Origin of the sequence: Kitasatospora cystarginea (genome assembly GCF_039533515.1) — a bacterium.
Lineage (GTDB): Bacteria > Actinomycetota > Actinomycetes > Streptomycetales > Streptomycetaceae > Kitasatospora > Kitasatospora cystarginea.
This window is the reverse complement of record NZ_BAAATR010000005.1, coordinates 283,105-340,775: the sequence shown is the minus strand read 5'-3', so window position 1 is coordinate 340,775 and position 57,671 is coordinate 283,105. Positions and strand designations below refer to the sequence as shown.

The 57,671-nt window shown below is 71.6% G+C and carries 43 protein-coding genes and 2 pseudogenes (2 of these 45 only partly in view); 21 read left to right on the top strand and 24 right to left on the bottom strand.

Annotated features, from left to right (window positions below):
• A protein-coding gene (locus ABD369_RS08850; protein WP_344635695.1) for a stealth family protein crosses the window boundary here: on the bottom strand, positions 1–338 show its 5' portion. 1,498 nt of this gene lie to the left of the window's left edge; only the first 338 of its 1,836 coding nucleotides appear in the window; its start codon is at positions 336–338; the stop codon falls past the left edge of the window.
• 363 nt (positions 339–701) lie between these two features.
• Between ABD369_RS08850 and ABD369_RS08845 the strand changes: the two genes are divergently transcribed.
• The 3 genes from ABD369_RS08845 to ABD369_RS08835 all read left to right on the top strand — a co-directional run bounded on the left by ABD369_RS08845 (position 702) and on the right by ABD369_RS08835 (position 6,769).
• The gene (locus ABD369_RS08845; protein WP_344635694.1) at positions 702–1,754 is read left to right on the top strand and encodes a hypothetical protein; all 1,053 of its coding nucleotides are present in this window, start codon (positions 702–704) and stop codon (positions 1,752–1,754) included.
• Positions 1,751–4,621, top strand: coding sequence for a stealth conserved region 3 domain-containing protein (locus ABD369_RS08840; protein ID WP_344635693.1), 2,871 nt, complete (start codon positions 1,751–1,753; stop codon positions 4,619–4,621). The genes ABD369_RS08845 and ABD369_RS08840 overlap by 4 nt, the downstream gene beginning before the upstream one ends.
• 123 nt (positions 4,622–4,744) lie before the next feature.
• Positions 4,745–6,769: a PIG-L family deacetylase gene (locus ABD369_RS08835; protein ID WP_344635692.1), complete on the top strand. Its 2,025-nt coding sequence runs from the start codon at positions 4,745–4,747 to the stop codon at positions 6,767–6,769.
• A 147-nt stretch (positions 6,770–6,916) separates the two neighbouring features.
• Here the strand turns inward: ABD369_RS08835 and ABD369_RS08830 are convergent, their stop codons facing one another.
• Positions 6,917–7,048, bottom strand: coding sequence for a hypothetical protein (locus ABD369_RS08830; RefSeq protein WP_344635691.1), 132 nt, complete (start codon positions 7,046–7,048; stop codon positions 6,917–6,919).
• A gap of 102 nt (positions 7,049–7,150) precedes the next feature.
• Between ABD369_RS08830 and ABD369_RS08825 the strand changes: the two are divergent.
• Positions 7,151–7,306, top strand: a pseudogene (locus ABD369_RS08825) (helix-turn-helix domain-containing protein); the annotation flags it as partial.
• A gap of 78 nt (positions 7,307–7,384) precedes the next feature.
• On the opposite strand, the gene ABD369_RS08820 reads toward ABD369_RS08825, so the two are convergent.
• From ABD369_RS08820 to ABD369_RS08810, 3 genes are all read right to left on the bottom strand, one after another.
• Positions 7,385–8,587, bottom strand: a complete 1,203-nt coding sequence (locus ABD369_RS08820) for an acyltransferase family protein (RefSeq protein WP_344635690.1) — start codon at positions 8,585–8,587, stop codon at positions 7,385–7,387.
• A 1,078-nt stretch (positions 8,588–9,665) separates the two neighbouring features.
• The gene (locus ABD369_RS08815) at positions 9,666–11,165 is read right to left on the bottom strand and encodes an FG-GAP-like repeat-containing protein (RefSeq protein WP_344635689.1); all 1,500 of its coding nucleotides are present in this window, start codon (positions 11,163–11,165) and stop codon (positions 9,666–9,668) included.
• 215 nt (positions 11,166–11,380) lie between these two features.
• Entirely contained in the window at positions 11,381–11,899 is a 519-nt protein-coding gene (locus ABD369_RS08810) for a hypothetical protein (RefSeq protein ID WP_344635688.1), read from the bottom strand.
• Between the two features lie 363 nt (positions 11,900–12,262).
• Here ABD369_RS08810 and ABD369_RS08805 point away from each other — a divergent pair, with 363 nt between their 5' ends.
• Entirely contained in the window at positions 12,263–16,252 is a 3,990-nt protein-coding gene (locus ABD369_RS08805; protein ID WP_344635687.1) for a polymorphic toxin-type HINT domain-containing protein, read from the top strand.
• 514 nt (positions 16,253–16,766) lie between these two features.
• On the opposite strand, the pseudogene ABD369_RS41530 reads toward ABD369_RS08805, so the two are convergent.
• The 3 genes and pseudogenes from ABD369_RS41530 to ABD369_RS08790 form a co-directional block, all read right to left on the bottom strand.
• Positions 16,767–17,580 (bottom strand): annotated as a pseudogene (locus tag ABD369_RS41530) (site-specific integrase); the annotation flags it as partial.
• A 133-nt stretch (positions 17,581–17,713) separates the two neighbouring features.
• A complete protein-coding gene (locus ABD369_RS08795) occupies positions 17,714–19,759 on the bottom strand; it encodes a PIG-L family deacetylase (protein WP_344635685.1) in 2,046 nt (681 codons plus the stop codon).
• A 156-nt stretch (positions 19,760–19,915) separates the two neighbouring features.
• Positions 19,916–20,800, bottom strand: coding sequence for a DMT family transporter (locus ABD369_RS08790; protein WP_344635684.1), 885 nt, complete (start codon positions 20,798–20,800; stop codon positions 19,916–19,918).
• Positions 20,801–20,975: 175 nt separating this feature from the next.
• On the opposite strand from ABD369_RS08790, the gene ABD369_RS08785 reads away from it, so the two are divergent.
• Positions 20,976–21,854: a LysR family transcriptional regulator gene (locus tag ABD369_RS08785; protein ID WP_344635683.1), complete on the top strand. Its 879-nt coding sequence runs from the start codon at positions 20,976–20,978 to the stop codon at positions 21,852–21,854.
• 3 nt (positions 21,855–21,857) lie between these two features.
• On the opposite strand, the gene ABD369_RS08780 is transcribed toward ABD369_RS08785, so the two are convergent.
• Positions 21,858–23,276 (bottom strand): selenium-binding protein SBP56-related protein, encoded by a 1,419-nt coding sequence (locus ABD369_RS08780; protein WP_344635682.1) that lies wholly within the window; start codon positions 23,274–23,276, stop codon positions 21,858–21,860.
• A gap of 275 nt (positions 23,277–23,551) precedes the next feature.
• Here ABD369_RS08780 and ABD369_RS08775 point away from each other — a divergent pair, with 275 nt between their 5' ends.
• The 4 genes from ABD369_RS08775 to ABD369_RS08760 all read left to right on the top strand — a co-directional run bounded on the left by ABD369_RS08775 (position 23,552) and on the right by ABD369_RS08760 (position 28,080).
• On the top strand, positions 23,552–24,214 hold the full coding sequence (locus ABD369_RS08775) for an O-methyltransferase (RefSeq protein WP_344635681.1): 663 nt from the start codon (positions 23,552–23,554) through the stop codon (positions 24,212–24,214).
• Between the two features lie 211 nt (positions 24,215–24,425).
• The gene (locus ABD369_RS08770) at positions 24,426–24,680 is read left to right on the top strand and encodes a DUF3311 domain-containing protein (RefSeq protein WP_344635680.1); all 255 of its coding nucleotides are present in this window, start codon (positions 24,426–24,428) and stop codon (positions 24,678–24,680) included.
• Positions 24,677–26,155: a sodium:solute symporter family protein gene (locus ABD369_RS08765; protein ID WP_344635679.1), complete on the top strand. Its 1,479-nt coding sequence runs from the start codon at positions 24,677–24,679 to the stop codon at positions 26,153–26,155. The genes ABD369_RS08770 and ABD369_RS08765 overlap by 4 nt, the downstream gene beginning before the upstream one ends.
• Before the next feature lie 323 nt (positions 26,156–26,478).
• A complete protein-coding gene (locus tag ABD369_RS08760; protein ID WP_344635678.1) occupies positions 26,479–28,080 on the top strand; it encodes an ABC-F family ATP-binding cassette domain-containing protein in 1,602 nt (533 codons plus the stop codon).
• Positions 28,081–28,129: 49 nt separating this feature from the next.
• Here the strand turns inward: ABD369_RS08760 and ABD369_RS08755 are convergent, their stop codons facing one another.
• Positions 28,130–28,903 carry a class I SAM-dependent methyltransferase gene (locus ABD369_RS08755; protein WP_344635725.1) on the bottom strand — a complete coding sequence of 258 codons (774 nt, stop codon included), beginning with the start codon at positions 28,901–28,903 and terminating at the stop codon, positions 28,130–28,132.
• A 392-nt stretch (positions 28,904–29,295) separates the two neighbouring features.
• Here ABD369_RS08755 and ABD369_RS08750 point away from each other — a divergent pair, with 392 nt between their 5' ends.
• The 3 genes from ABD369_RS08750 to ABD369_RS08740 are packed head-to-tail and all read left to right on the top strand — an operon-like array spanning position 29,296 to position 33,016.
• Positions 29,296–30,378 carry an extracellular solute-binding protein gene (locus tag ABD369_RS08750; protein WP_344635677.1) on the top strand — a complete coding sequence of 361 codons (1,083 nt, stop codon included), beginning with the start codon at positions 29,296–29,298 and terminating at the stop codon, positions 30,376–30,378.
• Positions 30,375–31,958 carry an ABC transporter permease gene (locus ABD369_RS08745; RefSeq protein WP_344635676.1) on the top strand — a complete coding sequence of 528 codons (1,584 nt, stop codon included), beginning with the start codon at positions 30,375–30,377 and terminating at the stop codon, positions 31,956–31,958. The genes ABD369_RS08750 and ABD369_RS08745 overlap by 4 nt, the downstream gene beginning before the upstream one ends.
• Positions 31,955–33,016 carry an ABC transporter ATP-binding protein gene (locus tag ABD369_RS08740; protein WP_344635675.1) on the top strand — a complete coding sequence of 354 codons (1,062 nt, stop codon included), beginning with the start codon at positions 31,955–31,957 and terminating at the stop codon, positions 33,014–33,016. Before ABD369_RS08745 ends, ABD369_RS08740 begins: the two co-directional genes overlap by 4 nt.
• A 23-nt stretch (positions 33,017–33,039) precedes the next feature.
• On the opposite strand, the gene ABD369_RS08735 is transcribed toward ABD369_RS08740, so the two are convergent.
• From ABD369_RS08735 to ABD369_RS08705, 7 genes are all read right to left on the bottom strand, one after another.
• Complete coding sequence (locus tag ABD369_RS08735; protein WP_344635674.1) at positions 33,040–33,708, bottom strand: response regulator; 669 nt, start codon at positions 33,706–33,708, stop codon at positions 33,040–33,042.
• 7 nt (positions 33,709–33,715) lie between these two features.
• Positions 33,716–35,092 (bottom strand): sensor histidine kinase, encoded by a 1,377-nt coding sequence (locus ABD369_RS08730; RefSeq protein ID WP_344635673.1) that lies wholly within the window; start codon positions 35,090–35,092, stop codon positions 33,716–33,718.
• Between the two features lie 34 nt (positions 35,093–35,126).
• Positions 35,127–35,945, bottom strand: a complete 819-nt coding sequence (locus ABD369_RS08725) for an ABC transporter permease (protein ID WP_344635672.1) — start codon at positions 35,943–35,945, stop codon at positions 35,127–35,129.
• Entirely contained in the window at positions 35,942–36,886 is a 945-nt protein-coding gene (locus ABD369_RS08720) for an ATP-binding cassette domain-containing protein (protein ID WP_344635671.1), read from the bottom strand. The genes ABD369_RS08725 and ABD369_RS08720 overlap by 4 nt, the downstream gene beginning before the upstream one ends.
• Before the next feature lie 250 nt (positions 36,887–37,136).
• Entirely contained in the window at positions 37,137–37,625 is a 489-nt protein-coding gene (locus ABD369_RS08715) for a copper chaperone PCu(A)C (RefSeq protein ID WP_344635670.1), read from the bottom strand.
• Complete coding sequence (locus tag ABD369_RS08710) at positions 37,622–39,871, bottom strand: heavy metal translocating P-type ATPase (RefSeq protein WP_344635669.1); 2,250 nt, start codon at positions 39,869–39,871, stop codon at positions 37,622–37,624. The genes ABD369_RS08715 and ABD369_RS08710 overlap by 4 nt, the downstream gene beginning before the upstream one ends.
• Complete coding sequence (locus tag ABD369_RS08705; RefSeq protein WP_344635668.1) at positions 39,868–40,074, bottom strand: hypothetical protein; 207 nt, start codon at positions 40,072–40,074, stop codon at positions 39,868–39,870. Before ABD369_RS08705 ends, ABD369_RS08710 begins: the two co-directional genes overlap by 4 nt.
• A 288-nt stretch (positions 40,075–40,362) precedes the next feature.
• Here ABD369_RS08705 and ABD369_RS08700 point away from each other — a divergent pair, with 288 nt between their 5' ends.
• A complete protein-coding gene (locus ABD369_RS08700; RefSeq protein WP_344635667.1) occupies positions 40,363–41,829 on the top strand; it encodes a DUF2079 domain-containing protein in 1,467 nt (488 codons plus the stop codon).
• A 77-nt stretch (positions 41,830–41,906) separates the two neighbouring features.
• Here the strand turns inward: ABD369_RS08700 and ABD369_RS08695 are convergent, their stop codons facing one another.
• The 3 genes from ABD369_RS08695 to ABD369_RS08685 all read right to left on the bottom strand — a co-directional run bounded on the left by ABD369_RS08695 (position 41,907) and on the right by ABD369_RS08685 (position 45,310).
• On the bottom strand, positions 41,907–42,647 hold the full coding sequence (locus ABD369_RS08695; RefSeq protein WP_344635666.1) for a peptidylprolyl isomerase: 741 nt from the start codon (positions 42,645–42,647) through the stop codon (positions 41,907–41,909).
• 214 nt (positions 42,648–42,861) lie between these two features.
• Complete coding sequence (locus ABD369_RS08690) at positions 42,862–43,803, bottom strand: hypothetical protein (protein ID WP_344635665.1); 942 nt, start codon at positions 43,801–43,803, stop codon at positions 42,862–42,864.
• 337 nt (positions 43,804–44,140) lie between these two features.
• Positions 44,141–45,310: an MFS transporter gene (locus ABD369_RS08685; RefSeq protein ID WP_344635664.1), complete on the bottom strand. Its 1,170-nt coding sequence runs from the start codon at positions 45,308–45,310 to the stop codon at positions 44,141–44,143.
• A gap of 74 nt (positions 45,311–45,384) precedes the next feature.
• Here ABD369_RS08685 and ABD369_RS08680 point away from each other — a divergent pair, with 74 nt between their 5' ends.
• Positions 45,385–46,143, top strand: a complete 759-nt coding sequence (locus ABD369_RS08680) for a DeoR/GlpR family DNA-binding transcription regulator (RefSeq protein WP_344635663.1) — start codon at positions 45,385–45,387, stop codon at positions 46,141–46,143.
• Positions 46,144–46,152: 9 nt separating this feature from the next.
• On the opposite strand, the gene ABD369_RS08675 is transcribed toward ABD369_RS08680, so the two are convergent.
• The gene (locus ABD369_RS08675; protein ID WP_344635662.1) at positions 46,153–48,183 is read right to left on the bottom strand and encodes a CocE/NonD family hydrolase; all 2,031 of its coding nucleotides are present in this window, start codon (positions 48,181–48,183) and stop codon (positions 46,153–46,155) included.
• 298 nt (positions 48,184–48,481) lie between these two features.
• Between ABD369_RS08675 and nicT the strand changes: the two genes are divergently transcribed.
• Entirely contained in the window at positions 48,482–49,594 is a 1,113-nt protein-coding gene (gene nicT / locus ABD369_RS08670; protein WP_344635661.1) for a Nickel transporter NicT, read from the top strand.
• A gap of 108 nt (positions 49,595–49,702) precedes the next feature.
• On the opposite strand, the gene ABD369_RS08665 is transcribed toward nicT, so the two are convergent.
• The gene (locus tag ABD369_RS08665; RefSeq protein WP_344635660.1) at positions 49,703–50,626 is read right to left on the bottom strand and encodes an SGNH/GDSL hydrolase family protein; all 924 of its coding nucleotides are present in this window, start codon (positions 50,624–50,626) and stop codon (positions 49,703–49,705) included.
• 312 nt (positions 50,627–50,938) lie between these two features.
• Between ABD369_RS08665 and ABD369_RS08660 the strand changes: the two genes are divergently transcribed.
• Entirely contained in the window at positions 50,939–52,594 is a 1,656-nt protein-coding gene (locus ABD369_RS08660) for an FAD-binding dehydrogenase (protein WP_344635659.1), read from the top strand.
• Positions 52,595–52,789: 195 nt separating this feature from the next.
• On the opposite strand, the gene ABD369_RS08655 is transcribed toward ABD369_RS08660, so the two are convergent.
• Complete coding sequence (locus tag ABD369_RS08655; protein ID WP_344635658.1) at positions 52,790–53,224, bottom strand: CBS domain-containing protein; 435 nt, start codon at positions 53,222–53,224, stop codon at positions 52,790–52,792.
• A gap of 410 nt (positions 53,225–53,634) precedes the next feature.
• Between ABD369_RS08655 and ABD369_RS08650 the strand changes: the two genes are divergently transcribed.
• The 3 genes from ABD369_RS08650 to ABD369_RS08640 all read left to right on the top strand — a co-directional run bounded on the left by ABD369_RS08650 (position 53,635) and on the right by ABD369_RS08640 (position 55,821).
• The gene (locus ABD369_RS08650; RefSeq protein WP_344635657.1) at positions 53,635–54,096 is read left to right on the top strand and encodes a (2Fe-2S) ferredoxin domain-containing protein; all 462 of its coding nucleotides are present in this window, start codon (positions 53,635–53,637) and stop codon (positions 54,094–54,096) included.
• Positions 54,097–54,242: 146 nt separating this feature from the next.
• On the top strand, positions 54,243–55,043 hold the full coding sequence (locus tag ABD369_RS08645) for an aminotransferase class IV (RefSeq protein WP_344635656.1): 801 nt from the start codon (positions 54,243–54,245) through the stop codon (positions 55,041–55,043).
• Positions 55,044–55,110: 67 nt separating this feature from the next.
• Positions 55,111–55,821, top strand: a complete 711-nt coding sequence (locus ABD369_RS08640; RefSeq protein ID WP_344635655.1) for an MBL fold metallo-hydrolase — start codon at positions 55,111–55,113, stop codon at positions 55,819–55,821.
• Positions 55,822–55,837: 16 nt separating this feature from the next.
• Here ABD369_RS08640 and ABD369_RS08635 read toward each other — a convergent pair whose 3' ends face one another.
• A complete protein-coding gene (locus ABD369_RS08635; protein ID WP_344635654.1) occupies positions 55,838–56,311 on the bottom strand; it encodes a Dps family protein in 474 nt (157 codons plus the stop codon).
• A gap of 381 nt (positions 56,312–56,692) precedes the next feature.
• Here ABD369_RS08635 and ABD369_RS08630 point away from each other — a divergent pair, with 381 nt between their 5' ends.
• A protein-coding gene (locus tag ABD369_RS08630; protein ID WP_344635653.1) for a fibronectin type III domain-containing protein crosses the window boundary here: on the top strand, positions 56,693–57,671 show its 5' portion. It continues 680 nt past the right edge of the window; the window shows 979 of its 1,659 coding nt (coding positions 1–979); it begins with the start codon at positions 56,693–56,695; its stop codon lies beyond the right edge, outside the window.

Sequence of the window (57,671 nt, the reverse complement as noted above, 5' to 3'; positions counted from 1 at the left end):
ACGCTGACGATCTTGCGGTCCTTGTCGATCTGGGCCAGGGCCACCTCGCCGGACTCGAAGAACTGCGGGTGCCGCCTGGCCAGGCGCCCGCCGTCGTCGAGGCGCTGCTGCATCGAGAGCGAGCGGGAGATGGTGTGGATCACCCGGGTGCGGGTCTCGTGCGAGATGTGTTTGGCGATCGCCGCGCGGCTGCGCTCGGGCAGGATCCGGCGGTAGGCGTGGACCAGCTTGGAGTGCTCGGACTTCAGGACTCCGACGGCGCTTCCCCGGGACGTCGGGGTGCTGGGTGCGCCTGGCGAGGTGGAGTCGGAGTTCTCCACGGCTGTCAAGCGATTCATCGCTCCCCCAACACTTCTGCTTCACCATCGACCACGGTGCGCGCGGAGGACCGAGTTCCCACCACCGCTCCCGGTGGCGTCGGCGGGACCGCGTGTGTGGGTACGGATGGCGGTCCTCGCTCGCCGCTCACACTGTCATTTGATTTTGCCGTGTGTCAACCGGAGGAACACTGCGCCGTAAGGAGGGGCTGCGTAAGGGGAATGTCCGTTTTGGCAAACTTCGTCCCCGATAGAGTGGGGCATCGGGCCCGGAGGCGAGGAAGTCCCGGGATCTGCCGGTGACTTAGCATGGCTGCTCCCGCACCCGCACGAGTGCCCGAATCGACAGCCCGGACCTTCCGGGGAGAGCCCTAGGAGGTCACGGTGGCCGAGCAAGTACACGCCCTGCGCGTGGTCGGCCGTTCCGGAGTGCTGGCCTGGCGCAGGTTGCCGGTCAGCCAGCTGCCCGACCGGATCCGCCGCAAGGCCGGCCGGCACGTGGCCGCCGGCCGGGACCACCTGATCCACTCCGTGGTGGCTCCGCGCGCCGAGGGCACCGCCGCCGTGGTGAAGTACGCGATGGTGCTGGGCGGCCACAACCTCAACGTGCACGCCCTGCTGCCGCCGGGCACCCCGGCCGACGCCAGGGCCGAGCTGACGGTCGGCAACGGCAGCCGGCACTTCACCGTCCCCGGCCGGCTGTCCGCCGGGTCCGGCGGGCGCCCCAGCGTCGCGGTCTCCGCGCTGCTCGGCGAGCAGGTCGGCGGCCTCCCCGTCACCGACGGCCGCTGGTCCCTGGCGCTGAGGATCACCACCCCCGGCGGCGCGGCCGAGGAGCTCCGGCTGATCGGCGTGGGCGAGACGCCGACCCTCACCGGGCCGAGCACCGCGCTCGCCGCCTGCCCGGTCAGCGGCCTGTCGATGCACACCGGCGTCTCCCCGTCCGGCCGGCTCAGGCTCAACGTCTCCGATCCCGCCGTCCGCGCCGTACTGGTCCGCACCGTCCGCCGGTTCGCCGGGCTGCAGCTGGACTTCCGTCCGCCGGGTCCGCGCGGCCGGCTGGAGGCGACCGACGGCCGGCAGACGATCGCGCTGACCGTCGAGCCCGTGCCCGGCAGCCCCGAACTGCTGCGCTGCACGCTGCCGTTGGACCAGTTCCAGGCCGTCGGCAAGGGCGCCAACTGGAGCTTCCGCTGGGTGGGCGAGAGCGGCCGCAGGTACTGGCTGCGCCGCCGCCCCGACGACCTGCGCCCGGTCCGCGTGATGCTCAACACCGGCGTCAAGCTGGTGATCGCGGACCGCAAGGGCCGCCTACACTACGTGACCCAGCGCCACACCATCCGCGGTATCTACCGGTTGTCCTTCAGCCCGGTGCCCGGACCGGCCGCCCCGGGCCAGCAGTCGAACTCCACCGCCACCACGGGATCGCTCACGTGAAAATCACCTTTCTCCTGACCAGCGCCGACACCATGGGCGGCACCGAACGGGCCATCCTGACCGCGGCCGAAGCCGTCGCCGAGCTGCACCAGGTCGAGGTGCTCAGCGTCTTCAAGACCCGCTCCAGCGGCTTCTTCTCCACCGGCGGCAAGCTGAAGATCCGGAACCTGGTGGACAACACCGGCCCGGTCCCGCGCCCGGTCAAGGGCGCGGACCTGGACGACGCGGTGTACCGCCGGCTCGCCGCCCAGCCCAGCGAGCTGGTGGACCCGGCCTGGGAGCGGTCCTTCAACCGGCTGTCCGACCTGGAGGTGGAGCGGGCACTGCGCGACACCGACTCGGACATCCTGGTCGCCTCGACGCCCGCCCTGCTGGCGCTGATGGTCCGGGTCGCCCCGCCGTCCGCGATCACCGTCTGCCAGGACCACCGGGTCTCCGAGCTGCGCGGCGTCAGCGGCGCCCCGCTGCTGCGCTTCGCCCCGCACCTGGACGCCCTGATCGCGCTGAGCGAGCCCACCCGGGCCTGGTTCGCCGAGACCTTCGGCGAGTACGCGCCCAAGCTCACCGTGCTCGGCAACGCCCTGCCCGACGGTTACCGTCCGGCCTCCTCGCTGGAGACCCGCACCATCACCCTGGCCGGCCGGATGGTGGCGGAGAAGCAGATCGACCACGCCATCCACGCCTTCGACCGGGTGGCCGCCAAGCATCCGCAGTGGCGACTGCGAGTGCTCGGTGACGGCCCGCTGCTTCGCAAGATGCGCGAACTCGCCAGCACCGTCGGCGCCGCCGACCAGATCCAGCTGGTCGGCTCCACCCAGCACATGCTGGAGGAATGGGCGCAGGCCAGCGTCTGCCTGCTGACCTCCCGGGTCGAGGCGCTGCCGCTGGTGCTCGCCGAGGCGCAGGCCGCCGGCGTCCCGGTGGTCGCGTACGACTGCCCCAACGGCCCGGGCGAGATCGTCACCCCAGACGTCAACGGCCTGCTGGTGCCGGCGGACGACATCGAGGGCCTGGCCGAGGCGCTGGACCGGATGATGTCCGAGGACGACACCCGGCACGCCTTCGGCGCCGCCTCGCTGAAGGCCGCCGCGCGCTGGTCGGCGCCCGAGGTCGCGGCGCAGTGGAGCGAGCTGTTCCAAGGCCTGATAGCCGACCGTGACAGCGGCCGGCTGGTCGCCGCCCGCCGTCGCCGCCGCGCGCTGGCCGAGTCCGCCCGGGGTGCCCTGGGCACCGTCGGAGCCGAGCCCTCCCGCGCGGTCGGCTCGATCGACAAGGTCGGCCAGAAGGCCCACGAGGTCCGGATCGAGGCGCAGAGCGGCGGCACCGTGATGCGCGCCAGCGGCCACATCTGCCAGATCGCGGACGATCTCTCGCCGTTCGACGTGATGCAGGCCAACCTGGACCTGACCGTCGACCTGCTGGACGAGCTGGGCATCCCGTACGTGATGACCAGGACCACCGCGCTGCGGCACAGCCTGGCGGTGGCGGTCGAGTACCGCGAGAAGCTACTGCGGGCGATCAACGAGCGGTACAAGGACGCTCCGGTGTACGCGAGCCTGCTGGACGCCCGGGGCGGTACCAAGGCCAACGTCCTCGCCGCGATCCTCGACCAGTACCTGCCGGCCGCCGGCTCGATGGCCGCGCTCCGGCTGTTCCGCCCGGTCACCACGACGGCCGGCACCATGCGCCTGACCGGCGTCTACGGCTGCACCGTGGCCTTCACCACGCCCAACAAGGACGACGCCAGGCTGCTGGACGTCCCCGGCGGCACGGTCTACGGCGCCACCCTGCCGGCGGCCGCGCTCACCGCGACCGCGACCCTCGAGATCGGCGACCGCAGCTACCCGACCATCGAGGCCTTCACCAAGACCCTGCCGACCGACGTCGACTTCCCCGTCGACGTGGTCTACACCTGGGTGGACGGCAACGACCCGGCCTGGCGCGAGCGCAAGAACAAGGCCCTGGTCGAGTTGGGCCTCGCACCCTCCGAGACCGACGGCTCCTCGGACGACGCCCGGTTCCGCAACCGCGAGGAACTCCGGTACTCGCTGCGCTCGCTGGACATGTACGCCCCCTGGATCCGCACCATCCACCTGGTCACCGACGACCAGGTGCCGCACTGGCTGGACACCGACCACCCCCGGGTGAAGGTGGTCAGCCACCGCGAGATCTTCGGCGACACCGGCAAGCTGCCCAGCTTCAACTCGCACGCCATCGAAAGCCGGCTGCACCGGATCGAGGGCCTGGCCGAGCACTTCCTGTACTTCAACGACGACGTGTTCATCGGCCGCGCCCTGGGCCCGGACGCCTTCTTCCTCGGCACCGGCCAGGCCAAGTGCTTCCAGTCGCCGACCACGGTCGACCCGATGGAGGTCCAGGAGGGCGACGAGTTCGCCTTCATCGCCGCCAAGAACAACCGCGCCCTGCTGGAGCGGGAGTTCGGCCGGAGCCTTGCCAACACCTTCCTGCACACGCCGCACGCCCTGCGCAAGAGCGTCCTCGCCGAACTCGACGAGCGCTTCCCGGACGAGGTCGCCCGCACCGCGAAGGCCCAGCTGCGCAGCGAGACCGACCTGGCCATCGCCTCCTCGCTGCACCACTACTACGGCATGTTCACCGGCACCAGCGTGGCCGCCCCCATCTCAAGCGGCTTCGTCAACGTCGGCCTGCGGGTCCAGCACCCCAAGCTGGCAAGGCTGTTGAGCCTGCGTCCGAACGACGTGTTCTGCATCAACGACTACCACAACGCGGACGTCTCGGCCGAGGAGCAGGCGGACATCCTCTCCGTCTTCCTGCCGAGCTACTTCCCCGTGCCGAGCCAGTACGAGAAGGGCAGCGTCCGCAACAAGCGGCTTGCCCGCGGCTGACACCGACCGGCAGCAGGATCCGCGAGACGCGGGCCCTGCTGCCGGTTCCGTTACCGGTCCTGTCAGCGGTCCAAGACGGATCCTGGCCGTACGCTGCCACGGAGCAGAGAGAGGGACGAGCCGATGACCGACATCGTGCCCGGCGGACTGTCGTTCCTGCACGTCGTCGCCCATCCGGACGACGACCTGTACTTCATGAACCCGGAGATCGCCCGGTCGCTGCGCACCGGTGCGCCGGTCACCGGCGTCTACCTGACCAGCGGTGACGCCGACGGCCACAACCACCGGTACGGCACGCTGCCGCACGAGCGGGGCCCGGCGGACTTCGAGCGGTTCGCCCGGGCCAGGCAGAACGGCCTCAAGGGCGCGTACGCGGCCATGGCGCTCGGCGACCGTGCCGCGCGCTGGTCGTCGGGCGTCCTGACCGCGCCCGACGGGGCGCAGTTGGAGACCTTCACCCTTGAGGGGGCCTCCCAGGTCCGGCTGGTCTTCCTCAACATCCGCCAGCAGGGCACCGCGACGGACGGCCAGACCGCCCGGCTCCGCATGCTCTGGGACGACACCGTTCCCGACGTGCCCACGCTGCTGCCGACCGGCACCGAGCTGCGCGAGACGGGCCGCTACACCCGCGCCGGCCTGGTGCGGACCCTGGCCTGGCTGTTCGACACCTTCCGGCCGACCACGGTCCGCACCATGGACCCGGACCCGGACCACCAGGTGCACGACGCCCAGAATCGCCAGCACCACGACTACGGCGACCACTCGGACCACCAGGACCACACTGCCACCGCGCAGTTCACCTGGCTGGCGCTGCAGTCCTACACCGGCCCGGGAGGAGCCGGGCACTTCGCGGTGGAGGCGTACCGGGGCTACTACAACGAGCGCTGGGTGCCGAACCTGATGCCGGAGGCGTACTCGGCCAAGGAGTTCTACCTCAACATCTACGGCTGCGCGGACGGCTACGACTGCGGAGACCCGGCCGGCGGCGGTGACTACACGGTGGCCTTCTCGGTCCGCGGCACCGGCTGGGCCCAGGCGACCCGGCACCGGTACGTCGGCGCCACCGACTGGCTGCGGACCGGCCCGGACGGCCGGCTCACCGCGTTCGGTGTGCTCGGTCAGCGGGTCGTCCGCTGGCTGGAGTCCGCTCCTGGCAGCGGACGCTTCGACGGCCCCGAACTCCTGGGCCTGGACGGTCCGGTGGCGCCGAGGTTGGCCATCGACCTGACGCCGGACGGCCGTTGGCAGCTCTTCGCGACCCGGTTGACCAGACTGAGCCACGACCCGGAACAGCAGCTGCGCGAGATCGTCCACAGCTCACAGTCCAAGCGCGGCGGTGCGTTCGGTCCGTGGACCAGCCTCGGCAATCCCAGCCCGACCGCCTACCGGATGCGCCAGCTGGGCACCCCGGCGGTCGCCCGCGACGGCAAGGGCAGGCTGCACCTGTTCGTCCGCAACTGGGGCAAGGGCGTCAGCTCGCGGATGCAGAACAAGAAGGGGGTCTGGGGCGACTGGCTGGACCTGCACGGCGGGGCGATCCAGGACGGTCTGACGGCGGTCACCGCTCCGGGAGGCACCATCGACGTCTTCGGAGCCGGCCGGGACCGGGTCTTCCACTGGTTCCAGTCGAGCAAGGACTCGGACGTGGTGCTGGCACCGCGGTTCCGGCTCACCACTCCGGCTGATCCGCCGACCGCGACCGTCGCCGACGGCCGGGTGCAGGTGTTCTACCGCCGCCCGGAGACGGCCGGCTTCTACGCCGCCGCCCAGTCCGACCACAAGGGGAACTGGAACGACGGGCCGGCGTACATCACCGGCCGAGGCGGCTTCGGCCCCCTGACCGCGGTGCCGTCCCCGGTGGTCCCCGGCGCCGTGCTGTTGGTCGGCCGAAACGACTTCGCGGGTCTCGGCTACCAGTTCCGGCCCCTGCCCGGCGGCCCGGCCGCAGCCGACCGCGTGCCCGGTGACGGCAGCTGGACCGACCTGCCCGCCCCGATCGGCGGCTTCGTGCATTCCGCCAGTGCGGCCTACGACAGCACCGGCCGGGCGGTGATCGCCGTCCAGGGGTCCGACGGGCGTCTCCATGTGTGCCGTCAACTCGCGCCTGGTGCCGGCCCGTTCGGCGACTGGGTCAGCGCTGCTTCGTAGGAGCTGACGAGCGGCGGTGCGTTAGGAAGCGAGCGACCATCCGGTAGGGCTGTCGCCGGGGCTTCGGCCCGCGTTGCCGCGAAGAGCGTCGGGTGCGTCGAAGCCCTCGGCCCGGACAGGTTCCGGCCGGGGGCTTCGACATGTGTGTTACAGGCCGGTCTGGTTGGTGAGGCCCTGTTCGGCCCAGGTGTTGTCGTTGTTGTGGTCGACGGTCTCGAGCAGGTTGCCATCGTTGGCCTTGCGGGGGAAGACGTGGAAGCCGCCGTTGTTGTCGACCACCGCGGCGGGGCGCCGGCCTGGACGCAGTATCCGGCCTCGGTGTTGAGGTCCTGGGCTGCCCACTTGCCGCCCTTGGGGCGGTAGGAGTCTGTGGTGTCGTAGGGCTTCACCGACGAGGCGATCGCCAGGCGGCTCGCCGTCTCCGCCCGTACCGCCCGGCGGCAGGCGACGGACCCGATGGAACGGCTGGGCGCGCGCAGCCGGTTCGAGTCCGGGGTGCGGGCGGTCCGACGCGGGTGGCTGCCGCAGGGCCGGTGAGAGAAGCGAGAAGCGGCCCGCCGGCCTGCATCGGGGAGGAGCAGGCGGGCGAGCCGCTTCCGGCTGGGTGGGATGAGCTCAGCGGGCGGAGCCGGCGAGAACTCGCTGCGACGGGTCCTGCGAGTGCGGCTCGGAGGCCGGCGGCGGGACCTCGCGCTCCTTCGGCTGGAGCGAGTTCTGCCGCATCTCCGTCATGGCCCGGTCCAGCGTGGTGCGGAACCTGCGGCCGAGTGGACGCTCGACGATTCGGTGCAACAGCCAGGCGAGGACCATCATGGCGATCGCGGTGCCGACCACCAGCGGGACGGGGCTGACCCGCGCCTTGAGGGTGTGGATGATCGTCCAGCCGATGTTCTCGTGGAGCAGGTAGAGCGGGTAGGTGAGAGCGCCCGCGGTGGTCAGCCACCGCCACTGGATGCGGTCGAACTTGCCGAGGGCGATGAGGGTCATGACGGCGAACGCGACCGCGATCAGGATCTGGGCGGGCCAGGCCGCGATCGAGCGGTTCGGCTCGCTCAGGTTCAGGCCGACGCGCTTGACGATCTCGTTCTCGGCGAGCAGGAAGGAGATGACCAGGATGCCCACCAGGACCGCGTTCGGCTTGAAACGGTACATCAGGTAGAGGGCGATGCCCGCGATGAAGTACGGCGAGAACAGCGGCATGGCCCACATGTCGAGCAGGTCGTTGGGGACCGAGTAGTCGGTGATCCCGATCACGGTCCAGACGCCGCAGAAGAGCACGCAGTTGCGGTAGTTGACGCCCCGCGTGACCACCAGCAGGGCGAACAGCAGGTAGAACTTCATCTCGGTGAACAGCGTCCAGTACACGCCGTCCACGTCACGGACGTGCATGCCGTCCTGGAGCATGGTCAGATTGGCCGCGATCTGGGCCCAGCTCTGGATGTGCTCGACCTGCGGCCAGAGGCTGATCACGATCGCCGTGATGACCACGGCGGCCCAGTAGGCCGGGTAGAGCCGGGATGCACGCGAGACCACGAAGTCGCCGAGCGACTTGCCCCAACTGCTCATGCATATGACAAACCCGCTGATCAGGAAGAAGACCTCCACCCCGATCCAGGCGTACTGGGAGACATGGTGCAGGGACGGGAAGATGGTCCGGGTGTGCCCGTTCCAGGGGGTGTCCATCGCCGTGTAGTGGTAGAGCACCACCATCAATGCCGCCACCAGGCGCAGCCCGTCCAGTACCGCCAGCCGGGGCTTGCCGGACAAGGGCGAGGCCACCGGAGCTGTGGTGCGGCGGTAGCGCGGTTTCTTGATCATGCTGCTACGACTCTCCTGATTGGCAATCCCGGGCTCTGCCGTGGGGCGGGCAGCGGGCGCTGTTCTGGCTGGAGCACTCATCCGGCAGGTACGCCGTGCAGCACCGCGTTTGGGTCGAGGTCAGGGAGCCGACGACGGAGACGGGCTGCCGGTGTCGCTGTGGTACTCCGGGGCGGCGTAGGTAGTGGCACGGCGCGGCGGGGGATTCGGCTGGGGCGGCGCACTGTCATGGGAAGCCTTCTCGAACCTGACGGAGGACTGGCTCCCCCTGCTGAGACCTGGACATCCGCACCATGGACCACTAGGTCCTTAGGATGAGGTGTACGACGGGCGAACGCACGGGTCACTCCGTCCCATGCACCTTACACGCCGCCCGCGCTGCACCTCAGACCCGGAGGGGAAGGGGCCGGGCACGGTGAAGACGATCGTGGCGACCACCAGGAGTCCGCAGAGCAGGGTGTTCCCGTCGGCCGGTTCCGCGAGCGGCAGCGCGCTCATGGTTGGACCACAGCGGGATGACGCAGCTGACGGTAGCCGCGCCGGTGGGAGCCGCCGCGCGGACCAGATGCAGGTTGAGGATATGGCCGATGCCGCATGTCCGCCCCGGCCAGCTCCCGAATTCCCGCGCGGACCGACGGAGGAGACGCCGACTGCCGCCGATGGCTTGTACGTCCACGGCCGTTGCGCACGAGATCGCCGCGGCTGGATGACTGGTGCTGACGCTGTGCCTGCTCCCGGCGCCGTGTGTAACTGCTACCGCGCCATGTGGCCGCTCAGCGACGTCCTGGTCCTGCAGCTCGGCCTGCTGTCGCTGGCCAGCGGCCGGGTACAGGGCTCCAGAAACTCAGGTTTCTGGGTAGTGGTGGTGCGTGCACGCCGACGGAGGTATGGCGTGCACACGTTCCTTGGACCCAGGGTGTGTTGTCCGTGGGCAACACACCCTGGGCAGAACCGGGCCCATCGAGACGGCGGGCGCCGACAGGCGTCCCTGGCGTGGGGATGGTGAGTGATGTCCGTGGACAGCATTCACCAGAGCTTCGATCACTGCCGGTGTTGGGCGGCAATCGAGTGCGGAGGGTTACCAGCCGCCGGTGAGCTTGACGGGTCGGCCGAAGCCGCCGTTGCCGTCGCCGGCCCACAGGTAGAGGTCGCCGTTGTCGTCGCGGGCTACGAGGTCGGCCTTGCCGTCGCCGGTGAAGTCGGCTGCGGTGGTCTGGGTGTAGTTCCAGCCGCCGGTGAGCTTGACGGGTCGGCCGAAGCCGCCGTTGCCGTCGCCGGCCCACAGGTAGAGGTCGCCGTTGTCGTCGCGGGCTACGAGGTCGGCCTTGCCGTCGCCGGTGAAGTCGGCTGCGGTGGTCTGGGTGTAGTTCCAGCCGCCGGTGAGCTTGACGGGTCGGCCGAAGCCGCCGTTGCCGTCGCCGGCCCACAGGTAGAGGTCGCCGTTGCCGTCGCGGGCTACGAGGTCGGCCTTGCCGTCGCCGGTGAAGTCGGCTGCCGTGGTCTGGGTGTAGTTCCAGCCGCCGGTGAGCTTGACGGGTCGGCCGAAGCCGCCGTTGCCGTCGCCGGCCCACAGGTAGAGGTCGCCGTTGCCGTCGCGGGCTACGAGGTCGGCCTTGCCGTCGCCGGTGAAGTCGGCTGCCGTGGTCTGGGTGTAGTTCCACCCGCTGGAAAGGAACGACGGCCACTTCAAGGCATCGCCGCTGTCGTGCTTCCACAGGAAGAGGGATCCGGTGCTGTCGCGTGCGACGAGGTCGGCCTTGCCGTCCTTGTTGAAGTCCGCGGCTGCCGTTTCGGAGAAGTTGGCCCGGCCATTGGCGTCCAGCACCGGGTAACCACGATTTCCGACTTCCCGGATCCAGTCGCCGATGTCGTCCACGCGCACGTCCTGGGCGCCGGTGCGAGTCTCGCTCTCACCGAGGCAACCTCCCTGCCAGGAACGGCTGTTGACCGCGACGAGGGCGGGCTTGCCGTTGTCCGTTCGCCAGGCTGGGCCACCGGTGTCGCCCTTGCAGATCGCAGCCCCCGCCGACTTGGCGGCCAGGTCGACGGTGGTGGCCTTGACCGCGCCGGCGGTGAAGGTGGCGGTGTGGAGCTTGTCGGGTACCCACTCGGTCCTGGTTCGTCCGAAGCCCGCCACCGTCAGCTCCTCGCCCGCGGAGGGTGCCTTCGCGGAGACCGCCAGCGGTGTGATGGCGGTGACGGGGTCGACCAGGCGCACCATCACCAGGTCGCGATCGGTACGGGGAACCAGCTCGACGGCGTCGCGGACCTGGCTGCCGATGGTGACGGTGGTCGCATCCTTCGGCTTGCCGGCCGACACCGTGGTGCCCTGTCGCGGGTCGTCGATGAAGCAGCTGGCGGCGGTGATCACCCACTGGGGGGCGACGAGGGCGCCGCTGCAGGCTCGCTTGCCGCCGATGTCGAGCTTGGTGGTGAAGGCGTAGGAGCTGTCGGCAGCGGGATCGCCGGAGACGGCGACGGCTGGGCTACCTGCGGTGGCCGCGATCAGAGTGCCGGCTGTTACGGCGGTGGTGAACAGCCCGGTCCTCCATGCCGGTCGTGAGCCGGGAAGAGACATACGGTAGGTCCTCGGAATCATCTGAATCAGGTGTGCAAGAGAAGGCAGGCGTCGGGACTGGGCACATCGGATGTCTCTCGATCCTCTGTGGGGCAGCGTTGTGCCTTCGGCGGTGATAGGTGCCGATGCTGCTGCCAACCCGGTCTCCGCCATCGTGTCGGTTACTGGTGCGAACGGCCTGGCGGACCGATTCGGGAGATTCGATCCGCGGTGTGTCAGCCGGTGATGCGGAGTTCGAGGAGGACGGACCTCTTGCCGTCGTCGCCTGCTTCGCCGAAGGTCTTGTAGTCGTTCTTGGGGGCGTCGACGAGAGTCTCCTTGCCGTCGGCTGTGATCTTGGCGCGGACGGGGTGGTCCTCGGTCCACATGCCGTAGGCGTCGGGCAGCTCCAGGGTGACGTAGCCCTGCTTGCCGCTGACCGCGAAGCAGACCTCCTTCTGGGCGGAGCGGACCTCGATCGTGATGTCGTGTGCGGACTTGCAGTCGGTCAGCATGATGTGGCCGTCGCCCTGCTTGAGGGTGATCTTCTGCTCCTGGAGGATCTTCGCCGCCCCGGGGTAGGCGAAGTCCTCGACGGCGAAGGGCATGGCGTCGTCGGCCGCTGTAGCGCTGGCGCTGGCAGTGGAGGCCCGGGGGGCGGCGTGGGCGGCCGTGAGGGTCGCAAGCCCGGTGCACGCGGTCAGAACGGCGGCGACGCTCGCCATGAGGGCCTTTCGGGCACGGGGTATCGACATGGGTCCTTCTCCGGGGGCATGGGGCGGCATCAGGGTGCTGCCTGTGAATCTCCTGAATAAAACCTGAGTAAGGTATCAGCAGCCAATGCGTCAGATCGCTACTGACTCTGCACATATGACGGTATCTCAGTTCTGCTCCACAGCGTTCGTGCACGTTGCATGGATGCCCCGACTGTGACACCCCCCTTTCGGCGGGGGCCGGTTTGCGGGGTTCGGCAATGCGGGAGTTCCTGACTCCACCGCCTGCTGTGACGCACACCACCAGCATGATGAAGGGAATGGCTTGTGAAATGGCCTCTGCGCTCTCCGGGAGCGCCAGGCGGCACCAGGACAGCGAAGACCGGCGGGGGCTGGATACCGGGGATGCGCGGTGCGTGTGCCGTTCTGCTGCCCGTCACGCTCGCGGCCGGCCTGCTCGGCGCGGGGCGCGCGGCCGCGGCCGCGGCCGACGCGGCGGATGACGACCCCTTCGCAGTGTCCGATCGTGGTCTGGCCGTCAGCCTGTGGACGACCGGCGGCGCCGGTATCAAGGAAGCGGCTGAGAAGGCCCTCGTGGGCACGGACGAGGACGTCAAGAAGTTCCTCGCCGACAAGGACAGTATCCAGAACGACGATGACCGCGTCGATGCCAGCCGCGTTTTCAACGTGGGTGGTCCTGCGGTGCGTGAGGCCGCGAAGAAGGCCCTCAAGGGTTCCCCGGAGGACCTGCGCGCCTTCCTGAAGGACGGCTGGAAGGCTCCGCTGCAGGAGGACCAGCGTGTCGAGGCCTCACGGGTCATCAACTTCGGTGGCCCCGGGGTCAAGGAGGCGGGGAAGGCGGCCCTGAAGGGCACGCCCGAGGACGTCGCCCGGTTCCTCAAGGCGGGCCAGTACGACGCGCGTGAGATCGACGACCGGGTGTTGGTCTCGAAGATCATCAACTTCGGCGGCCCGGCCGTCAGGGCGGCCGGCAAGGTCGCCCTGAAGGGCAGCCCCGACGACATCACCGAGTTCCTGGAAGTGGGGCAGTTCACGGCCCGCAACCGCGACCAGGAACACGCCACCATCCAGCAGCTCACCGAACAGGCGGAGCAGGCCGGTGTGCAGGCTCAGGCTGCGACGGACGCGGCCAAGGAGGCATCCGACCGGGCTGTTGCGGCCTCCGAGCTGGCGAAGGAGGCGGCGCAGACCGCGGCCAGGGAGACCGCTGCGGCCAGGAACGACTCCGAGCGGGCTGCGGTCAAGGCCGGGCAGGCGGCGGATGCCGCGCGGGCTGCCGCCGAGGCGTCGCAGGAAGCCATCGGTGCGGCGAACGCGGCGAACCGGTCGGCGCGGGTTGCCGCGTTGGCTGCCGCACAGACGGCGAGTGCTGCCGCGGCTGCGGCGGACGCCGCTGACCGGGCGTACAGCGCTGCGGTTGCCGCGGGTGGTGACGCGGGTAAGGCGGAGGAAGCGAAGAACGCCGCGGCGGATGCGCGTTCGGCGGCGGAGCAGGCGAAGAAGTCGGCGTTGGCAGCGGGGGCGGCCGGTGATGCCTCCCGGGCTGCCAGGGCTGCGGCGCGGGCGTCCTTGAGTGCGACTGCCAACGCGAACGCTGCGGCGGATGCCGCGGATGAGGCGAATGCTTCGGCGAATGAGGCCGGGGTTCATTCGGATGAGGCGGCGACCGCGGCGGCGGAGACGCGTCGGCACGCCAGGGAGGCCGACCGCGCGGCGAACGCCGCGCAGGCGCTGGCGGATGAGTCGGCGGATGCGGCGTATGAGGCGCGTGATGCGGCCAACTCAGCTGCCGCGCACGCGAATGCTGCCGCGGATGCTGCGGAGGAGGCGGCCAAGCACGCCGGTGAGGCGGCGGACCAGGCTGCCGAATCCACTCGGCAGGCGGATGCGGCGAAGAAGGCCGCGGATGCGGCGGATGCCGCGGTCGCGACCGCCAAGAAGGTGTTCGACATCGCCCGCAGGAGCGAGGCGGAGGACCTCACCACTCGCACCGCCGCCGCGATCGAGCGCGCCAGGTCCCAGAAGGCCCAGGCCGACAAGTTCACCTCCGTTGCCGCCGCGGGCCTCAGCGAGGCCAGGGGGCTGGACGACACCGCGGTGGCGCTGGCCGCAGAGGCATCCAAGCCCGGCGCCGACTCCAAGGCTGTGGTGGCGAAGGGCCGCCAGCTCGCCCTGAAGGCGCTGAAGGAGCGAGGCCCCTTCAGCCAGGACGCGGCTGCCCGAGCCCTGTCCGGCACCGACGACGATGTGCTGGAGTACCTGCGCACGGGCTGGGCCAAGGCCGGGCAGCAGGAGATCCGCCAGAAGGTCTTCGAGCTCAGCACCCAGAGCCCCTACGAGAGCGTGCGCACCGCCGCCGCGTCCGCGCTCAAGGGCAGTGACCAGCAGGTTTCCGACTTCTACACCACCGGCCAGTACCAAGTGGCGGACGTCGACCTGCGGGTGCGCGTCTCCCAGATCAACAACGTTGGTGGACCTGGCATCAAGGACGCTTCCAAGGCCGCCCTGGCCACCAAGGATCCCAAGGCGCTGGTCGCGTTCATCAACAACGGCCAGTACTCGGCGCTGAACGACGACGAGCGGGTCATCGCCTCGAAGCTGTTCAACGACGGCGGGCCCGAAATGAAGGCCGCAGCCAAGATCGCCCTGTCCGGTCCGGCGGACCAGCTGCACGACTTCGTCAAGGTCGGCCAGTACATGGCAGCCCGCAAGGACAACCTCGCCGACAACCACATCGCCCAGATGCAGCGCCTGATCGCCGAGGCCTCCGGGGTCGCGGCCAAGGCCCGGCAGAACAGCTGGATCGCCGCCAAGGCCGCCGCCGACGCCAACAAGGCCGCCGACCAGGCCCAGCAGGCAGCAGCCGAAGCCGCCAAGTCCGCCCAGCAGGCCCAGGGCTACGCCCATGACGCGGACGTCGCGGCCACCAGCGCGGAGAACTCCGCAGCGCAGGCCGCGAAGTCGGCCGTCACCGCACGCAACGCGGCCGATGCCGCGGACCGCGACGCGGACGCCGCCGTTGAATCCGCCGCCCAGGCGGCGTTCTCTGCGGACTACGCGCGCACCTCCGCCGCAAAGGCCAGCGACTCGGCGGCCGACGCCCGCAAGTCCGCCCTCGCGGCGGGAAAGAGCGCCCGTGAGGCCGACGATGCCGCCTCCCAGGCCTGGCAGATCACACTGACCAAGCGCCAGGCCGAGGAGGCCGAGGCCCGGCGCAAGGCCGAAGAACAGCGCAAGGCCGAAGCGGAACGCAAGGCGAAGGAGAAGCAGCCGAAGCGCTGCATCCCCAGCCCCAACCACGAGACAGCGGGCCTCCTACCCTGCGTGCTGGGCTCGGATGGCAACTTCGTCATCGACACCACACCACCCGACCCGACCCTGACCGCCATCGTCTGGGAAGTCACCGGCCTCAACGACATCAAGGACTGCATCACCAACCCCACCCTCGGCAAATGCGCCGCAGCCGCCTTGACGGTCCTCCCGGTCGGCAGGCTCAAGGCCGTTGAGAAGATCGAGGAAGGCGTCGAAGGCGTAGTCAAGGGGACACGTTTCCGCGCCTTTGATGACTTGTTGGCGGCCTGCCAGCGGAACAGCTTCCCCGCAGGAACCCGTGTCCTGATGGCGGACGGATCGGCCCTCCCAATCGAGCAGATCCACACTGGGGATCAAGTCTGGGCCACCGACCCCGTCTCCGGCGCGACGGACGCCCGCCGAGTGGACGCCACCATCTACACACCTGACGACCGCGACTTCACCGACCTCACCATCAAGTCGCCGGACGGTACAACCAGCACGATCACTTCGACCGATCATCACCCCTTCTGGTCCGAAAACCAGCACGCCTGGCGTTATGCAGCCGATCTCACGACCGGCGATGCCGCACGGACAGCGACCGGCCAAGCAGCACAGATCACGGCCACCCGGCACTGGAAAACTCTCCAGCCCGCATACAACCTGACCATCAACTCCGTCCACACGTACTATGTACTCGCAGGCAACACGCCGGTGCTAGTGCATAACTCGGACGGATTGGCTTGTGGAATCCCAGGCCATTTTCCAGAAATTGCCGACGGTGACTATCTCTGGCATGAGATTAGTACCCCTAAGGGGGTGGTTGGAATTGGTGGCAATGTGGAAATAGCTGATGGGAAGGTCACCATTTCTAATGTTGCCGTCTATGGGGAGGATGGCCTTGAACGCGGAAGTCTCGGGGTGGCAACGGTTCTCGCCGAGCTTCGGGGGAACATAGCTCCAGCCTTGGCCAGGCGAGGCTATAAGTCGCTTAGGATCGAAGGGGATAGGGTCAGCGGACCTGTCGGGCACAAGGTCGACTTCACTCTGGATCTAACTAAGTATTCTGGAGGTGCTGAATGATCGGGAAGTCGGAATATGAGCGAGCCCTGCGGGAAGTTCGACTCAAATTTGAAGACAGCTTGGACCGTGAGCCTGTCATTGAATACCTAAAAGGGGCTGGATTCTCGCAAATTGCCTGCATTCGCGCGATGATTGACCTGGGTATGTGCACGGCCTCCGAGGCCAAGCGAGTGGTGCACTATAGTTTGGCGTGGTCGTCGACACGTTCCCAGAGTGAGGACCTTCAAGAAGGCCTGGCGAAAGCGCTGGACCCGGACGCCTAGAGAGTGCCTTCGCCAGAACCTCGATTTCTGGTGGGAGTACTTCGACTGAGATGGTCATGATCCTGCTCTCCGGCGGGATGTCCTTTAAGTTGGTTCACGGATTCGCTGGTTGCCAATTCGGCGCTGAAGACGCCCTCCTGGAAATGGTTCCAGGAGGGCGTCTTCAGTTTTCTGACGGCGGTAGTTGACGGCAACATCAACGGACGGGTGTTGCACAAAGTGGCGGTTCGTCGCCGTTGTCGGGCCGGGAGGCGGGTTTGGCGGGGCCGGACGTGGGCGTAGATGGTGGCGGTGACGCTGATGTGTGCGTGGCCGGGCAGTTCCTTGACGACGACGAGTTTGAGGTCCTGTTCGAGAAGCATGGTCGCCGCCGAGGCCTCAGATGGTGGAAACGGATGCGGCGGAGCCTGGCCCAGCGGAGCAGGGCGGTGAAGTGCGGGGTGAGTGCGGCTCCCTCGATCGGGGCTCCGTCGGCGCGAATGAAGGCGTAGCCGCTGTTCTGCCAGTTTTTGCCCGCCGCCTCACGTTCCTGGCGCTGCTGGTCATGGCGGTGCGTGAGTGAGTGCAGGCAGGGGCCGGCAGGGCGATGCGTTGCTCGGAGCTTTGGGTCTTCGTCGGGAGGGTGGTCAGGCCCCTGGCGTTGGTGCGCTGGAGGGTGTGGCAGATGCCGGCGGTACCGCATGCGAGGTCGAGGTCTTCCCAGAGCAGGCCGAGGAGTTTGTCTTTTTGCAGTCCGGTGTGCAGGGCGAGTTCGAGCAGAACCTGTGGCCGGTGGCAGCGGCGAGAAACTGGCGGGCCTCGTCGGCGGTGAGGGATTTGAAGCGGCGGGGGCGGGGCCATGCGGATGTTGCGGACAATGTTGCGGCGGATCTCCTAAACGCGAGCGGCGTGCTCCGGGGTGGATTTTGAGTACGGAGCGGACAGCCTGGGCAGCAGGGACAGCCGCTTGGAGCAGCACCGACCGGTGGCGCGGTACCAGGACTGGTCACGGGCGGCGTTGAGGCAGCGTGCGCAGCACTGGCAGCGAGTGCGGAACTGATCGAGCCAGGTGCGGACGTCAGCCGCGGCAGCGGAAGGACCCTGGTGTTATGGCCGCCCAGTTGGGTGACACCGGAAGGGTAGGTGCACCAGCTCTCTCGCCCCATGGTCCTGCTGGTCCATTCATCAGCCATCGCTGTCGCGCCCCTGTGGCGTGTGCCTACGGCACCGGCGCGCAGTGCAGCGCCGCGTCCGGCCCGAGTCGTGCGAGCACCGGGCGGTTGTCGACGTCGAGGGCGAGGGCCGCCGTGCCGACGACGGGGCCGGCGACGCTGCTCCAACGTGCCGGTTTGCCGGAGCCGAAGGTGGCCAGGCTGGTGCCGCCGTCGTTGTTGCGGGCGGCCAGCAGGATGCCGTCGCGCAGGGCGAGCAGGGTGAGCGGGCCGAAGCCGCGGGGGGTGAGGTCGAGGGGCTCGTCCTTCCAGGTGCCGCCGGCCTCCAGGCGGTGGGCGAGGGGGCGGGCGGTCTTGGCCTCGCGGTAGGCGAGCAGCACCGTGCCGTCGGGGCGGACGACCGCGCTCGGCGGGTCGGCGGGTGCCGGCAGGTCGGTCGCCACCACGGTGAACGGCCCGTTCGGCTGTTGCTGGGCCCAGTGGTGGACGGTGTCGTGGCCGGCGCCGAAGACGTGGATCCGGCCCGAGCCGTCGGTGACGGCGGCCAGGCCCTCCTGGACGTCCGCGCCGCCCAGGTCCGTCCAGTCGCTCCAGCTGCCGTCGGCGCGCTGCTGCCGGGTGGAGACGCCCTTGGCCCAGTTGCGGACGAACAGCTGGGTGGTGCCGTCCGCGTTGCGGGCGAGGACCGGGCCGCCCACCCGGCGGCCGTGGTCGGGGTCGGACTCGGGGTTGCCGACCGAGGTCCAGGCGCCGAACGGTCCGCCCTTGGCACTCTGCACCGCCGTGACGATCTCGCGCCGGTTGTCGGCGGTCGCCGGTCCCAGCGAGGCCATCCGTTCGGCGAACAGCTGCCAGCGGCCGTCCTCGGCCAGCGAGGCGGTGATGCCCGGCAGCAGGCCGTCGCCGTCGAGCAGTTGGGGTTCGCCCCACTTGCCGCTGCCGGGAGCGCTCTCCTGCCACATGGCGGCCTGCCCGTCGAGCAGGCCGAAGGCGGTCAGCCGGTGGTCGGCGTCCAGCCGGAGCCACGGCGCGGTGGCCGGGTAGCGCACGCTGGTGCGCTGCAGCCAGCCGGTGCCGTAGGAGCGGTCCTGGCCCACGTCGTAGTCGCCGCAGCCGGCCGTGAAGGTGCAGCCGTTGTCCGGGGAGCCGCCGTAGGCGTTGAGGACGTCGGCCTTGCGGCGGGCCAGCTGCGCGGGGAGGTTCTGCGGCCAGCGCTCGTTGTAGTAGCCGCGGTAGGCGGTGACGGTGTAGTGGCGGCCGCCGGCCGCGCGGTGGCGGTCCAGGGCGGCGTAGGTGAACAGCGCGGCCGCGGTGTGGTCCGGGTGGTCGGAGTAGCCGTCCTGGTCGTGGTGCTGCTTGTGCTGGTCGTCGTGGACCTGCATGTCCGGGTCCGGGTCCAGGGTCCGCACCAGGGTCGGCTGGTACCGGTCGAGCAGGTGCGCCAGGGCGGCGACCAGGCTGTCGTGGGTGACCTGGTGGGAGCTCTTCACCGGGGAGCCGGTGCTGACCAGGGTCCGGCTGACCGCGGCGGGGTTCGCCCACAGGTCCGGCAGGCTGACGCTGTCTCCGCTCGCCGTCTTGAAGTGCTGGCTCACCCCGAGGAAGACCAGCTGGACGCCCTGGTGCCCGCCCAGGGTGTCCACCTCGACCACGGTGCCGTCCGGCAGGGTCTCGGTGGACACGTCCCAGGGGGCCAGGTGGTTCCCGGTGGCCATCAGCCCGTACGCCTGCCGCAGTCCCTGGCGCCGGGCGCCCGCGTACGCCGCCTCGTCCGGCTTGGGGGGATTCTTCGCGCCGGGGACCTTGTTCACCCCGCCGCTCTCGCCGCAGTTCAGGTAGACGCTGACCAGCCGGTCGTTGGCGTCGATGGACTGTTCCAGGTCCGGGTTCATGAAGTACAGGTCGTCGTCCGGGTGGGCGACGACCTGCACGATCGTGCTGCCACTTGTCCCGTCCTTCTCGGGTGCCAGCGAGGCGCGCGGCCGGGGCACCGGCGGGGCGGCCGGCTTGGCCGTACAGCCCGCCACCGCCAGCGCCGCGATTCCCGCGAGCACGGCACGGCGGGACACTCGGATGGGGCGGCGCACTGTCACGGAAAGCTTCCTCGAACCCGGTGGAGGACTGGCGCCCCCTGCTGTGACCTGGACATCTGTTCCCGGGACCACCAGGTCCTCGGGCCGAGGTGAACGACAGATGAACACATGGACCCACCCCGTCCCATGCACCTTACACGCCGCCCACCGGGCGGCTCAGGCCCGGAAGGGGCGGGGCGAGGTACGGGTGAGGACGACCGCGACGATCACCAGGAGGCCGCCGAGGGCGGTGTTCCAGTGCACGGGTTCGGCGAGCAGCAGCGCGCCCAGCGCGGTGGACCAGAGCGGGGTGACATAGGTGACGGTGGCCGCGACGGTGGCGCCGGCGGTGCGGACCAGGTTCAGGTTGAGGATGTAGGCGACGCCGGTGCCCAGGGCGCCGAGCGCGAGCAGGGCCAGCGCGGCGGCGGCTCCGGGCCAGTGCGGTGCGCCGGCCGCCGCCGGGGCGATGAGGGCCAACTCGGCCGTGGCGCAGCTGATCTGGAGGGTGGCCAGGCTGGTCGTGCTGTGCGGGAGGCCGGAGAGGAAGCGGCGGGTGTAGGCGAAGCCGGCGCCGTAGCAGGCCGTGGCGAGCAGACAGGCCAGGCTGCCGGCGGGCTGTCCCGAGCCGGTGCCCCGCCACACCCCGAGCACCGCCATGATCCCGGCGAAGCCGAGGGCGAGCCCGGTGGCCCGGCGCGCTCCCAGTCGTTCGCCGCTCGCGGTCAGCAACGCGAAGAGCAGGGTGAACAGGGGAGTGGTGGCGTTCCACACCCCGGCCAGCACCGAGCTGATCCGGGTCTCGCCGAAGGAGAACATGACGAACGGCGCCGCGTTCAGCAGCACCGCCACCACCGCCGAGTGCGCCCAGGCACGGGCCTCGCGCGGCACCGCCTCGCGCCGGACGGCGAGGATCGTCCACAGCGCGGCGGCGCCCAGTACGCAGCGCCACAGTGCCACCCAGACCGGTGGCATACCGGCGTCCACCGCCACCTTGATCAGTGCGAAGCTCGCACCCCAGATCGCCGACAGCGCCACGAAACCCGGCCACCACTGCCGCACCCCGTCACCGCCTTCCGTTCCAGCACCGGTCGTCCCCGCGCACTCGGGGAAACGGGCCGCCGAGGGCGCCGGCCGGTCCGACCCACCGGGCCCGAGCGGGCCCGTGGACACACCGTGCCGAAGCGGGTGATCATGAGTCCAACAAGTGGCAGCACGGCAGGGATGAGGGTTGCTCATGTCGGGCGGAGTGAACCTGGCGCAGCTGAGGGCGCTGGTCGCCGTCGCGGAGAGCGGCGGATTCGGTGCCGCGGCAGGGGAGTTGGGCATCAGCCAGTCCGCGGTCTCGCACGCCGTAGCGGCCCTGGAACGCGCCGTGGGCGCACCCGTGGTGCACCGCACCGGCCGGGTCAGGCCCACCCCGCTGGGCGAACAGCTGCTGCCGCACGCCCGCGCCGCCACCGCCTCCGCCGACGCCATCGCGGTCATCTCCGCCCGGCACCGGGGCGGCCCCGCCGGCACCGTGCGGTTGGCCGCGCCCGCCACCGTCTGCCAGGGGCTGCTGCCCGGGCTGCTGGGAGAGTGGCGCGCGGCGCATCCGCGGGTCAAGGTCCGGATCTTCGAGGGTGAGGACGACGAACTCGCCGCGTGGCTGGCGACCGGTACGGTCGACGCCGCCGTCCTGATCGACCCGGACCCCGCCCCCGCCGGGTCGCTGCAGCTCGCCCAGGACTCCATGCACGCGCTGCTGCGCCGGGACCATCCGCTGGCCGGGCAGCCGGTGGTCGACATCCGGGACCTGGAGGACGACGCCTTCCTGCTCTCCGAGGGCGGCTGCGAGCGCCACATCCGGGAGATCTACCGCCGGATCGGCGCCCGCTTCATCCCCACCCACCGGATCCGCGACGTGGGCACCCTGATCAGCATGGTGCACGCGGGCATCGGGGTCTCGGTGATGCCCGCGCTGGCTCACGCCATGATCCCGGCGGGCTGTGTGCTGATCCCGCTGCTCCCGCGAGTGACCCGCCAGCTCGTCCTCACCGGGCCGGCGGACCGGCCCTGGCATCCGGCGGTCACCGCGCTGGTGGCGACGGCCGGCGGTGTCCCGGGCGGGTAGCGGTCAGCGGAAGCAGTACGAGTCCGAGGAGGCGTCACCGCCGCTCAGGTGGGTCTGGTGCACCCGCAGGCCCCGGAAGTCCGCGCCGTGCGGGAAGAAACGCGGATCCACGGTGAGCCCGCCTTCGACGGTGTCCGCGTCGAGCTTGATCATCCACGGGTCGATGCCGCCGGGGTAGAACTGGTCGTCCCAGGAGCCGTAGAGGGAGTTGGTCAGGTAGACCCGCTTCCCGTCCCGGCTCAGCTCGACCATCTGCGGGCCGCCGGTCAGCGGGACGTCGGGCGCGGTGGGGTGCGGGGCCTGGCCGGTGATGCCGCCGAGCCGGACCGAGCCGGTCTTCCTGGGGTGGAACGGGTCGGTCACGTCGTACTGGAAGAGCTCGCCGGTGCCCCAGGCCGAGACGTACAGCCAGCGGTCGTCCACCGACAGGTTGATGTCGGTGACCAGCGGCGGTACCGCGCCGAAGGGCTGCAGCGCCGGCGGCAGGTCCTCGGTCCTGGCCGGCTCGGCAGGGATTTCGATCACCTTGCGGGCGGCGAAGGCGGCGCCGTCGCGGTACCAGAGCCAGACCGAGGCGGACAGGTCCTCGACGTTGGTCACCACCCCGACGAAGCCCCACTGCTGCTCCGGGTCGTGCGCCGGACGGAGTTCCAGCACCATCTGGTGCTCGTCGCCGAGGTCGATCCGCTGCAGGTGCCGGCCGGAGTCGAGCTCCCAGAAGTGCAGGGCGTGGCCGTAGCGGCGGCCCAGCAGCAGTTCGGGCACCACTCCCTCCTCCACCATCGACGGGGTGCCCCACTCGCTGGTGATCCCGACGTTGCCGGCCAGGTGCCACCAGACGTCGTAGGCGAGGTGCTGGGGGCCCCGGTCGGTCTCCCAGGCGCGCAGCACCTCGAAACTGGTGTGGTCCAGCAGTGCCACGCCGCCGGGGCCGTCCGCGCCGTCCGCACCGCCCAGGCAGGAGAGGAAGACGCCGTCCGGACCGCAGTGCAGTGTGTGCGGGCGCGAGTACCCGGCCTTGGCGGCGAGCTCCTTGGCGCTCACGGTCTTCACCAGCTTCGGCCGCACCGGGTCGGGACGGGTGTCCATGACGTGCAGCCGGGAGGACCGCAGCCCGGGCAGCAGCAGGAACCGCCGCTCGGGGTTGGTGTGGCAGGCGTGGGCCAGCGCGCTGGAGCAGGCGTTCCAGCCGAAGTGGTGCAACTCGTCGCCGGTCTCCGGAAGTTCGGCGAAGTTGAGCACCCGGCCGTAGCCGGGTGAGTCGGGATCGGTGTCGACGGTGATCAGGGCGTCCGGACGGCTCGCGGACCGGTCGAACCCGGCGACGTACGCGAGCTTCTCCGGTGGTGCGGCCACCGCCTCCGCGGGGGTCCGGTAGAGCGAGGGATCCGTGTGTCCGCGGGCGGCGTGCGCGTCTGCCATGACGACTCCTCAACTCGGCCGGAAACCCGGCCGGGAACAGGTACGGGGGAGTGCGATCGGAATGAGACAACTGCCCAGGCAGCCTTCCACACAACCGCGGGCGCGCCACGGGGCGCACGGGGGCGAAGGGGCGCGCGCTACGGCTGCGGCGCAACGGCGGACGGGATATCTGAATTCATCTGATTCATCATCAAGTATCCGAGTTGGAACGTGATGCACGAGCGGCTCGATGGAATGCTGTGGCCCGAGCGCACGCCCCCAGATCGGAGACGCCGGTGACCGAGACCAAGAACCCCACGCTGACGCCCGAGCTCTACGCCTACGTGCTGAGCCAGAACCCGCCGCTCGATGCGGCGCAGCAGGAGCTGGTCGAGATCACCCACAGCACGTACGCCGGCAGCGCCGGCCTGCAGACCGCCCAGGAGCAGGGGCCGCTGCTGGCGTTCCTGGTCAGGCTGATCGGGGCCCGCAGGATCGTCGAGGTCGGCACCTTCACCGGGCTGTCCACGCTGTCGATGGCCCAGGCGCTGCCCGAGGACGGCAAGTTGATCACCTGCGACATCTCCGAGGAGTGGACCGGGGTCGGCCGGCGGGTGTGGGCCAAGGCGGGTGTCGCCGACCGGATCGAGCTGCGGATCGCGCCCGCGATCCAGACGCTGCGCGCGCTGCCCGAGGAGCGCTGGATCGACCTGTCCTTCATCGACGCCGACAAGGCCAACTACCCGCTGTACTGGGAGGAACTGGTCCGCCGGACGCGGCCCGGCGGGCTGATCGTCCTGGACAACACCCTCTTCCAGGGGCAGGTCGTCGACCCGGACGCCACCGGCAGCGCGGGGGCGATCCGGGACTTCAACGAGGTGGTCCGCACCGACAAGAGGGTCGAGGCGGTGCTGCTCACGGTTGCGGACGGGCTCACCCTGGCCCGCCGGCTGGACTGAGCCGGACCGCCCCGGAGATCCGCACTCTGAAGCGGCATGGTCATGACGGAGTATCGGTGGAGTCCGCATGGAGCGGTCGCGCCGGTGGTAGGTCCTGGAGGTTCGCGGTTGGTGCCGGCCCGAGGACGACCGGCCGCCACCGGCTCCAGCCGACCGACCAGCCGACCGGCCGGGCGACCGACCGGGCGGCCGACCTCCAGGGGATGACCGGATGCACTCTGCGCGCAGGACCAGATCCACCGGAGCCCGCGGGGCGCTGCTCCCGCTGCTCAGTGCCGTGCCGTTCGCCGGGATCCTCGGCGGCGTCTTCTTCGCCAACCGGGTGACGCCCTACGTGCTCGGGATGCCCTTCCTGCTGTTCTGGATGGTCCTCTGGCTGGTGCTGGGATCCGTGGTGACGGGGGTGGTCTACCGGCTGGATCCGAGCAACCGGGAGCCGGCCGAGGCCGAGGAGGCCGGCCCGTGACCGCACTCGCCGTCATCGCGGCCTTCCTACTGCTCGCCGTCGGCCTGGGGCTGCGGGCACGGCGGGGCAAGGACATGGACCTGGAGCAGTGGTCGGTCGGCGGCCGGGGCTTCGGTTCGGTCTTCGTCTTCCTGCTGCTGGCCGGGGAGATCTACACCACCTTCACCTTGCTCGGGGCCTCGGGCTGGGCGTACGGGAAGGGCGGACCGGCCTTCTACGTCCTCGCCTACGCCTCGCTCGCGTATGCGATCTCGTACTGGCTGCTGCCGGTGGTCTGGCGGTTCGCCAAGGAGCACCGGCTGCTGTCCCAGTCCGACTTCTTCGCGCGGAAGTTCGACAGCCCGGCGCTCGGAGCGCTGGTCGCGCTGGTGGGCGTGGTGGCGATGGTCCCGTACCTGGTGCTGCAGCTCACCGGGCTGGGCATCATCGTCTCCACCGCCTCGTACGGGCACATCTCGCCGCACACCGCGGTGGTGATCGGCACGGTCGCGCTCACCGGGTACGTCACCATCTCCGGGATCCACGGCGCGGCCTGGACCGCGGTGGTCAAGGACGTGCTGATCCTCGGGGTCGTGGTGTTCCTCGGGATCTACCTGCCGCTGCACTACTCCGGCGGGATCGGGCGGATGTTCCACGCCATCGATGCCGCCAGGCCGGGCTTCTTGACCCTGCCGCACCAGGGGCTGAGTCCGTGGTGGTTCGTCTCCACGGTGCTGCTCTCGGCGCTCGGCTTCTACATGTGGCCGCACACCTTCAGCGCCACCTTCAGCGCCAGGGACCCGAGCGTGTTCCGGCGCAACGCGGTCGTCCTGCCGCTGTACCAGCTGATCCTGCTGTTCGTGTTCTTCGCCGGGTTCGCCGCCGTGATCGCGGTGCCCGGCCTCAAGGGCGCCGACGGGGACCTCTCGCTGCTGAAGGTCACGGTCAAATCCTTCGACCCGTGGTTCGTGGGGGTCGTCGGCGGCGCCGGGCTGCTGACCGCGCTGGTGCCCGGCTCACTGCTGCTGATGACCTCGGCCACCTGCCTGGCCAGGAACGTCCTCCTGCCGCTGCGGCCGGGTACCGACGAGCGGACCGCAGGCCGGCTCGCCAAGCTGCTGGTCCCGCTGCTCGCGGCCCTGGCCCTGGTGTTCACCTTCAACGGCGGCAGCACCATCGTGAACCTGCTGCTCATGGGGTACGCGCTGGTCACCCAGCTGTTCCCGGCATTGCTGTTCGCGCTGGCCGCCCGGCGGTCGGTCACCAAGCAGGGCGCCGCGGCCGGGATCGTCGCGGGCGTGACCACGGTCGCCGCCACCACGCTGGCCCACACTACCGTCGGCGGCCTGCTGCCCTTCCTGCCGCAGGCGGTGAAGGACGTCAACATCGGGGTGATCGCGCTGCTGGTGAACACCGTCGTGCTGCTGGCGGTCTCCGCGGTCACCCGGCCGTCGGCCGTGGCGGCGGCGGTGCCCGCGGCCGGGGACGCGGGGTGAACGGGAGTTGCACGTCCCCGAAGCCGACAGCGAACTCGGCCGCCACCTGGGTGAGTTGAGCGGAGGCGCGCCAGCTGCAGGAGTGTGGACCTTCCGGTCCCCGCCGGTCGCGGCGCACAACCGGCCGTGCCGCGTCCCGTCGAATGCCTGACGGCGGGCGCGCCCGGCGCCCGGTGAACGCGGCGGACGCTCCGCGAAATGCGGATGCGTCCGCCGCGCGGCCCGGTTAGCCTGGGCCGCATGTCCACGCCCCGAATTTCCTAGCTCAAGGACCCGCTTCCACGCCACCCGTGTGTCCTTCTGCTTGTTCGGAGCGTAATCCCGTGATCACCGTCCGCGGTGTCGACGTGCGCGTCGGCGCCCGTCTGCTGCTGTCCGACATCTCCTTCCACATCGCCCCCGGCGACCGCATCGGCTTGGTCGGCCGCAACGGCGCGGGCAAGACCAGCCTGATGAGGACCCTGGCCGGCCAGGAGCGGCCCGCCGCCGGGTCCGTCACCGTCACCGGCTCGCTCGGCCACCTGCCGCAGGACTCCCGCGTGGCCGACCCGGTCACCACCGTCTGCGACCGGATCCTCTCCGCCCGCGGCCTGGACCGGGCGGTCGGAGCCCTGCGGGCCGCCGAGGAGGCGATGGCCGAGGCAGTTGGAGCGGCCGCGCAGGAGAGCGCGATGCGCCGCTACACCCGCGCCGAGGCCGAGTTCCAGGCCCGCGGCGGGTACGCCGCCGAAGCCGAGGCGGCCCAGGTCGCCGCCGGGGTCGGGCTGCCGGCCCGGCTGATGGACCAGCCGCTGGGAGCGCTCTCCGGCGGGCAGCGGCGCCGGGTCGAACTGGCCCGGATCCTGTTCGCCGACCACGGCACGCTGCTGCTGGACGAGCCGACCAACCACCTGGACGCCGACTCCCTCGCCTGGCTGCGCGGCTTCCTGGCAGGCCACCGCGGCGGCCTGGTGGTGATCAGCCACGACACCGGTCTGCTCGCCGACACCGTCAACCGGGTCTTCCACCTCGACCCCGCCCGCCGCACCATCGACGTGCACAACACCGGCTGGCACGCCTACCTCGCCCAGCGCGAGGCCGACGAGCGGCGCCGCGCCCGCGAGCGCGCCAACGCCGAACGCAAGGCGGCCGCGCTGCGCACCCAGGCCGACCGGATGCGTTCGCACGTGGCGACCGCCGTCGCCGCCAGGAACATGGTGCGCCGGGCCGACCGGATGCTCGCCGAGCTGGAACCCGTCCGGCGCGCCGAGCGGACGGCCCGGATCCGGCTGCCCGAACCCGCTCCGTGCGGGCGGATGCCGCTCGGTGCGATCAGCCTCGCCAAGGCGTACGGCGACCACCGGGTGCTCACCGGCGTCGACCTCGCCGTCGACCGGGGCAGCCGGCTGGTGGTGCTCGGGCTCAACGGCGCGGGCAAGACCACCCTGCTGCGCACCCTGGCCGGGCACGAGACACCGGACTCGGGCCGGGTGGTGCGCGGCCACGGCCTGCGGCTCGGCTACTTCGCCCAGGAGCACGACACCCTCGCCCCCGACCGCACGGTGGGCGAGAACCTGTCCGCCGCCGCGCCGCACCTCGACCACGGCGAGGTGCGCCAGGTGCTCGGAGCCTTCCTGTTCACCGGTGACGACGCGGACAAGCCGGCCCGGGTGCTCTCCGGTGGCGAGAAGACCAGGCTCGCCCTGGCAGGCCTGGTCCACTCCGGCGCCAACGTGCTGCTGCTGGACGAGCCCACCAACAACCTGGATCCGGCCTCGCGCGGCGAGGTCCTGGCGGCGGTCGGCTCGTACCCCGGCGCGATCGTCATGGTGACGCACGATGCGGGGGCGATCGAGGCGCTGCGCCCGGACCGGGTGCTGCTGCTGCCGGACGGCACCGAGGACCTTTGGAGCGAGGAGTACCTGGACCTGGTGGCACTGGCCTGACGCGGGACCGGTGCGGCCCGGGGCGCTGTGCCCCGGGCCGCACGCCGGCTCAGGCGTCCGTCCGTCCGGGCTTGCGGGCCTCGATCAGGAACCGGGTGGCGTGGGCGACGAACGGCCCCTCGCGCTGGATCAGCTCGTGCAGTTCCGCGAGGCGGTCCCGGTACTCGGCGACGGTGAAGCCCGGCACCATCCAGATCACCTTCCGCAGGAAGTAGACCACGGCGCCGATGTCGAAGAACTCCGTCCGCAGGGACTCGAACCGCAGGTCCAGGACCTCGAGGCCGGCGGCCTCGGCGGCCGCGCGGGCCTCCCCGTGGTGGCGCCCGCGCCGTACTTCCTCGGACTGCGGTCCGAGGAAGTACTCCACCAGCTCGAAGACGCTGGAGTGGCCGACGTGCTGGGCGAGGTACGTCCCGCCGGGCCGCAGGACGCGGGCGATCTCCGTCCAGTGGGCGGTCACGGGGTGCCGGGAGGTCACCAGGTCGAACGCCTCGTCGGCGAACGGCAGCGGCGGCTCGTCCCGGTCGGCGACAACCACGACCCCGCGCGGGTGCAGCAGCCTGGTCGCCTTGGCGACGTTGGGCGCCCAGCCCTCGGTCGCCACCATCAGCCGGGGGAAGTTCCCCGCGCCCGCCAGGACCTCCCCGCCACCGGTCTGGATGTCCAGCGCGGCCGAGGCGAGGGCCAGGTGCTCGCCCAGCAGTCGCTGGTAGCCCCAGGAGGGCCGCTGCTCGGTCGCCCGGCCCTCCAGCCAGGAGAAGTCCCAGCCTTCCACCGGGGCGGCTTCGGCCTCGGTCACCAGTTCGTCAAAGCTTCGCGTCATCTGTGACATACCGGGATCATTGCGGCATCTCCGAGCGCAATCCAGCGAATTGGCGTGTGCGGGGATAGTGAAGGCGGCCGCGCGAGGGTGCCCAGGCGGCTGGGGTGGGCGTTCCCCAGGCGGTGCGTATGCCCTCTGAGCTGCGATGTCCCCGCTGGTTTTGCCGGGGGTTGACGCTTCGGGGATCGAAGCGTGTCTGCGCCGAGGCCGGGCCGAGATCTGACGGCTCGAAACTTGTTAGGCAAGCCTTTCCTGTCCTAGGTTTCTGTCTCGCCAGGCCGGTCCCGGCGCTTCCCGCCCGGGGCGTGCGGGGGTGCCCCCGCATCCGACTGGCCCAGCCACTCGGGGTGCCGCCGTCAGGCCGGCCCCGCTCATCGCGGAGGACCCTCACCATGTTCGGAACCAGGATCGGTGCTGTCCGGCCGGCCGCGGCGCTGTCGCTGGCGACCGCGTGCGTGCTCGCGCTGGCCGCCTGCTCCAGCTCGGGCGGCAGCTCGTCGGACGGCCCCTCGCAGGCCGCCACCGGAGCCCAGGCGCTCGCCGGACAGACCATCACCGTCTACAGCGGCCAGCACGAGCAGACCGTCAAGGCGCTGGCCGCCGACTTCGAGAAGCGCACCGGCGTCAAGGTCGACCTGCGCTCCGGTGACGAGGCCGAACTCGCCAACCAGATCCTCCAGGAGGGCAAGGCCTCCCCGGCCGACGTCTTCTACGCCGAGAACCCGCCCGCGCTCACCGTCCTGGAAGAGCAGGGCCTGCTCGCCGCCGTCCAGCCGGACACCCTCAAGTCCGTTCCCGCCGGGGACAGTTCACCCAAGGGCGACTGGGTCGGCGTGTCCGCCCGCACCGCCGCCTTCCTGGCCGCCGAGGGCAAGCCCGCCGACACCGCGCCGCCGGCCTCGGTCCGCGACCTGGCCAAGCCCGAGTGGAAGGGCCGCCTGGGCATCGCACCCAGTGAGACCGACTTCGCGCCGATCGTCACCCGGATGATCAAGACCGACGGCGCGGACGCCACCAAGCAGTGGCTGCTCGGTCTCAAGGCCAACGCCAAGAGCTACGACAGCAACGAGAGCCTGTCGGCCGCGATCAACAGCGGTGAGGTCGAGGGCGGCGTGATCGACCACTACTACTTCTACCGCCTGCGCGACGAGAAGACCGCCGCCCAGACCCACGCCAAGCTGCACTACTTCACCAAGACCGACCCGGGCGCCCTGGTCGACGTCTCCGGTGCCGGCGTGCTCAAGGGCGGCAAGCACCAGCAGGCCGCCCAGGCCTTCCTCGCCTACCTCGACAGCGCCCCCGCGCAGACGCTGATCGCCACCTCGGAGAGCTACGAGTACCCGCTGGTCGCAGGCGTCAAGGGGAAGGCCGAACTGCCCGCGCTGGACACCGTCGGCCAGGTCGCCTCCGCCGCCGACCTCGGCGACGGCAAGGAGGCCCTCCAGCTGCTCCAGGACACCGGTCTCCTCGCGTGAGCACCCCGCACTCCGCACGGAGCGCCGACAGCCCGTCACCGCTGCCGCGGTGGCGGGCCGCCGGCCTGCTCGCACCGCTCGCCTTCGCGATCGTCGCCGTGGTCGCCTCGCCGCTGGCCTTCGTCGTGGTCCAGGCCGGGCAGGCGGGCTGGGACCAGGCGCAGCGGCTGCTCGGCCGCCCGCTGATCGCCACCCTGCTCTGGAACACCGCCACCCTCGCCGCCGCCGTGACCGCGGCCACCGCCGTGCTCGGCTTCGGTGCCGCCTACCTGGTCGAGCGCACCGACCTGCCAGGCCGCCGCTGGTGGACCGTCGCCCTCGTACTCCCGCTCGCCGTACCGGAGTTCGTCCGCGGCTACTCCTGGGTCTCGCTGTTCTCCTCGGTACGCGGCTACTGGGGCGCGGTCCTGGTGATGACCTGCTCCCTCTACCCGCTGGTCTTCCTGCCGGTCGCCGCCACCCTGCGGCGCGCCGACACCGCCGCGGAGGAGGTCTCCCGCAGCCTCGGCCGAGGCCCGCTCGCCACCCTATGGCGGGTCACCCTGCCGCTGACCCGGCCCGCGCTGGCCGGCGGCGCGCTGCTGGTCTCGCTCTACCTGCTCGGTGAGTACGGCGCCTTCGCGATGCTGCGCTTCACCACCTTCGCCACCGCCATCTTCACCCAGTACAAGCTGGGCTTCGACGCCGCCTCGGCCGCCCAGCTCACCCTGGTCCTGGTGGCGCTCGCCCTGCTGCTGGTCCTGCTGGAGGCCGGATGCGGCCGTCGGGGACGGGTCGCCCGCAGGGGCGCTGTGGGTCGCCGGGCGGCCGCGGCCCCGCTCGGGCGCTGGAAGCTGCCGGCCCTCGCGGCGCTGGCCGCCCTGGTCGGCACCGCGGTCGGCGTACCGCTGTACGCCCTCGGCTACTGGCTGGTGGTCGGCAGCTCCACCACCCTGCCGTCCGCGTCCGTGCTCTCCGCCGCGCTCACCACCCTCGGCTACGCCGCCACCGCCGCGCTGGTGGCCACCGCGGCCGCCGTCCCCGTGGCGCTGTACGGCTGGCGGCGCGGCACCCGTCTGGCCAGGGCCGCCGAGCGCGCCGCCTACCTCACCCGCGCGCTGCCCGGGATCGCCGTCGCGCTCTCGGTGGTGCACTTCGCGATCCGCTACGCCGAGCCGGTGTACCAGCAGCCGCCGCTGCTGGTCGCCGGGTACGTGATCCTGTTCTTCCCGCTCGCGCTCACCGCCGTACGGGCCGCACTCGCCCAGGTGCCGCCCGGCGTCGAGGAGGTGGCCCGCTCGCTGGGTACGCCACCGCTCGGCGTGCTGCTGCGGGTCACCCTGCCGCTCGTGCTGCCCGGCCTCGGTGCGGCCGCCGCGATGGTCGCGCTCACCGCGGGCACCGAGCTCACCGCCACCCTGCTGCTCCGCCCGACCGGCACCCAGACCCTGGCGACCCAGTTCTGGGTCTACACCAGCGGCCTCGCGTACGGCGCGGCCGCACCCTACGCGGCACTGATGACGGCGATGTCCGTGCCGCCCGTGCTGCTGCTCACCCGCCGCACGCTCGGCACCAACTCCCGTACGGAGGATTCGCGTTGAGTGGACTCATGGTCAGTGGACTGCGCGCCGGGCACGGCCGGGCCGAGATCCTCTCCGGGGTCGACCTGGTGGTCGAGGACGGGGCGCTGGCCTGCGTCCTGGGGCCGTCCGGCTGCGGGAAGAGCACCCTGCTGCGGGTGATCGCCGGGTTCCACCCGGCCGCGGCCGGCCGGGTGTCCCTCGGGGAACGGACCCTGGACGACGGCCGGTCACGACTGCCGGCCGAACGGCGGCGGATCGGGTACGTGCCGCAGGACGGCGCGCTCTTCCCGCACCTCACCGTCGCGGGCAACATCGGCTTCGGCCTGCCGCGCGGCAGGCGCCGCGAGAAGGCCGCCGAACTCCTGGCCCTGGTCGGCCTCGACGGCCTCGGCGACCGCCACCCGCACCAGCTCTCCGGCGGTCAGCAGCAGCGCGTGGCGCTCGCCCGCGCGCTCGCCACCGAACCGGAACTCCTGCTGCTGGACGAGCCGTTCGCGGCACTGGACGCCGCGCTGCGCACCGAGCTGCGGACCGAGGTCGCGGCCACCCTGCGCAGGGCCGGGGCCACCGCGATCCTGGTCACCCACGACCAGGAGGAGGCGCTCTCCTTCGCCGACACCATCGCCGTGATGCGCGCGGGCCGGATCGCCCAGCAGGCCGCCCCGCACGAGCTGTACCACGCACCCGCCGACGCCGCCGTCGCCGGCTTCCTCGGCGAGGCCAACCTGGTCCCCGCCCGGCTGGACGGGGCCAAGGCCGACACCGCCTTCGGCAGCCTCCCGCTGACCGCCGACGCGGGTACGGCCCGCCGGGGCGTGGTCCTGCTGCGCCCCCGCCAGCTCTCCCTCACGGCCGACCCCCTCCCCGGGGCCGTCCGGGCCCGGGTGACCCGCTCCCACTTCCGCGGCCACGACCACCGCGTCGAACTCCGACCGGACCCGCAGGACGGCCTGCCCGGTAGCCTGATCGCCTACACGGACGGCCCGTGGCCGCACGACGACGCCTACGTCCGGGCGCAGGGACTCGCCCACCCGCTGGACGAGTCCGAGGACACCCCCACCGCCGTCGGCAGCTGAGACGGCCGGGGAGCCGTAGGCGGTCAGGCGGGGAGGACCAGGCGGTTCTCGTAGGCGAAGACCACGGCCTGGACGCGGTCGCGCAGGCCGAGCTTGAGCAGGATCCGGCTGACGTGGGTCTTCACGGTGGCCTCGGCGAGGTTGAGCTCGGCGGCGATCTCGGCGTTGGACAGGCCCCGGGCGAGCAGGACCAGGACGCTGCGCTCCCGGGCGGTGAGGGCCTCGACCGCCTCGTCGGCGCGGGCCCGGCTGCCACCGTCGGTGGGCAGCTGGGAGGCGAAGGTGTCGAGCAGGCGGCGGGTGATGCGGGGGGCGACCACCGCGTCCCCGGCTGCGACGGAGCGGATCGCCGCGAGCAGCTCGTCCGGCTGGGCGTTCTTGAGCAGGAAGCCGGAGGCACCGGCACGCAGCCCGGCGAAGGCGTACTCGTCCAGGTCGAAGGTGGTGAGGATGAGGACCTTGGTGTCGGGGTTGGCCGCGACGATCCGGCTGGTGGCCTCGATGCCGTCCATCCCGGGCATCCGGACGTCCATCAGCACCACGTCCACCTGGCCCTCGGCGACCAGGCGGACGGCCTCGGCGCCGTCCTCGGCCTCCCCGGCCACCGCCATGTCCGGCTGGGAACCGAGCACCAGTGAGAAGGCGACCCGCATCAGGGGTTGGTCATCGACCAGCAGGACTCGGATGGTCATCGGGTGTTCAGCTCCTGTCGTCGGGGGCGGTGTCCGGCCCGGGGCCGTCGAAGTCCGGTGCGCCGTCGCCGGAGTCCAGTCCGGTGTCGTCCAGCACCAGGGTGGTGGCCACCCGCCAGCCGCCGCCGGGCAGCGGGCCGGCGACGAGCTCGCCGCCGTACGAGGCCGCGCGCGAACGCATACCGGTGAGCCCCTGGCCGGTGTGGCCGATCGGACTGGTGTGGCCCTGGTGGGGTTCGGGGAACCCGTTGTCGCAGACCTCGACCATGACGGTGGACGGGCCGCAGGCCACCCGGACCCGGGCGGTGGCGCCGGGGGCGGTGTGCTTGAGGGTGTTGGTCAGTGACTCCTGGACCAACCGGTAGACGGTGAGCTGGGCGCCGGCCGAGACGGTGGAGTGGTCGCCCTCCAGGTGGAGTCCGGTGCGCAGCCCGGCCGCCCTGACCTGCTCGACCAGCGCGGTGAGCTGGGCGATGCCGGGCTGCGGATGCCGCAGCGCGTCGGGTTCGTCGGAGCGCAGCACACCGAGGAAGCGCCGCATGTCGGTGAGGGCGCGGCGGCCGGTCTCGGCGGACTGCCGCATCGCGGCGGTGGCCTTCTCGGGCGCGTGGGCGTTGGCGTAGACCGCGCCGTCGGCCAGGGCGACCATCACGGACAGGTTGTGGGTGACGATGTCGTGCATCTCCCGGGCGATCCGGGAGCGCTCCTCGGCCACCGCGAGCGCCGCCTGCTGGTCGCGCTGCCGCTCCAGGTCGTGGGCGCGCTGCCGCAGGGCGGCCAGCTGGGCGCGCCGGGCCCGGAGGTTGAGGCCGAGCACCGCTGCCGCGGTGACGGTGCCGGAGAGCATGACGAAGACCTTGACCGAGGTGGCGAGCGGGCTGCCGCCGTGTTCGGTGATCGGTGTCCAGCGCAGTACGGCCAGCACCACGCCGAGCTCGGCGACCAGGTACGCGATCATGGTGCGCCGGCGCCTGCAGTGGGCGCCGACGGTGTAGAGCGCGAACAGCACGGCGATGTCGGCGGGCATGCCCCAGGCGGTGAGCCACTGCACGAAGGCGACGGCCGCGGTGACCCCGAAGACCGCGAACGGCACCCGGCGGCGGAAGGTCAGCGGCAGGATCAGGCCGATCTGCAGGGCCCACAGCCACGAGTGCGCGGAGAGGTAGCGGTGCTGGGGCGCCGAGGTGACCAGCAGCAGGGCGAGGGCACAGCCGAAGTCGACCAGGGTGGGGTAGCGCTCGGTGAGGATCCGTACCCGCAGCTGACCGAGCTGCCCCCGCAGCCGGGCGACGAGCTCCCCGAGCCCCCCGAACCCGGCGAGCCCCCGGGGCGCGCCGGTGCGGCGCGCCCCGGGGGCTGCGGAGGTCTGGTCGAGGCCGGTCACCGGGCCATTCTCTCCCAGCCGGCGGCGCGGGCCGTCACGCGTCGCGCCGCTTGAGCACGACGGCGGCGCCGACCAGGGACGCCAGGACGTAGAGGCACATCACCCCGAAGCCCGTCCACGGAGCCAGGTCGTGCGGGCCCTGGTGCAGGGTGGCGAGGGCCTGGCCGGCGTTGCCGGGCAGGTACGGGACGATGTCGTCCTGCCAGGAGCTGGGCAGGGCCTCGGCCAGCAGCGGCAGGACCAGCAGGGTGCCGAAGACGGCGGCGATGCCACCGGCCGTGTTGCGGATCAGGGTGCCGATCCCGATGGCGAGCAGGCCGACCGCCGTCAGGTAGAGGCCCATGCCGAGGACGACCCGGGTGACGCCGGGCGCGGAGAGCGTGGTGTCCAGGTGCTTGCCGGCCAGGATGGCCTGGCCGACGAAGAACGCGATCAGGCAGGAGACGGTGGCGACCACCCAGGTGATCGCGCCGAACACGGCGGTCTTGGCCCACAGCACCGGCAGCCGCTTGGGCACGGCGGCCAGCGAGGCGCGGATCATGCCGGTGGAGTACTCGCCGGTGACCACCAGGACACCGAGCACGCCGATCGCCATCTGGGCCATGAAGTAGCCGCGCAGGCTGTGCTCGACCGGGGTGAAGTGGGCCCGCTCCTCGGCCGGGAGGTGGTCCCAGCGGCTCATGGTGGCCCAGCAGAACAGTGCACCGAAACCGACGGTGAGCGCCACGCTCACCGCGAGGGTGATGTAACTGGAGCGCAGCGAACGGAACTTGATCCACTCGGAGTTGATCACCCGGGGCAGGGTGACCCGGCCGTCGCCGGCCCTGGTCGAGGTCACGGTGGCGGTGCTCATGCTGCGACCTCCTGGGCCGGCGCGGTGGTGGTGACGGTGGCCTCGTACTCGACGGCGTCCCTGGTCAGTTCCATGAACGCCTCCTCCAGCGAGGCCTGCTGCGGGGTCAGCTCGAACAGGACCAGTCCGTGCTCGGCGGCCAGCCGGCCGATCCGCTCGCCGTCGGCACCGGAGACCTCCAGCACCTCCGTGCCCTGCTCGGCCGCCACCTCGACGCCCGGGAGGTCGCGCAGCAGCTTGCCCAGGCGCTCCGCGTCCGGGGTGCGGACGTGCACCTTGCCGCTGGACGCCTGGCGGGTGAACTCCTCGACCGAGGTGTCGGCGATCAGCCGGCCCCGGCCGATCACGATCAGGTGCTCGGCGGTGAGCGCCATCTCGCTCATCAGGTGCGAGGAGACGAGCACCGTACGGCCTTCGGCGGCAAGGGACTTGAGCAGGTTGCGGATCCACAGGATGCCCTCGGGGTCGAGTCCGTTGACCGGCTCGTCGAGGATCAGCGTGGCCGGGTCGCCGAGCAGCGCGGAGGCGATGCCCAGGCGCTGCCCCATGCCCAGCGAGAAGCCGCCGGCCCGCTTGCGGGCGACCTGGCGCAGACCGACCAGGTCAACCACCTCCTCCACCCGGCGGCGCGGGATGCCGTGGGTGGCGGCGAGGGCGAGCAGGTGGTTGAAGGCGCTGCGGCCGGTGTGCACCGCGCGGGCCTCCAGCATCGCGCCGACCTCGTGCAGCGGGGCGGCGTGGTCGGCGTACCGCCGGCCGTTCAGCGTGGCGTGGCCGGAGCTCGGCGTGTCCAGGCCGACCAGCATCCGCATGGTGGTGGACTTCCCGGCGCCGTTGGGGCCGAGGAATCCGGTGACGGCACCGGGGCGGACGGTGAAGCTCAGGTCGTGGACGGCGGTTTTGGGGCCGTAGCGCTTGCTCAGGCCGACGGCTTCGATCATGGCGTGGTCCTCGGGGGAGGGACTGTCGGGGCAGTCCAACGCTATTTTCCGAGATCGGCCGGGACGAGCGGCGCCAGGACGATTCACCCCGCGCGCCGGTGCGACGCGCGATGCAGCCCGACTACATCTCAAGACGGATGGCCGCCCGAACGGACGCGCCCACCCGTGGGCGGCCGGGCTACCGGAGGCCCCGGTCCAGCACCAGCCGGAAGGCCACCCGGGCCTGGCCGGGGCCGGCCCGGGGGCGCGGTCAGCCGGCCGCCCGTCCGAGCACGGCGGAGAGTTCGCCTGCCCGGACGGCCCGGGCGCGGACCCGCAGTTCGGGGCTGCGGCGGAAGCGGAGCGTGAACTCCGCCCACTGCCCGGCGCGCAGCGCGGGTGGGTCGGATATCAGGATGTCCGCGCCGTCCGGTGACATCGCCAGCTCGCCCCTGGCCGGGACGGTGACGGTCGGCGCGTAGGACCAGCTGCCGGTGGCGCCGAGCATCCGGTGCTCCTTCAGCGCGAGCCGGCCGGACCGGTCCCAGCTGACGCCGGTCAGTTCGTCGGGCACGTCACCGGGGTTGCGGACGGTGAGGAAGGCGGAGGCCGGTCCCGCGCCGGCCGGGAGCAGGATCCAGCCCGTTCCCTCCGCCCGGACCGGCCGAGCCCGGCCGGCGCCGCCGAACGCCGTCCAGCCGGACAGCAGGACCAGGCACGCGGCGGCCGCCGCCAGCGGTGGGAGCGCGGCCCGCTTCATCGCGGCCTCCGGGCGGCGGTGCCGGTGCGGCCGGGGGCAGGCCGCCAGGTGCGCAGCCGCAGGCTGTTGCCGACCACCAGGAGCGAGCTGGCCGACATCGCGAGGGCGGCGAGCATCGGGTTGAGCAGGCCGACCGCCGCCAGCGGCAGCAGGGCGGCGTTGTAGCCGAAGGCCCAGAGCAGGTTGACCCGGATGGTGGCCAGGGTGCGCCGGGCCAGGCGCACCGCGTCGACCACCGCCTCGATGTCGCCGCGCATCAGGGTCAGCCCTGCCGCGCCGATCGCCGCGTCGGTGCCGGAGTCGAGCGCGATGCCGAGGTCCGCCGAGGCCAGCGCGACCGCGTCGTTGACGCCGTCGCCGACCACCGCCACCACCCGGCCCGCCGCGCGCAGTCCGGCCACCACCTCGGCCTTGCGCTCCGGCGAGGCGTCGGCGTGCACCTCGGTGATCCCCAGCTGCCCGGCGACGGCGCGGGCCGCGCCCGGCCGGTCGCCGGTCAGCAGTACGGTCTCCAGACCCAGCCCGCGCAGCCGGTGCACCGCCCGGTAGCTGCCGGGCCGCAGCCGGTCGCCGACCAGCAGGACCGCCGCCGCGCGGCCGTCCAGCTCCACCACCACCGCGGTCCGGCCGTCGGACTCGGCCCGGTTCAGGGCGTCCCTCAGGGCCGGCGGCAGGGCCGTGGGGTCGCCGGGCCGCCGGATCCGCACGCTCCGGCCGCAGACCGTGCCGTGGACGCCGTCACCCGGGGTGGCCGCGAAGCCGGTGGTCCTCGGCAGCTCGGGCCCGCACCGCCGGCGGGCCGCCGCCGCGACGGCGCGGCCGATCGGATGCTCGGAGTGGTGTTCGACGGCGCCGGCCAGCAGCAGCACCTCGTCGGCCGACTCGCCCGGGGCGGTGACCGTTTCGGTGAGCTCCATGTGCCCGCTGGTCAGGGTGCCGGTCTTGTCCAGCACCACGGTGTCGATCCGGCGCAGGCTCTCCAGCACCTCGGGACCCCGGACCAGGACGCCGAGTTCGGCGCCGCGTCCGGTGGCCGCGAGCAGCGCGGTCGGGGTGGCGAGGCCGAGCGCGCACGGGCAGGCGACCACCAGCACCGCCACCGCCGCGGTGACCGCCGCCTGCGGATCGGCGCCCGCCCCCAGCCAGAAGCCCAGCACGCACACGGCGACCGCCAGCACACAGGGGACGAACACCCCGGCGACGGCGTCCGCCAGCCGCTGGGCGCGCGCCTTGCCGCTCTGGGCGTCGGCCACCAGCGCGGTTATCCGGGCGAGCCGGGTGTCCGCGCCGACCGCGGTGGCGCGTACCCGCAGCGAGCCGCCGGCGTTCACGGTGCCGCCGGCCACCCGGTCGCCCGGGCCGACCTCCACCGGGACGCTCTCCCCGGTCAGCAGGCTCAGATCGAGCGCCGAGGTGCCCTCCACCACCACCCCGTCGGTGGCCACCTTCTCGCCCGGCCGGACCACGAACTCCTGTCCCGGCAGCAGCTGTTCGACCGGGATCAGCCGCTCGGCCCCCGCCTGGCGGACGCAGACCTCCTTCGCCCCCAGCTCGGCGAGCGCCCGGAGCGCCGAGGCGCTGCGCCGCCGTACCCGGCCCTCCAGCATCCGTCCGCACAGCACGAACGCCGGGACGCCGACCGCGGCCTCCAGATAGACGTGTGCCGCACCGCCGGCGGCGGTCAGCGAGAGGGGCATCCGCATGCCGGGCTCGCCCGCCCCGCCCAGGAACAGCGCGTACGCGGACCAGCCGAAGGCGGCCAGAACGCCCAGGCTCACCAGGGTGTCCATGGTCGCGGTGGCGTGCCGCAGCCCCTGCCAGGCGCGGCGGTGGAAGCCGTACGAGCCCCAGCCGACCACCGGCAGCGCCAGCGCGAAGCAGACCCACTGCCAGGCCCGGAACTGGAGCGGGGGCACCATCGACAGCACGATGACCACGCTCGCCAGGACGGCCGTCACCACCAGCCTCGGTCGGTCCTCGGCGGGTTCGGCCCAGGCGGCGGCGGCGTGGCCTGGGACCGGTTCGGCGGTGTAACCGGCGCGCTCGACCGCCGCGACCAACTCGGCCGCGCCGACCTCGACCGGGTGCACCACCCTGGCCCGGCCGGTGGCCAGGTTGACGCCCGCACTCACGCCCGCGATGCGGGCCAGCCGCTTCTCCACCCGGGAGACGCACGCCGCGCAGGTCATACCGCCGACGGCCAGGTCCGTGGTGGTGACCTCACCGGCCTTGGCGGGGGCGCTCATCGGTCCGCCCCCATGCCATGCCCGCCCATGCCGGGCATCGGGTCACCCGGGTCGGCCGGGCCGCTGCTGCCCGGTGCCAGGCCGGGGGCGACCGGGCCGGCCGCCCGGCCCGCCGCGAAGGCGCCCAGGAAGACGACGAGGAGGAGCAGGGCGAAGCCCAGCAGGACGACGGATGGGCGGGTGCCCGGTTCGGTTGCTTCCACACCACACCAGTCGGACCGCCGGGCGCGCGAGTTCCCGGGTGGTACGGCCGGGGCGCAAGGGTCGGGAAGGGCGGCAGGGCCGCGGCGGTGGCGGGTGGGGTGCCGCGCCCAAGGACCGGACGTGGTGGTGCCCGGAACGGCACGGCCGCGACGTACCGTCATATGACCTGTGCGGTGGTCGCGCGGCCATTAGGAGGATTCTGGCCACACGGAAAATGACGCCAAGTCATGTACGGCTGCTTGCTGGCATCTTGAGGGGAAAAGCCGCAGTTTCCGGAAGGCGCAGCCATGCAGGCACCCCCCACCGACGGCATCACGTCGCTACCGCAGCAAACGACTCGCGAGCAACGGCCCGCACCGGACCCGTCCGCCGAGAGCCGCACCCAACTCACCTGGTGGATCTGGGCCCTGGCCGTGGCGCTGTTCTTCGTCTACATGCTGCTGTCCCTGCGCATCCATCAGCGGATCCTCTCCAACAGCTACGACCTGGGAGTCTTCGAACAGGCCGTCCGCTCCTACGCGGAGGGCCATCTGCCCGTCTCCGAGCTGAAGGCGCCGGGCTTCCCCGTCCTCGGGGACCACTTCTCCCCGGTGCTGGCCCTGCTGGCACCCCTGTACCGGCTGTGGCCGTCGGCGATGGCCCTGCTGGTGGCGCAGGCGGCGCTGGTCGCTTCCAGTGTCCTCCCGCTGACCTGCTGGGCCCGGCGGACGCTCGGCTCGCCGGCCGCCGCGGTCATCGGTGTCTGCTACGGGCTCTCCTGGGGGCTCGCGAGCGGGGTCGGCTACGACTTCCACGAGGTGGCCTTCGCCGTTCCGCTCCTCGCCTGCTCGCTGTCCGCGCTCGGCAGCGGCCGGCTGCGCGCCGCGGTGTGGTGGGCGCTGCCGCTGCTGCTGGTGAAGGAGGACCTCGGGGTCACGGTGGCGGTGATCGGCGTGCTGGTCGCCCGCCGAGGCGGGGGCCGGCTCGGGTTCGGCACCGTCATGGCCGGTCTGACCGGCACGGTGCTGGGGCTGGCCGTGCTGTCCGCCCTCAGCCCGGACGGGGTGATGGCCCACTGGTTCCTGCCGGACGGCTCGGGCGGAGGCAGAGGCGGACCGGCGGGTCTGCTGTTCCAGGGCACGATCGGAATGATCACCCCGGACACCAAGGTCATGACCCTGCTGCTGGTGCTGGCCCCGACCCTGTTCCTGGCGCTTCGCTCGTCGCTGCTGTGGACCGCCGTGCCGACCCTGCTCTGGCGGTTCGCCTCGGGTCTGTCCCCGCACTGGGGCACCGGCTTCCACTACTCGCTGGTGCTGATGCCGATCGTCTTCGCGGCCTTCGTCGACGCGCTGAACCTGCGCAGCTCGCACCCGGCCAGTGTGCGCCGCTACCTCGCGGGCTCCGCCGCGATCACCTGCCTGCTCCTGCCGCAGTTCCCGTTCTGGCAGCTGGTCCAGTCGGCCACCTGGCGGTCCGATCCCCGGGTCGCCGTGGCGCACAGCCTGATGAACCGCATCCCCGACGGGGCCACGGTGCAGGCATCCACCTTCCTGGTGCCCCAGCTCACCAACCGCACCAGCGTCAGCCTCTTCGGCTGGGCCGCGAGCCGTCCCGACCCCCAGTGGATCATGGTGGACACCCGGATGCCGATGAACAAGCGGTGGCCGCTGAGCATCCCGGACGAGCAGGCCGCCCTGGGCCGGGCCCTCTCGCACGGCTACCGCACCGTCGCCGCGGAGGACGGTTTCGTCCTGCTCAACCGCCCGGGCTGAGCGGAGGGCGGAGCAGACGAGTGGGGTGCCGGTCGAGCCCGACCGGCACCCCACTCGTCCGTTCGCCCGGCGTACCGCTAACGGCCGTCGGCCCGCTGTTGCACCGTCACCGACTGGATGACGACGGGGTCCTTCGGCCTTCCGTCACTCGAGCCGTCCGCCGTCCCGTTCCCGGCGATCTTCTTCAGGACGTCCAGGCCGCTCGTGACCTTTCCGAACGGGGTCCACTCGGGCGGCATCCGGAGCTCGGGGTCGGCGTAACTGATGAAGAACTGGCTGCCGTTCCGGCCCGGGACGACCTTGGACATCGCCACCGTGCCGGCCGGGTACGAGGCGCCGGCCAGGTTCTCGTCGCGGAAGAAGTACCCCGGATCGGCCTTGCCGTCCCCGGTGGGATCCCCGCAGTCCAGGACGAAGATCCCCTTGGTGGTCAGCCGATGGCACCTGCTGCCGTCGAAGTAGCCCTTCCGGGCGAGGAAGGCGAAGGAGTTGGTGGCGCACGGCGCGCGCCCGGTCAGGGCCTCGATGGTGACGGTGCCCAGATTGGTGACCAGCGTCGCCGTGTACGGCCGGGCCGCGGCCGCGGAGTCGAAGGAGGGGAGCGCGGACTTTCCGGTCCCGGTGGGGGTGTAGGCGCAGTCGGGCGGCGGCGGGGCCGGCGGCTTGGCGCCGGCGCTCTCGCCGGTCAGCAGGACGGCGCCCCAGGCGAGCGAGGTGCAGGCGGTGACGGCGGCGAGCGCCGTCGCCGCCGCTCTGGCCACCCGTCGCCGTCCCTTGGTGGCGGTTCGCGGATTCTGTTGCCGATCGCTGTCGGACATTCGGGCCCCGATGGTGGTGAGTGGCGGTGGATCACGCGACAAGGGGAGCGTATCCAGGCACTCGTGAATCAGCGGGCCGACGGGCCGTCCGCCGAAATGGTGTGCAAATCGGCCCGGTTGGGCGGGGCTTCGAGGTCGCTCCGGGGCAGCCGGGTGCCCTGGGCCGGCGGACTCCTCCGGCCCGGGGCACGGGGGAGTCCGCCGCGATCCGGTGTCAGCCGTGCGTCACGCACTTGCCGGCGCTGTTGGACCACAGGCCCTGGAGGTCGAAGGTGCCGGTGCTCAGGGTGACGTAGGCGTCGAGCTGCACGCAGGCGTCACCGATCTCACCGCCGCCGCCGTTCCAGCCGATGCTGGGCCAGAAGTCGGTGACGGTCTCGGCGTACTCGTGGGTCTCGGTCGACTCGATGCCGGAGAGCGGACGGCCGTCGGTGAAGGTGGTGCAGGCGCCGGCGCCGCTGTCCGGGATGTACGGCAGGTTGGTGTAGGCGAGCTTGCCGTAGCTGGTGGTGGTGTAGTCGTGCCAGGCGCAGAAGCCGGAGGTGGGGAAGCCGTCCGGGTGGGTGCCGGTGGGGGAGAGCACCACGTACTGGGCGTTGAGGTTGGGTGTCTGGGTGGTGTTGCCGAAGTGCGCGGCGGCCTTGCCGGCCTCGGCGGCGATCTGCGCGGTGGTCGCACTGCCCGGCGCCGCGGCCGAGTTGTCGAACCAGACCCCGCCCAGCGGCGAGGAGCCCGGGTGGTTGACGTGGATCCCCTTGCTGCCGCAGGTGACGGTGCCCTTGGCGACACCCTCGCAGTACTGGTCGAGGATGGTGCCCCAGGTGTCCTGGGCGCCGTAGAGGCCATTGAACAGGTTCTGCATGTCGGTGGCCACCCCGGCCGGGTCCGAGGACCACTGCGAGCCCCAGAAGACCAGGTAGACCTTGGGGGTGGGGGAGACCACGCCCTGGCTGGCGCTGGAGCCGACCTTCAGGGTGTCGGTGGAGGCGCGCTGCTGCTGCGCGGCGCCGTGGACCAGCGGCTTGACGCCGTGGTGGGCGGCGGCCGGGGCGGGTTGCGCCTCGGCGGTGGCGGCGGTGAGCGAGGTGGTGCCGAGGGCGGCCAGGGCCACTGCGGCCAGGATGCGGGTGGCGGCCTTGAGCGGGCTGATGCGCATGCGTCTGCTCCCGGGTGTGAGGGTGGGGGAGGGGCGAACTGCGTGCGTTCCGAGCGCCGACACCCAATCAGCTGGGTCCCCCACCGTCCATAGGTTGGGATGACACCGCGCGGAGATTTTGCTGCTTCTATGCCAAAGGCCGTTCTTCGTACCGCTGTTGAGTACTGTGCGGGTGATGTGCGGAGCCGGCCGGTGGAGCGGCGTCGGCGAGGTGGGCCCGGGCGGCGAACAGGTGCAGGTGCGGGGACCGGACCCCCGTACCGGTCCTCGCACGCCGCAACCGCCGGGCCGCCGCCGGCCGTCGCGCTCCGCGCATCCGTGGCCGGGCCGGGGCGGATCAGCCGGTCGCCCCGGGCGCGGGGCGCAGCAGGCGGGCCGTGCCGGCCGCCGTGACGCAGAAGGCGACCGGGAGGAAGAAGGTGAGGTTGAGCGGGACGAAGTGGGTCAGCGGTCCGATGACGGCCGGGCCGGCGAGCATGCCGAGGTAGCCGAGGCCGGCCACTCGGGAGACATTGGCGCCCGCGGCGTCCTGGTCGAAGTGACCTGCAGCACTGAAGAGTTGGGGGATGCAGCCGGAGAGTCCGAGGCCGAAGAGGGTCCAGCCGAGCAGGGCCGGCGCGATCCACGCGGAGAGGGCGGCCGTGGTCAGCCCGAGTGCGGCCAGTGCCGCGCCGTGGCGGACCACGGCGGCGGGGCCGAAGCGCTCGGAGGCCCGGTCGGTGAGCAGGCGTCCGACGGTCATGGCGGTGGCGAAGGAGCCGTACGCGAGGGCCGCGGTGGCGGGGGAGGCGTCCAGGACGTCGCGCAGGTGGAGCGCGCTCCAATCGCCGGCCACCCCCTCGCAGAGCATGAGCATCAGCGCCAGTGCGGCCAGGGCCCAGATCCGGGCCGGCGTCCTGCGCCGGGCGGCGGTGGACGGCTGGTCCGCGGCGGGCCTCTCGGTGGGCCCGGGGGGAGGCAGCAGTGCGGGGGTGGCCAGCGCCGCGAGGAGGAGGCCGAGGGCGCTCACCCCGGTGAGGGTCGTCGTCGCGCTCCAGCCCCAGCTCAGGGTGCGGGCGCCGACCAGGGCCGCGAGCACCCCGCCGATCGAGAACACCGCGTGGAAGGCGGACATGACCGGCCGCCGGTAGCCGCGCTCGACCTGGACGGCGTGGGTGTTCATGCTGACGTCCAGGCAGCCGTTGCCGAAACCGAGCAGCAGCAGGGCCGCACCCAGGGTCCAGGCCCGCCCGGCCAGCGCCGGCAGGACCAGCGTCGCGCTGCACAGGGCCGCGCTCACCGGCACCACCCGGCGGGCGCCGAAACGGTCGGTGAGCGGCCCGGTCAGCTGCATGCCCGCGAAGGAGCCGCCGCCGAGCAGCAGCAGGAGCCAGCCGAGTACGGCGTGGCTGATGCCGACCCGGTGTTCGACGGCGGGGATGTGCACGATCCACATCCCCATCACGAAGCCGTTGAGCGCGAAGAAGGCGAAGGTGGCAAGCCGGCCGGCGCGAAGTGTTTTCTCCATGCCTGCGAACATATCGAACATGGTCTGTGTTCGTAAGCTTGATATCAGAACAGAGCATGTGTTCAATTGGCGGCATGGCGAGCACAGATCGACTGCGGCAGATCACCGAGGCCGTGCGCGGGCACGGACAGCTGAGCGTGGCGGAACTGGCCGACCTCACCGGCGCCTCGGAGATGACCATCCGGCGCGACCTGGAGGTCCTGGCCGACCAGGGGGTGCTGGAGCGCTACCGGGGCGGGGCCAGAAGCCTGCTGCTGCGCGGCGAGGAACCCCCGTTCGCGCTGCGGGCGCAGGAGGGGGTGGAGGTCAAGCGGCGGATAGCCGCCGAGGTCGCGAGGCTGATCGCCGACGGTGAGTCGGTGGTCCTGGACAGCGGCACCACCTGCCTGGAGGTGGCCCGCGCTCTGCGCGAGCGTCGGCTGACCGTCATGCCGCTGTCCGTGCACGCCGTCAACGCGCTGGTCGGCGCACCCCGGCTGAAGCTGCTGCTGCCCGGCGGGGAGCCGCGCCCGGGCGAGCTCGGCCTGACCGGTCCGCTGGCCGAGGCCTCGCTGGCCGCGCTGCGCTTCGACACCGCCGTCATCGGCTGCTGCGGGCTGAGCACGGCGAACGGCCTGACCGCCTACGACCTGGCCGACGCCGCGGTCAAGCGGGCCGCGATCGCCTCGGCCCGCCGGGTCGTCGTCGTCGCGGACGCCGCCAAGTTCTCCCGCACCGCGCTCGCCCACGTCACCCCGGCCGCCGCCCTGCACGCCGTGATCACCGACGAGGCGGCCCCGGAGGAGGAGACGGCCGCCCTCCGCGCGTCAGGTGTGACGGTGCGAGCGGTGTGAGCCGCGGGCCTACGAGGCCGTCCGCGGGATCCGCTGCTCCCAGTCGCGTTCGAAGACGACCGAGCCGCCCTCCAGTGCACTCAGATGGCTGTGCGTGGTGAAGTGGGTCGCGTCGCAGGTGATCTGCGAGCGGGCGCGGACGGTGACGTCCCACCCGAGGTCGGGGCGCTCCAGACGGATCGTCCAGTCCGTGCGGGTCTCGGCGCTGAGCGGGTCGTCGCTCAGGATCCGGTACGCCTCCACCGCGTGCTCGTCGTAGACCAGCCCGTCCGGATAGGTGCGCGAGCCGCCGTAGCCGGGGTCGACCTCCAGTCGCCACTCCCCGGTGGCGACGTCGTGGACCACCTGGCGCTCGGGCCGGGCGACCAGCGGTTCGGTGATGTGAACCGCCAGGCCGCCCGCCTGCTCGGGCGACTCGAAGGCGATCGGCGCCTTGCCGGTGTCGGCGGCCGTCCGGCGCACCGGCAGTGCCAGCACACTGTGCCCGGGGTCCAGTTCGAAGCCGCCGGCCCACGGCTGCGGCCACATCCACGGCCAGTACGCGGAGGACAGCGCCAGCCTGATCCGGTGCCCGGCCGGGAACGCGTGCGCGATCCCGGCCAGCTCGAACTCCACGTCCTCGACGGCACCCGGGGTCCACTCCACCACGCGGTCGGGGCCGTGGCGGGCCGTCAGGTTGAGCGCTCCCCGGGTGACCAGCGTGGACGACCCGTCCGGAGCCACGTCGCAGAGCCGGGCGATCACCTGCCCGCGCCGCCCCTCGCTCCGAACCCGCAGCCGCAGTCCGGCCCGGCCGAGGATCTCGACCGGTTCCGGCAGCGGCGGCGAGTCGAAGCAGACCGAGCGCCCGTCCTCGGCGCGCTGGTCGGGCGGCAGGTCGGCGGCGTGCCCGAACGGGACGAACCGCCCGGCGTCGACCCCGGCGTGCTGCGGCGAGCGGACATGGACGAAGCGGTCGTCGGACGGTGTCCCGGCCGTCCGCAGCACCTCGTCCAGGTCGTAGTGCATCTCCCGCACGTCCGGCGAGGGCCAGGACTCCTCGCCCACCCACCGCCCGGGGCGGTTGGCGTAGCGAGTGGCCGGCGGCACGGACTCGTTCATCCAGCCGCGCAGCGCCGGCTCCTTCAAGGCACCGGTGTCGACGTCCTTCAGCCAGTGGTCCCACCAGCGCAGGGTCTCCTGGAGGAAACCGATCGCCGGTCCGGGCGGCAGGCCGCGGTCGGGGTACTGGTGCGGCCACGGGCCGATGATCCCGCGGGCGGGCGCGTCCAGGTGCTCGACCAGCCGCAGCACGGTGTCCCGGTACGGGTCGGCCCAGCCGCCTACGGCCAGCACCGCGGCCCTGATCGCGCCGTAGTCCTCCCGGACGCTGCCGCGCCGCCACTGCTCGTCGCGGGTCTGGTGGCCCAGCCAGCGGTGGACGGGCGGTTCCACCGCCGCCAGCCGCTCCAGCCACATCCGGCGCCAGTCGTCCCCGACGTACCGGGGGTCCGGCGGGCGCGCGGTGAAGGCCAGCATCGCGGCCGACCGGGAGTGCATGTCCACCGCCAGCAGCGAGCCGCCGAGGTAGTGGACGTCGTTGTCATAGCGGTCGTCGGTGGAGCAGACGGTCACCACGGCCCTGAGCGCCTCGGGGGCCCGTGCCGCGATCTGCAGGCTGTTGCTGCCGCCCCAGCCGATCCCGAACAGGCCCACCCGGCCGCTGCACCAGGGCTGCGTGGCCAGCCACTCGACCACGGCGACGCCGTCGGTGGTCTCCTGCTCGCAGTACTGGTCGCCGGGGACCCCGCCCGAGTTGCCGTGTCCCCGGATGTCGACCCGGACGCTCGCGTAGCCGTGCCCGGCGTACCACGGGTGGCGCTGGGCGTCGCGCGGCGCGGTCCGGTCGCTGAGCCGGTACGGCAGGTACTCCAGCAGTGCGGGCACCGGCTCGTCGGTCACCGGCCGCCAGATCCGGGCGAACAGTTCCACGCCGTCCGCGAGCGGGATGCGCCGGTCCTCGCGGACGGTGGGGTACGGATACGAGGCGGGGTGCTGCATGGCGGGGCTCCCGAGCGGTCAGTGTCCACGGTGCCTGATCGACGACCGAATCAGACAATAATGGACACTTCGCCCCAATTGAGACGGGAATGGCCGATCGTCAGCTCGCCTTGCCCGGCCGGGCGATGGCGTTCGGAGCGACTGTTCGCGGACGGGAATCCATGCACGAGTGGCCGCCCGGGGAATTTGCGGGAGCCGTGTGCGGGCGTCCTGTAGTTGCACATAGCTTGCAAATACGCATCGGTAGGGGGAAGGATGTCCCAGCTCAGCCGTGCCGTTATTCGGAGAGGACCCCTTCATGTCTGCGCCAAGCCGTCTCCGTGACCGGCTCACCCGGGACGAGTGGATCCGCCTCGCCGGTATGGGAGGCTTCGTCCTCGCGCTCCATGTCATCGGGTGGTTCACCCTGCTCGCGGTCATCGCGCCCAAGCACTACGACGTCGGCGGACAGGTCTTCGGCGCCGGGATGGGCCTGACCGCCTACACCTTGGGCATGCGCCACGCCTTCGACGCCGACCACATCGCCGCCATCGACAACACCACCCGCAAGCTGATGGGTCAGGGCAAGCGGCCGCTCTCGGTCGGCTTCTGGTTCTCGCTCGGGCACTCCTCGATCGTCTTCGGCCTCTGCGCCCTGCTCGCCTTCGGCATCCGCTCACTGGCCGGCCAGGTCGAGTCCGACGACTCCAACCTGCACAAGGTCACCGGCCTGATCGGCACTGGCGTCTCCGGCACCTTCCTGCTGCTGATCGGCCTGATCAACCTCGGCGCGTTCAACGGCATCCTCAAGGTCTTCCGCAGGATGCGGCACGGCGAGTTCGACGAGGCCGAGTTGGAGAAGCAACTCGACAAGCGCGGCTTCCTGAACCGCATCCTCGGCCGGGTCACCAGGGCCGTCACCAAGCCCTGGCACATGTACCCGGTCGGCTTGCTCTTCGGTCTCGGCTTCGACACCGCGACCGAGGTCTCGCTGCTGGTCCTGGCCGGCGGTGCGGCGGCCTTCTCGCTGCCCTGGTACGCGCTGCTGGTGCTGCCGGTCCTGTTCGCGGCCGGTATGAGCCTGCTCGACACCATCGACGGCTCGTTCATGAACTTCGCCTACGAGTGGGCCTTCTCCAAGCCGGTCCGCAAGATCTACTACAACCTCACCGTCACCGGGCTGTCCGTTCTGGTCGCCTTGGTGATCGGCCTGATCGAACTGATCGGCCTGCTCGGTGAGAAGTTCGACATCACCACCGGCCCGATCGGCTGGATCGCCTCCCTCGACCTCAACCTGGTCGGCTACGCGATCGTCGGTCTCTTCGTGGTCACCTGGGCCGGGGCGCTCGCCTTCTGGAAGCTCGGCAAGGTCGAGCAGAAGTGGTCCGCAGGCATGCGCGAGGCCGTTCCGGTGGCCGGCGACGGCGAGTAGGAGCCGAAGCCGCACACCGCAGGGCCGCGACCGGCGTTGCCCCGATCGCGGCCCTGCGGTGCGTCTGCGGCTGTGCGTCGGCGGAGCCCGGGCGGGCCGGCCGTCCGGTCAGCGGCCCAGCGCCGCCAGTACCGCCTTGGCCATCGCCCGCTCGCCGGTCGCGTTCGGGTGGAACGGCACGGCGGGGGAGCCGGGGAGGGCGCCCTCGATCCAGCGGTCCGTGGAACAGGCGTCGTGGCCCCTGGTGGCGGTGAGGGTGTCGACGTAGGTGGCGCCGCCCGCAGCGGCGGTGGTGGCGAGCATGGTGTTGAGCCGGCCGAGGATGGAGCGCAGGTAGGCGACGTCGCCGGTGGTGACGGGTTGGCGGCCGAAGCAGTCGTGCTCGTCGTCGGGGAGGACGGCCGGGTAACCGACCAGCAGGACCTTGGCGCCCGGGGCCTTGGCGTGGATCCGCTGGAGGGTGTCCGCGAGTTGCGGGGCGGCGGCGTTGATGCGGTCCACCAGGGTGTCCTCGCCGTACTGCCAGGACCAGGTGCTGAAGTCCCAGTGGCCGTGGGCGTAGTGGTCGTGGCAGGGGGTGCCGAGCGGGTTGACCACGGCACCGGCGATGCAGGTGGCGATGACGTCGCCGATGCCGATGTCCGAGGTGCCGAGATCGTTGCCGCCGATGCCGAGGGTGACCAGGTCGGTGTCGGCCTTCACCGCGTCCAGCTGCGGGTCGTTGACCCGGATGAAGGCGTCGTACTGGGGTGAGGTCATCGCCTTTATCTTGGCGGCCGCACAGGTCACATCGGTGTAGCTGGTGGTGCCGAGGGCGGCCGCGACCAGATGTCCGTAGTTGTGGTCGGAGCGCAGGCAGAGCCCGGCCGACTGGCCGGGCACGCCGGCCCCGGCGGCGTAGGAGTCGCCGAGTGCGACGTAGTTGCGGCCCGTGGAGGCGTGGGCGGCCGGCGCACCGAACGCGGTGAGCGCGGCGGCCGCGAGAACGCCGCTGACCAGGGCGGTTGTGCGCTTCAGGGCATGGCGGAGCACGGGTTCCTCCTGGGGGAGAGAAACAGGCGGTCGGGTGGGGGCGGCCTTGTCATGGACGTTTCCGGCTACCGCTTAGTAAGTTACTGATGCGTTAACAGCTTGTCCAGATATTCGGTCGTGGAAATCCGGGAATCACCGCGGGGCATTCGCGGAATTACGCTCCTCGGTGGAGCGAATTGGCAATTCGGATACGCCGTGGAGCGAAATGCGCCGAGCGCTTGTTACCGGCCGGTTGACCGGCGGCGGCCCGAGGCGCAGGATCGGACCACCCCGCCCGCCAGTTCAGCCCGGCCGACCTCCGGAGGATCCCGCATGGCACTGGACGCCGACGTCATCGTCATCGGAGCCGGCCTGGCCGGCCTGGTGGCCACCGCCGAACTCGCTGACGCCGGGCGGAAGGTGATCCTGCTGGACCAGGAGCCGCGGGCCTCGCTCGGCGGTCAGGCGCACTGGTCCTTCGGCGGCCTGTTCCTGGTCGACTCGCCCGAGCAGCGCCGGATGCGGATCCGCGACTCGCACCAACTCGCCTGGCAGGACTGGCTCGGAACGGCGGGCTTCGACCGGGCCGAGGACCACTGGCCGCGCCGCTGGGCCGAGGCGTACGTCGACTTCGCGGCCGGCGAGAAGCGCAACTGGCTGCGCGCACAGGGGATCCGGTTCTTCCCGGTGGTCGGCTGGGCCGAGCGCGGCGGGCTGCTGGCCAGCGGCCCGGGCAACTCGGTGCCCCGCTTCCACATCACCTGGGGGACCGGCCCCGGCGTCGTGGAGCCGTTCGCCAGGAGGGTGTCGGCGGCCGCCGCCCGCGGGCGGGTGGAACTGCGCTTCCGCCACCGGGTCACCGGCCTGTCGGCGAGCGCCGGGGTGACGGACACCGTCAGCGGGGAGGTGCTGGCGCCGAGCAACGTCCCGCGCGGCCGGGCCAGTTCACGCGAGGTCACGGGGAGCTTCGAGCTGCGCGCGCAGGCGGTGATCGTCGCCTCGGGCGGTATCGGCGGCAACCACGACCTGGTCCGCAAGGCGTGGCCCGCCCGGCTCGGCACACCGCCGGAGCGGATGCTCTCGGGCGTGCCCGCGCACGTGGACGGTCTGATGCTGGAGATCGCGGGCGAGGCCGGCGGCCATCTGATCAACGGCGACCGGATGTGGCATTACACCGAAGGCATCCGGAACTGGAACCCGATCTGGCCGAGCCACGGCATCCGGATCCTGCCCGGACCCTCCTCGCTCTGGCTGGACGCGCGCGGACGGCGCCTTCCCGTACCGCTGTTCCCGGGCTTCGACACCCTCGGCACGCTCGAACACATCATGACCACCGGCCATGACCACACCTGGTTCGTGCTCACCCAGAAGATCATCGAGAAGGAGTTCGCCCTCTCCGGCTCCGAGCAGAACCCCGACCTGACCGGCCGCAGCATCAAGGACGTCCTGGGTCGGGCGCGGTCGGGCGCACCGGGACCGGTCGAGGCGTTCAAGCGCAACGGTGCGGACTTCGTGGTCGCCCCTACACTGCCGGAGCTGGTCCGGGGGATGAACGCGAAGACGGACCAGCCGCTCATCGACGAGGCCGAGCTGCGCCGCGAGATCGAGGCGCGCGACCGCGAGATGGCCAACCCGTTCAGCAAGGATCTCCAGGTGACCGCGATCCACGGCGCCCGCCGCTATCTGGGTGACCGGCTGACCCGTACCGCCGCCCCGCACCGGCTGCTCGACCCCGGGGCGGGCCCGCTGATCGCGGTACGGCTCAACATCCTCACCCGAAAGTCGCTCGGCGGACTGGAGACCGACCTCTTGGCCCGGGTGCTGCGGGCGGACGGATCGCCGCTGGAGGGCGTGTACGCGGCCGGGGAGGCGGCCGGCTTCGGCGGCGGCGGGGTGCACGGTTACCGCTCCCTGGAGGGGACCTTCCTCGGCGGCTGCCTGTTCTCCGGCCGGATCGCGGGCCGGGCGGCGGCCCGCGCCACGGCGTGAGACCCGCACCCGCTCGCCTGCGGCCCCTCACCGAACGCCGTCCCGGGGCGCGAGCAGGCGCTGGTGCGCTCCCTCCGTACCCCGAGACGCCCAGGCGGGCGCCCGGGGCGGTGCGCCGGCGCGACAAGCGGCGAAGGAGCGCCACCCGACGCGGCCGAACGGGCCGCGGGGTGACGCTCCCGGCGAGCGGTGGCGTCAGCGGTTGACGTAGACGCTGTCCATGAAGTCCATGAGCTGCTTGTCCGTGAGGCGCTGCCCCTCACGGTGGCCCATGGCCAGGTCGGCCTCGCTGATCATGCCGACCAGTCGCTCGTTCTCGATCACCGGGATGCGGCGGATCTGGTGCTGCTCCATCTTCTTCAGCACTGTCTCCATGTCGTCGTCGGCGCGGACGCAGTGCAGATGGCCGGCCAGGTCCATGGCCTTCATGTCGGCCGGGTCCTTGCCCTCGGCGATACATCGGACGACGATGTCCCGGTCGGTGATGATGCCCTTGAGCTTCTGGTCGGTACCGCAGATGGGCAGGGCGCCGACGCCCTTGTCCCGCATGATCTTCGCGGCCTTGTCCAGGGTCTCGTCGGCGTTGATGCACTGGGCGCCGGCGTGCATGACGTCACGTGCTGTGATCACGGTTTAATCCTCCTCGGTCGCTCCGCTCCGGCGGCAGCGCCGTTCGCAACCGCTCGAGACGCGGGCGGAGAGTGGCGATGTGGTCACCATAAGCACCGGCGCGCCGGCGCGCGCGGCGGAGCGGGTGGAGGAGGGGCGAGGGCAGCTGTCCCTCCGTCGTGGCGGGCGGTCCGCTCAGGCGCTGCCCACTGGCCGCCGCCCGCACCACCGGTTCGGCCCCGGCGGTCGGTGGTGCAGAATCTTGTGATCACGGGGGTGTTCATCGCCGCCCCGGCGACCCGGGACCTGGTCGGCGCTTCAGCTGCCGCCCGGTGTCGCGGGAGCACGGGGCCCACCGTGATCGTCGGTCTCAACGGCCTGCGGCTGCCGCGCGATCGGGTGCGGCGGCGGGCCCTGACGGAAGGAAACCGATGGCTCGTCGTGCCGCCGGTAAGCAGCAGCCCACCGACCCGGCTGCGGCCAACGCGTCCAAGCAGGCCCGGCGTTCGAAGGCGTCCGGTGCCGACGCGGGCTGCACGGTGACGGTCTGCCGGGGTTGCTGCTGCGGCACCACGGCCAAGCACCCCGAGGTGGACCACGCGGCACAGCTGGTACGGCTGCGCGAGGGCGTCGGCGAGGCGGGCCGGGTGCGGGCGGTGCCCTGCCTGGACGCCTGCGACCACTCCAACGTGGTCGTGGTCAGCCCCTCGGCGGCCGGACGGCTGGCGGGCGGCCGCCCGGTCTGGCTCGGCTGGGTGCTGGCCGACGACATGCTGGACGAGATAACCGAGTGGGTACGGGCGGGCGGCCCCGGCGTCGCCGAACCGCCGGGCACCCTGGACCTCCAGGAGTTCGCGGTCTCCCGTCGCGTCCGCGAGGGCCTGCGCGACTGACGGTGCGGTGCGCCCCGGTACGGGTCCCGGGGGCCGGTTCCCGTGCCGTACCCGGGGGCACGGCGAGTCGCGCGAGCCCGCCGCAGGGCCCGCACCCGAGCGCCTCGGCCGCACGGGCTCCGCGACGAGCTGCCATGATGGGCCGCATGGAGGACCAGCGCGCACCCGGCACGGCGGAGCTGAACGGAAGGCCGGTGAGCCCGGCGGAGCTCCAGGCGCTGGCGCTCACCGGGTACGGGCACTTCACCACCATGCTGGTGGAGGACGGCAGGGTGCGCGGCCTGCCGCTGCACCTGGAGCGGCTGGCCCGGGACTGCCGCACGGTCTTCGGGACCGAACTGGACCTCGGCCGGGTACGGGAGTTCGCGCGCCGGGCGGTACCGGTCCGGGGAGCGGTGGTGGTCCGGGTGACCGTCTTCGACCCGGCGCTGGACCTCGGCACGATCGGCTCGCCCGCCGAGCCGCAGCTGCTGGTGACCTCCCGCCCGGCGGGCGGGGCGGGGCCGCTCCCGCCGCTGCGGGTCCGTTCGGTGGCGTACCGCAGGGACCTGCCCGCGGTGAAGAGCGTGGGCCTGTTCGGCTCGCTCTGGCACCGCCGCCAGGCGCAGCGGGCGGGCTTCGACGACGTGCTGTTCGTGGACGGTGAGCGGGGGATCTCCGAGGGCAGCACCTGGAACATCGGGTTCGTCCGCGGCCGGCAGGTGGTCTGGCCCGAGGCCGAGCACCTGGTGGGGACCACGATGGAGCTGCTACGGGGGCTCTACCGCTGCGACTTCGAGCGGGTGGGCCTGGCGGAGGCGGCGGGTTTCGAGGCCGCGTTCGCGACCAATGCCGCCATCGGCGTCCGGGTCGTCGGCAGGCTGGACGGCCTCACCCTGCGGGCCGAGCACCCGGTGATCGAGGAACTGCGCGCACAGTACACGGCGCTGCCCGGTGATCAGCTCTGAGCGGATCCGGTTCGCTCACAACGAAGTCGGGTCCCGATCGGGCGGGCCGTGATGAAGGATCGGCGGCATGGAGACGTTGGAGATCCTTCCGGAACGGCTGTACCTGTTGGGCTGCGAGATCGGGCACGTCTATCTGTGGTGTGACCCTGGGGAGTTGACGCTGGCCGACACGGGAGTGGCCGGCTCCGGGGAGGTGATCGCGGAGGCGATCCGGGGGATCGGACGCGACCCCGGCGAGCTGCGCCGAGTGCTGCTGACCCACTGTCACGAGGACCACACGGGTTCGGCAGCCGAGATCGGCGCGTGGAACGGCGGTTCGGTCCAGGTGCTGGCGCACCGGCTGGACGCTCCGGTGATCCGGGGCGAACGGCCCGTGCTGCCACCGGTGTTCGACGACGCCCCGACGTGGGAGCGTGAACTCTGGATGGCCAAGCCCGAGTTGCCGGCGGCACCGCCCGCTCGGGTGGACGTCGAGCTGACGGACGGCGACACCGTCGAGTTCGGCGGTGGAGCGAGGGTGGTGGCGGTGCCGGGGCACACGGACGGGAGCGTCGCGTTCCACCTGCCCGGCCCGGGCGTGCTGTTCACGGGGGACGCGGTGGCCAACGTCGCCGGACAGACCATGCTCGGGGTCTTCAACCTGGACCGGGCGCGGGCGATCGAGTCCTTCCGCCGGCTGGCGGAACTGGACGTGCGGGTGGCGGTCTTCGGTCACGGCGAGCCGATCACCAGCGGCGCCGCCGCCGCTCTGAAGGCCGCGGCGGCGACCGCCGTCTGAGGGTGGAGCCGAGCGGTCAGGCGGTGTTCTCGGCCTGGGCCATCCAGGAGTACTTCTCCAGATCGGCGGTGAGCCCGATCAGGATGTCCTGACTGACCGGGTCGGGGTCGGCGGTGGCGGCGATCCGCTCGCGCATCCGGACGATCACCGCGCCCAGCGCCGCGACCAGGGTGCCCACCGTGGCGGAGTCGGTGACGGCGCCCTCGGGAGCGGTGGCGATGCCGCTGCTCCCGGACACCGTCTTCGCCCGGCCGTCCGGGGAGACGCCGATGGCCGCCGCCCGCTCGGCCACGGTGTCGGCGTGCTGCCGGGCGATGCCGACCACCTCGTCCAGCTGGAGGTGCACCGAGCGGAAGCGCGGCCCGACCACGTTCCAGTGCAACTGCTTCGCCACCAGGGACAGATCGATCAGATCGACCAGTGCGCCCTGCAGTGCCTCCCCGACCACCTTGCGGTCGGCCTCCGGCAGGGGGCTCTTGACTCCGTACATCGGTTCGGCTCCTTCTGGTGCGACTTCGGTGACTGGTGTGCAACTCCGGCGGCTGGTGCGACTTCAGCGACTGCGGCGGCTGTTGTGGTGACCATGGCCCGGTTTCGCGGGTCAGCCTCTCACAGCACCACTACAAAACGGTCATATCGCCCAATGTGCCGGGGTGTCCCCTTCGTGGTCCGGCTTCGCGCCGAGCCCGGTGAGGGTTCTTCGGTCAAACCAGCGTCAAATGACCGCCAGTCAAGAGGTCTGCCATCACAGGTGAATCACCGATTCTTTGCGAACGCATGGGCGAAACTTGCGGTCTGGCACATCGACACGACAACGGTTGTTCACCGAATGTCCGTGTGCGGGCAATCCACCGCTGCGAATCTCCACGCCATGGATATCCCACGCATGGGCGTGCCCGAGAAGCTCGCCGACCGGATGAGCATGGCCGAGCAGCACGAGTACCTGCGCAGCAGGTTCTCCCGTCGCAAGGCGCTGCGGATCGGCGCCATCTCGGTCGGCGCGGTGGCCGTCGGCGGCGCATTGGGCAGTGGCACCGCTTTCGCGGCCCCCGCCACTCCGGGCCTGCCCACGGCGAGCGCCACGGAGGGCATCAACGGTTCGCTGGTCGCCCCGATCGGCCGCCACCTGGCCTTCGGCGCCGAGCCGGACACCCGGTTCCGGATCTCCTGGCAGGTCCCGGCCCCGGTCAAGCGGCCGTTCCTGCGCTTCGGCAAGCACCCCTGGTCGCTCAGTCACAAGATCCAGGCCGAGGTGCGCGCCCTGCACACCCCTGCGCTGACCCCGACCGGCACCCCGGTCGACCAGTACTACCTGCATGTCTCGCTGGACGACCTCGACCCGGACTCCACCTACTACTACGGTGTCGGCCACGACGGCTTCGACCCGGCCTCGCAGCAGGCCATCTCCACCCTCAGCACCTTCCGCACCGCGCCGTCCCGGGACTGGCGCTGGGGCAAGCCGTACGCGCCGTTCACCTTCACCGCCTTCGGTGACCAGGGCGTCAGCTCGCACGCCGCCGGGAACGACCACGTCATCCTGGCCCAGAAGCCGTCCTTCCACCTGCACGCCGGCGACATCTGCTACGCCGACCCGATGGGCCAGGGCCAGGACTCGGACAGGACCGCGTACAACGCCAAGACCTGGGACGACTTCCTGGTCCAGACCGAGACCGTCGCCTCGAAGATCCCGTGGATGGTCTCCTACGGCAACCACGACATGGAGGCCTGGTACTCGCACAACGGGTACGGCGGCGAGGACGCCCGCTTCTACCTGCCCGACAACGGCCCGGACCCGCGCAAGGCCCCCGGTGTCTACGCCTTCAAGTACGGCAACGTCGGCGTCATCTCGC

Coding starts and splice junctions, on each gene's coding strand:
- ABD369_RS08735 (WP_344635674.1), bottom strand. CDS start 33,708: ATGACCATCCGAGTCCTGCTGGTCGATGACCAACCCCTGATGCGGGTC.
- ABD369_RS08660 (WP_344635659.1), top strand. CDS start 50,939: ATGGCACTGGACGCCGACGTCATCGTCATCGGAGCCGGCCTGGCCGGC.
- ABD369_RS08780 (WP_344635682.1), bottom strand. CDS start 23,276: ATGGCAGACGCGCACGCCGCCCGCGGACACACGGATCCCTCGCTCTAC.
- ABD369_RS08755 (WP_344635725.1), bottom strand. CDS start 28,903: ATGACGCGAAGCTTTGACGAACTGGTGACCGAGGCCGAAGCCGCCCCG.
- ABD369_RS08785 (WP_344635683.1), top strand. CDS start 20,976: ATGTCGGGCGGAGTGAACCTGGCGCAGCTGAGGGCGCTGGTCGCCGTC.
- ABD369_RS08815 (WP_344635689.1), bottom strand. CDS start 11,165: ATGTCTCTTCCCGGCTCACGACCGGCATGGAGGACCGGGCTGTTCACC.
- ABD369_RS08810 (WP_344635688.1), bottom strand. CDS start 11,899: ATGTCGATACCCCGTGCCCGAAAGGCCCTCATGGCGAGCGTCGCCGCC.
- ABD369_RS08710 (WP_344635669.1), bottom strand. CDS start 39,871: ATGAGCGCCCCCGCCAAGGCCGGTGAGGTCACCACCACGGACCTGGCC.
- ABD369_RS08725 (WP_344635672.1), bottom strand. CDS start 35,945: ATGAGCACCGCCACCGTGACCTCGACCAGGGCCGGCGACGGCCGGGTC.
- ABD369_RS08700 (WP_344635667.1), top strand. CDS start 40,363: ATGCAGGCACCCCCCACCGACGGCATCACGTCGCTACCGCAGCAAACG.
- ABD369_RS08635 (WP_344635654.1), bottom strand. CDS start 56,311: ATGTACGGAGTCAAGAGCCCCCTGCCGGAGGCCGACCGCAAGGTGGTC.
- ABD369_RS08685 (WP_344635664.1), bottom strand. CDS start 45,310: ATGGAGAAAACACTTCGCGCCGGCCGGCTTGCCACCTTCGCCTTCTTC.
- ABD369_RS08805 (WP_344635687.1), top strand. CDS start 12,263: ATGCGCGGTGCGTGTGCCGTTCTGCTGCCCGTCACGCTCGCGGCCGGC.
- ABD369_RS08720 (WP_344635671.1), bottom strand. CDS start 36,886: ATGATCGAAGCCGTCGGCCTGAGCAAGCGCTACGGCCCCAAAACCGCC.
- ABD369_RS08835 (WP_344635692.1), top strand. CDS start 4,745: ATGACCGACATCGTGCCCGGCGGACTGTCGTTCCTGCACGTCGTCGCC.
- ABD369_RS08770 (WP_344635680.1), top strand. CDS start 24,426: ATGCACTCTGCGCGCAGGACCAGATCCACCGGAGCCCGCGGGGCGCTG.
- ABD369_RS08645 (WP_344635656.1), top strand. CDS start 54,243: ATGGAGGACCAGCGCGCACCCGGCACGGCGGAGCTGAACGGAAGGCCG.
- ABD369_RS08680 (WP_344635663.1), top strand. CDS start 45,385: ATGGCGAGCACAGATCGACTGCGGCAGATCACCGAGGCCGTGCGCGGG.
- ABD369_RS08750 (WP_344635677.1), top strand. CDS start 29,296: ATGTTCGGAACCAGGATCGGTGCTGTCCGGCCGGCCGCGGCGCTGTCG.
- nicT (WP_344635661.1), top strand. CDS start 48,482: ATGTCTGCGCCAAGCCGTCTCCGTGACCGGCTCACCCGGGACGAGTGG.
- ABD369_RS08650 (WP_344635657.1), top strand. CDS start 53,635: ATGGCTCGTCGTGCCGCCGGTAAGCAGCAGCCCACCGACCCGGCTGCG.
- ABD369_RS08820 (WP_344635690.1), bottom strand. CDS start 8,587: ATGATCAAGAAACCGCGCTACCGCCGCACCACAGCTCCGGTGGCCTCG.
- ABD369_RS08675 (WP_344635662.1), bottom strand. CDS start 48,183: ATGCAGCACCCCGCCTCGTATCCGTACCCCACCGTCCGCGAGGACCGG.
- ABD369_RS08690 (WP_344635665.1), bottom strand. CDS start 43,803: ATGCGCATCAGCCCGCTCAAGGCCGCCACCCGCATCCTGGCCGCAGTG.
- ABD369_RS08715 (WP_344635670.1), bottom strand. CDS start 37,625: ATGAAGCGGGCCGCGCTCCCACCGCTGGCGGCGGCCGCCGCGTGCCTG.
- ABD369_RS08695 (WP_344635666.1), bottom strand. CDS start 42,647: ATGTCCGACAGCGATCGGCAACAGAATCCGCGAACCGCCACCAAGGGA.
- ABD369_RS08640 (WP_344635655.1), top strand. CDS start 55,111: ATGGAGACGTTGGAGATCCTTCCGGAACGGCTGTACCTGTTGGGCTGC.